This is a genomic window from Nonomuraea sp. NPDC003707, assembly GCF_053587055.1.
Genome location: NZ_JBSFNK010000020.1, coordinates 167471 through 219962 on the forward strand (window position 1 = coordinate 167471; position 52492 = coordinate 219962).

Below are 52492 nucleotides of genomic sequence, written 5' to 3' on the forward strand. Positions count from 1 at the left end.
CAGGTACGTGACCTGCAGCCCGAAGGCCGAGCCGTCCCCCACGGCGGACTCGATCTCCGCGTGGGTGTCGCCGACCACCAGGCCGAGCTCCCTGATGCCCGCCGCCGCGATCGCCTCCAGCCCGTAGAAGAGGACCGGCTTGTTCGCGACCGGCACCAGCTGCTTGGCCGAGGTGTGCGTGATGGGCCGGAGCCGTGTGCCCGACCCCCCGGCGAGCACGAGTGCTTTCACCGCTAGTAAGCCCCTTCTCCACGGGTGACGACGGACCAGGTCTTCCAGAGGATCTGCAGGTCGAGGATGAGCGACCAGTTCTCCACGTACCGCAGGTCGAGGCGTACGGACTCCTCCCAGCTCAGGTTGGAGCGGCCGCTGACCTGCCAGAGCCCGGTCATGCCCGGCTTGACCACCAGCCGGCGGCGGACGTCGGCGCCGTACTGGCCCACCTCCTCCGGCAGCGGCGGGCGGGGGCCGACCAGGGACATCTCTCCTCGGAGCACGTTCAGCAGCTGGGGCAGCTCGTCGAGCGAGTATTTCCGCAGGAAAGCGCCTACCCGCGTGATTCTTGGATCGTTCCTAATCTTGAAGAGCACGCCGTCGAACTCGTTCGCTTCCAGAAGTGCGCTCTTGAGCCGCTCCGCATCAACCACCATCGTACGAAATTTCACTACATGGAACTCTTTGCCGCCTTTGCCAACCCTGATCTGGTGGAACAGCGCCGGCCCCTGGCTGGTGAGGCGGATCACCAGCGCGATGGCCAGCAGCGGCAGCGCCAGGAGCAGCAGGGCGGCGGCGGCGACCAGGCGGTCGAAGACGGTCTTCGCGACCTGCTTGGTGCCGTCGAACTCGGGGTGCTCCAGGTGCAGGAGCGGCATCCCCGCGACCGGCCTGATGCTGATGCGCGGCCCGGCCACGTCCATGAGCGCGGGGGCCACGAAGAGGTCGGTGCGCGAGGTCTCCAGGCTCCAGGCCAGCCGGCGCAGCGCGGCCCCGTCCAGCTCCGGGCAGGCCAGCACGGCCACGGCGTCGGCCTGCACGCGCTCGACCACCGTGGCCACGTCGCCGAAGGAGCCGAGCACGGGGATGCCGTCGAGGTCGATGTCCATCGCGCTGTCCGGAAGGCAGGCTCCCACCACCTGCATTCCGTGGTGCGGCTGCCGCCTGAACTGCATCACCAGGTCGAGAATCGACTCCCGGTGCCCGACCGCGATCACCTGACGCATGTAGTCGCCCACCGCTCTCCTTCGGTGGAGACGCTTACGCATCCGGTAGCGGAAGTACAGCGTGGACAGCAGCGCCAGCGGCAGCATCGCCATCACGAAACTGCGGGCGACCGCGGTCTGCGTCGCGTAGGCCAGGATGGCGACGGTCGCCATCAGGCCGACACCGCCGTTGAAGACGGCCTTGAACTCGTCCGTTCCCTCGCCGTTGGCACGCTGCCGGTACGCGCCGCCCATCATGAGCGCGACGGGCCAGGCGACGATCAGGCCGAGTCCGAGCATGAACTCGACCCACGGTATGAACACCCCGGCGATGAGCCTGATGCTCAGCACGCATACGCATGCCAGCAGTGCGCATGTCGTATCACCGCCTAACAGGAGCCGTAGGTACGCGCGCGTCCAGATGCTCGACGCGCGGCGTGGCACGGCCCCGAGGAGCACGACAACGGACTCCCCAGTCCCCACCCTCATAGCACCACCCTGAGAACTCTTGTGCACCGCGATAACAGGACGTTCCTTGAACCACATGGGTTGACATGTCCCACGCACAATCAAGGGCGGCGGCCCCCACTAAAGAGTAAAGATCGATTCCGGTACGGGGAATAACGTCCAATGTCCACAATCGGACGAGGGCTCAGCAGCTGAAGGGCTTGACGGAACGATCCATAAGTGCAGCGGTCTAGCTGGCAAAATGTACGGTTTACGGTGGAATTTCGGCAGGTTGCCGCCGAATCAAGCCGCTAGTCGTACTCCAGATCCGGCAATGCGGACGGCGGGTCAGGACTGCGCCAGACGACCACAACCCCGTCATGCGTGGAGTCGGCGGCCAGGGCCAGCCGATCGAGGTCGAAGTCCGGCAGATAACGCAGCCGCGCCAGGAAGGTGGCGTCCGTGGCCGAACGCGGCACGACACAACCGTCGCCGTCGCGGTCGAGCAGGATGTAGAGGACGTCCTCCCCGACTTCGGTGACGACACGGACCTCCACCACGTCCTCCCAGGCGAGAGCCTCGACGCTACCGTCCGCGTAGTGACGGGTGACGCCCTCTTCCGTGACATATACGTAGGAGTCCGGCATCGGATTGCCGTGCATGGGCGCGATTCTTGCGAGTTCAGGGGCTGTCCCGCAAGGGTTCGCACACAATGGTGCGGTTGACCCCGTCAGTGACCGCCCCACGAGTGGCTGAGATGCGCGGCCACCGCCGCCCTGGCCGCGTCCTCCGGGCCGTCGGCGATGGCGTCGAGCAGCTCGCGATGCTCGCGCACCAGGACGTCCCGGTCCGTGTAGACCTCCCGGAGCCGCACGGTCCCGAGCCGCGTCTCCGCGGCCAGGACTGCGTAGAGCCGTTCGAGCCGGGGGCTCCCCACGGCCTCGATCAGCGCCTGGTGCATCGCCATGTGCTCGGCCACGCACTCCGACCAGGGCGCGTCGGCGGGCAGGGCCGCCATCCGGTGCAGTGCGGCCTCCGCCCCGGGGACCCGCTGACCGGCCACGGCCTGCGCCATGAGGTCTTCGAGCGGCCTGCGCACGTACATGAGATCGTCGAGGTCCGAAAGCGTCACCTCGGGGACATAAGCGCTGCGGTTGCGCTCGCGTCTCAGCAGCCCCTCGTGGACGAGGCTCGCCAGCGCTTCCCGCACGGTCGGCCTGGCGACGCCGTACGAGGCGGCGATCTCCTGCTCGGGCAGCGGGGTGCCGGGCGGGATCTCGCCGGACAGCACCCTGCTGCGCAGGGCGTCGGCGAGCGCGCCGACGGTGGAGACGGGTCTGAGCGGCAACGTCACGGCTGCGACTCTAGCTCCCTTTCCGGCACAAGCTCTTGCTCGCGTACTTTCTCCGGGATCGCCACGGCCACCAGGCTCAGCGCGAGGAGCACCAGGCCCGCGATCGAGATCGGGGCCAGCCGCTCGCCGAGCACCACCAGGCCGAGCAGCGCCGCGACGGCCGGCTCCGCCAGGGCCAGCGTGGCGGCCGTGGCCACCGGCGTGGTCCGCAGGCCCCTGCCGTACAGGAAATAGGACAGGGCCGTGGTGCCGAGGCCCAGGTAGACGACGGCGAGCAGCCCGCGCGGCTCGACCGTCCAGGCGACGCCGTTCGCCAGCAGGACGGGCAGCATGATCAGTGCCGCGCCGCCGAACATGACCCCCATGACCGCGTTGGACTCGGCCCCGCGGCTGATCGCCCGCGCGGCCATGACCGCGTAGAAGGCGTAGACCAGGCCGCCGAGCAGCGCGAACAGCACTCCCGAGACCGTCTGCCCGCCGGCCTGGGCCCCGCCTCCCACGATGACAGCGGCGCACCCGCAGATGGCCGCCGCGGTCGCCGCGGCCCACCGCCCGCTCGGCCGGTGACCGTGGAGGAGCCAGGACAGCAACCCCGTGAAGACGGGCCCGCTGCCGATCGCCACCACGGTGCCGATGGCGACCCCCGTGCGGCCGACGGCGGCGAAGAAGCAGAGCTGGTACGCGGCCACCGCGACGGCGGCCAGCAGCAGGCCCGGCCTGATCGCCTTCCTGACGCCGGCGCCGGCCACGAGCGCGAGCGCCGTCCCCCCGATGACCAGCCGCGCGGCGGCCAGCGCGACGGAGTCGGCGGAGACGAGCAGTCCTGCCGTCCCGGCCGTGCCCCAGAGCACGGAGGCAGCGACAACGGCGAGTGGTCCGTTTCTCATGACCGCCATTGTCTGACAATTAGACAATTTCGTCCAGTTGCTGGTCGATCAGCCGCCCCGCCGGGGCCACCACCTCCCCCGCGTAGTCGTCCAGCACGGCCAGGGCGTCGTGGATGTCCGGCACGCTCTTGCGCGGGAGCTCGAACAGCGTCTCGTCCTCCGCGGTGATCGACCCCTCGATGTGGAAGGCGCCGGCGGAGACGGCGATGGAGACCTCGAAACGGACCTCGCGGCCATCGGGCAGCGTGAGGCCGGTGCCGACGCGGGCGCCCGCGGGCGGGAGGAAATAGGAGAAGGGCTCGCTTCTGGCGAACGGGTGACGTAATTCCGCGAGCATCCCTGACGCCCGGCTCAGGGCTTCCAGGAGACCGGCTGCGGCCAGGCTCTCGCTGTCCACCAAGAAAGGGTAGATCAGCGGGGCGGTACGTGGCCAACGGGTCAGCTGTGCGTGACGGTCACAGAGCAGCAAGGAAGACGGCGATCGGCGAGTCGATCACGGAGCCGGGGAGGCGGTGACCGGCGGGTCGATCACGGGGCCGGGGAGGTGGCGATCGGGGGGTCGGTCGCCAGGCGGGCGTGACGTTCGACGTCGTGGCGGACGCCGTCGTGACGGAGCTTGCCGCGTTCGATGCCCTCCGGCCGGAACCCGGCCTTCGTGGCGACCCGGCACGACGCCGGGTTGTTGACGCGATGCCCCAGCTCCAGCCGGTAGAGCCCCAGCTCGCCGAACGCCCACCGGGCCAGCTCCCCGGTGGCCGCCGCGGCGATGCCGCGCCCCCTGGCCTCGGGCAGGACCCAGTAGGACACCCAGCCGTTGTCGTGCTCGTCGAGGCGGGACACCGCGACGTTTCCGACCACCCGCTCGCCCTCAGAGCCCTCAACCGTGACGGCGAACGCGTGGCCCACCCCCTGCCAGGCGGTGATCCACCCGGCGGCGTCCTTGAGCGTGACGACGGGCCAGGACGCCTGCGTCCGCAGGTCCGGAGCCCGGAAGGCCCTCAGCACGACCGGCGCGTCGTCCGCGTGCCACTCCCGCAACCGAACGTGCACAGCGCCCACAATGCCCGACATTACCCGTAATGCACCTATAACGCGCCCTGCCCGATTTGATGCGCGGCCTCGAACTCGGCGACCATCGCCTTCGGCGCGGTCAGGCACCAGGCCTCGGCCACCAGCTCGAACAGCTCGTCAGAGTCGATCTTGTCGAGGTGCACCACCACCCAGCCGAACCGCCCGGCCGTGAACTGCACCTCGAACACCTCGGGCCGCTCGGCCACCAGCGCGATCTGCTCCTCGATCGTGGCCTTGAGCCCGACGGTCTCGGTCGCCTCCCACAGGTAGCCGAAGCCCTTGTCGCGGACCTTGAGGCCGATCCACTCGCCGCCGTGGCTCATGCGGACCCCAGGCAGCTCGTCCAGCAACTGGAGGAACTCATCGACGCTCACACCCATGCCCGCCTGTCTACCAAACCCGACCGACAGTTCCGACCGCGGCGCCGGAGCCCACTAACGTGAGAGCGATGGCCGACACACGTACCAAACTGCTCGATGCCGCGCTGGAGACGCTCAAGGAGCACGGCATCGCCGGCGTCTCCGCCCGTACGATCGCCGCGGCGGCGGGCGTCAACCAGGCCCTCGTCTTCTACCACTTCGGCAGTGTCGACCAGCTCCTCGCGGCCGCCGTCGAGCACGGCTCCCAGCAGCGCATCGCCCTCTACCGCACCCGCTTCGCCGCCGTCACCACCCTCCGCGAGCTCCTCGACCTCGGCCGCGCGCTGCACGCGGAGGAGCGGGCGGAAGGCACCGTCGCCGCCCTCGCGCAGGTCCTCGCGGGCGGCCAGACCGATCCCAAACTCGCACCGGCCACCACCACCGGCCTCAACCTGTGGATCGAGGAGGTCGAGCAGGCCCTGGGGAGGGTGCTGGCCAAGTCGCCGCTGGCGGAGTTCGTGGACGTGGCGGGCCTGGCCAAGGCCACGGCGGCGGCGTTCGTGGGCCTGGAGCTCTACGAGGGAGTGGACCCGGACGGCGCGAACCAGGCGTTCGATGCCCTGGAGAGCCTGGCGGGCCTGGTGACGGCCCTGGAGGACATGGGCCCTGTCGTACGCCGCGCCGCCCGGGCCAAGCTGCGCCGTCACTCGTAGTAGCGCACCTCCAGCACGTTGCCGTCGGGGTCGGGGAAGAACATCGTCTCGGGGGCGATGCCCTGGGCGCCGAAGGAGTTGACGCCGGACCCCGTGATCTCGACCCCGTGCCGCTTCAGCCTGACCTGCAGCTCGTCGAAATCCTCCTTTCCGACGGCCAGGCAGAAGTGATTGATCGGATGCCCGGCGCTGCCCTTGACCCCGGTACCCTCGTCCACTCCCATGGAGGCGTCATACGCCATCAGGTCGAGGATGGTCTCGGCCGAGATCCGTACACTCGGAAACGCCGTCTTTCCCTCGCGAAACGCCTCGGCCCGCACCCCCGGCAGGCCGATAACCTGCTCGTAGAAATGCAGGGAATCGAGCTGGTCGGAGACCCAGCAGACGAGATGGTCCAGCCGCACGTCCATGCATACCTCCGCTTCTGCCGCCCCGAATCCCCCTGTCCACCTGCGGTTCCACGGTTGGACGGTGATTCAGCGGCCGACACCCGGCCTGCGCCGTACTCATTTCATAATGAAAGATCCGGATGACAGCGAAGTAAACACGGCAGGTCCGGCGGCGACCGCACCGCGCCAATTGAGAAATGCGAATCCGGTGTGGATGCTCCGCAACACGCGGCGCGGCCGGATAAAGATCCGGTGGAACACCGACCCGGGGGCCCTGGGTCGGGAAGCGGTTCGACAAGTTCGTGGTGCAGGCGCGCCTCGAGCGCGACGACCGGGTGATCGCCAGCCAGTCGTGCGACCTCACCGACGAGATCAACGGTGACGTCCACGGCTCGACCACCTGCACGACGAGCTACGTGATCAGCAGCGCCCAGGACGGCTGGACCGGCGACGGCAAGTCCGACTTCACCTGGAACCTGCACGGCTCGGGGGAGGTCAGGGTCCTGCCGGACGGCACCGAGGTGGGTGACGAGCCCGAGCAGCAGCCGGCGTCCGACCCCGAGGACACCCCGGAGCCCGCCGCCCCGTGACCGGTACGGGGGCGACCGGCGCCCCCGTACCGGCTCAACCCGGCGAGGCGCCGCCGGTTCTCGTCGCCTCGGCGGCCAGGCGGGCCATCGTCAGGACGCCCTCCTGCTGCGCACTCGTCACGGTGGGTTTGTCGCCCTTGGGAAATTTCTTCGAGTAGTGCAGCTTGACCAGCCGGTCGCCGACCCTGAACACGAGGGTGCTGAACGCCTCGTTCAGATCGACCCCTTCGACGGCGAAGGCCTCGTCGCCGAGACCGGCCACGTCCCTCGGCGGCAGGTCCTCCGGGTCGGGGTCCTCCAGAACGCCGCCGCCCGCCGCGGACGTTTCGGCCAGCCGCCTGGCGGCGTAGATCTCCCGCGCCACCTCCGGCCCGGACCTGCCCTGTCGCGGCGCGAACGTCTCGGCCGTCAGGGAGAGAAAGACGTCGTCCGCCGACCACGTGCAGCCGCCTGACACGGCGGTGGGCCCCCTCGGGGCTCGCAGGAGGGGCACCACCTGCGCGAGAGTCAGCAGGTCACAGGGGCCTCGGGTCGCAGAGGGCGAGGGTGACGGCGTTCGGACGGGCTGGCCGCGCAACGCCATGGCGGCCACCACGGCCGTACCGGCCAGCGCCAGCGCACCGGCCACCACGGCGACCCGCCTGCGCCGCGCGCTCGCGAGAACAGGCGGTTCAGCAGCCGGCTCGGGTGGTTCAGGGGCGAGCGGCAGGCCGTCAGCGATCCGGCCGAGGTCCCGACGAAGCCGGTCGGCGTCCGGGCGGGCGGCGGGGTCCTTGGCCAGGAGCGCGAGCAGCAAGGGGCCGAGCGGCCCCGGGAAGGACGGTTCGGCCGGCGGTTGGGTGAGCACCGCGCCGAGCACCGCCATCGGGGTGTCCCGGTGGAAGGGCGGCCGGCCCTCCGCCGCCGCGTACAAGGTGGCGCCCAGCGACCACAGGTCCGCCAGAGGGCCGTCCTCCGCCCCTCTGAGCCGCTCCGGCGCCATGTACCCCGGGGAGCCGACCAGGTCGCCGGGCGCGGTCAGCCCCGGATCGCCGGCGTACGCCGCGATGCCGAAGTCGGTGAGCAGCGCCTGCCCGTCCGGTCCGATCATGACGTTGGCCGGTTTGACGTCGCGGTGCAGGATGCCCCGCCGGTGCGCGTGGGTGAGGGCGTCGAGCACCCGTACCCCGATCGCGGCGACCCGCTCGGGCGGCAGCCTGGCCTCGGCGCGCACCACTGCCTCCAGGGAGCGCCCCGCGACCAGGTCCATGACGATCCACGGCAGGCCGTCCTCCTCCACCACGTCGTGGACGGTGACGATCGCCGGGTGCCGGAGCCGCGCGGCGGCACGTGCCTCGCGCAGGGCCCGTTCGCGCAGCTCCGCCAGCCGGTCCGCGGACACGTCCTCCTTCGGGCGCAGCTGTTTGACCGCCACCTCGCGGTCGAGCAGCTCGTCCCTGGCCCGCCAGACGGCGCCCATGCCGCCTGCCCCGAGCAGCCTGGCCAGCCGATACCGCCCCGCCAGCAGGTGCTCGGTCATGCCCGCCTGCTGAGCTCGTACGTGACCCATCGGGCGGCACGCAGCGCCCCGGCCGCGAGCCGGCCCTCGGGGTCCTCCTTGATCTCGCCGGAGTAGCCGATCTTGACCACCACGTTGCTCACCCGTACCACGACCTCGTGGGACAGCCGGAAGGCGCGCGGCCCCTGGTAGGAGAACGCCTCGTCGCCGAGACCGGACAGCGCGCGATACCCGGAGGGTGCGGCCTCTCTCAACTTCCTGAAGTGCTCACGACTGCGGGCGAGCTCGGTGACCGGAAAGTGCTTGAGCTCGACGTCGACAGTGCGCCTCAGCGCCTTGGGAACACTCCCTCCGAAGCCCGTGCTCCAGTGGCACTCGGCGGGGTTCGGGCCGTCCAGCAGCTCATCGGTGATGAACGGAGCGGGGACGAGCTCGGCGAACTGGGCGTCGGTGAGGAGCCCGCAGGCGACCGGCGGCGTCACGATGAAGCCCCGGGCGACGGCGGCCCTGTTCGCCTCGAGTCCCGCCTTCACCCGGGCGCCGAGTACTCCGGCGCCACCGGCCAGCACGACGGAGCAGGCGGCCACGGCGGCGACGACGCTCCGGGGAACGATCAACGGTCTGCGGTCCGGGCGGCCCGCGGCGATCCGCCGCAACCGTCTGCCCAGCTCGCGCGGGCGGGGCCGGTCCAGGGGGTCCTTCGCGAACAGCGCCTCCAGGAGCGGGGCGAGCGGGCCCGCGTGCGCCGGCGGGGCGGGCCGCTCGGTCAGGACCGTGCTCGTGGTGGCCAGCGCGGTCGTCCCCCGGTACGGAGGCGCGCCTTCGACCGCGGCGTACAGGGTCGCCCCCAGCGACCACAGGTCCGAGGCCGGCCCCGGCTCGCCCGCCAGGCACTCGGGCGCGGTGAAACCCGGGACGCCCGCGGACGACCCGACGCCCGCGCCGAACCCGGCCAGCCTGGCCCGGCCGTCACCGGCGATCACTACGGCGGCCGGGCTGACGGCGCCGTGCAGGACACCCCGGCGATGGGCCGCGACCAGGGCTGTCAGCAGGTCCAGCCCGAGCGCGGCCACCCGCTCGACGGGCAGCCGCCCCTGGTCGGCGAGGACCTGGGCCAGGCTGGTGCCGTCCTCCAGGCCGGTGACGGTCCACAGCCGGTCGTCGGCCGTGACCAGGTCGTGGACCACGGCGACCGGGGCGTTCCCGATGGCGTCCACGGCGCTGAGCCGCTCGATCACGTGCTCGCGCCATTCGGCCGGATCGGTCCCGGCGGGCGCGGGCAGCTCCTGCGCCAGCACGTCACGGGCGAGCAGGTCGTCGTGGGCCAGCCAGGCGGGGCCGCCCATCCCGTCCGCCCCGAGCGGGACGCGCAAGCTGTACCTGCCGTTCATCACTCCAGGCCCTCCACACTGCGGCGTGCCAGCTCGATCAGGCGCTCGTTCAGCGGGCCGAGGACCTCCGCCTGCTGCGTGACGTCCTGCAGCGTGTAGTCGACCGAGACCACGACGGTGTCGAGGCGATAGACGACGTTGGAGTAGAGCAGGTACCGCCCGCCCAGCCCCTTGCCCAGGCCGGCGAACAGGACCGCCTCGTCGCCGAGGCCGGAGACGGGCATGACAAGCCGGTCCGCGGGGTCGACGGGCAGAAACCTCGCACGCATGCCCTCCAGCTTCTGCCGACGGCGGGCGAACTCCAAGACGGCCTGGTCCTCATCGCTCCGGTGCCACTTGGCCCACACGTACACGAGGGGGTTCTGGCCGGCCTTGAGCGCCGCGTCGCCCGTCATGATCCGGCACTGGCTCACCGCCGGGTCGGGCGGGTTGGACGCGAAGGGCGTCGTCCTGGGCTGCGCGACCAGTGTCTGTATGTCCTTGACCGTGAGCAGGCCACAGGCCTGGACCGGCGCCGTGACGTGCCGAGGCCGCGAGTTGACGACGGCGAGCGTCGCGGCGGTCACGGCGACGGCGGTCACGCAGGCGGCGGCCGCGACGATCTTCCGGCGCCGCCTGCGGCGCAGGTCGAGCCGCATCACCAGCCACGGCGTGCCCCCTTCGACCACGAGATCGTGGACGGCCGTGAGGGCCACCGCGCGGCTCTGCACCGCCTGACCCGCCGCGGCGAACTCCGCCGCCACGTCCTCCTCGGAGGTCCCCCGCGTCTGTGTGACGGCGACCTCCCTGCGCAGCAGCTCGTCACGGGCCCGCCAGACGCCCGTGTCACCCAGCCGCTCCGTCAGGCGGTAGCGTCCGGCCAGCACCCGCTCCTCCGTCACCGGGCTCACCCCGCCGGCTCCAGTGCCCGGACCGTCCACGTGGCGGCCTGCCGGACGCCCCGTCCCAGCCGCCCGCCACGGTCGGCGGTGGCGCCGTAGGCCCGGTAGTCGATCTCGGCGATCAGGTTGCCGAGCCGGACGACCGTGCGCCGGGCGAACCCCGGCAGCGCGCTCATGTCGCCGCGCGCCGCGTACGCCTCGTCGCCCAGCTCCGTCACGGGTGACGGGGAGATGGCATCGGCCCGCAGCGCCTCGACGTACTCCCTGGCCCGGGCCTCGCTCGGCAGGAGCCGCAACCTGATCACCAGGCCGTGCCGGGGTTTCTTCGCGGTGTCGACCGAGTCCCACTCGCACCCGCCGCGCCCGTCGCGCCGGCTGAACGGGTCGCGGACCAGCGCGCCGAACTGGGCCTTCGTGAGCAGCCCGCAGGCGTACGGCACCTCGGTGAACCGCCCGGAGACCGGCTCGGCCGTGAGCGGCGCCTCGGGAGGGGGCAGAGCCGGGCGGCCGGGAGCCGCGGCGGCGGGCAGCCGGCTGTAGAGCACGCCGACGGCGGCGGCCAGCCCGATCAGCATCACCACGGCCAGGACCGCCACCGGCCTGGAGACGGCGACGCCACCTTTTCCTGTCATCGGCTCATCCCCCGCGGTTCAGCGCGGTCGCGATCCACTGGGCCGCGGTCCGCGCGCGCCGCTCGATCAGTTCGGCGTCGTCGGCCTCGTTGATGTTGGCGTACGTCACCCTGAGGACCACGTTGGAGACCCTGAAGGTCACCTCGGACGCGATCCGGCCGCCCATCCATCGGTCGTTGGTGTGCACGAGCAGCGCCTCCTCGCCCACTCCGGCGACCGGGACCCCGGCCGACGTCCGCACAGTGGTCCGTTTCAGGCCGATCTCCGCCCACTGCATGGCCGCCCACGTGCTCGTGTCGGAGTACTGGGATCGGTGGCCGACGAAGGTGTGATGGCCCTTCCGCGGGGTCCTGCCCCACGGCTCGTCGCCGACGATCCCCACCGACACCCCTGACCCTTCGGGCAGGACGGTGTCCTCCGTGAAATGCCGGACGGTGTCGGAACCCGCGGGAACCTCGTCACCCTTCTTGAACCGGTGCCCGGGCCCCTTGACCGTCCAACTGCAGGTGGAGCCTTTCCAGCTTCCGCCGGTATCGGCCGCCTTCGGGAGCAATTGCCGAACCTGCTCGGGGGTGAGAAGTTCGCACAGTTTGACGGGGACACCGAACCTGCCCGGCTCGTCGATCGGGTCGGTGACCGGCTTCGCGGCGGCCACGGGCAGGGCCGCCGTAGCGGGGGCGCCGAGCAGGAAACCGGCGGCGGCCGCGAGCGCACCGGCGATCACGGTCCCCGCGAGCAGGGTGCCCGCCTTGACGCGGCGACGGCCCGCCTGTCGCCGCTTGGCCGTCACGACGCCCGCCTCACCGCGTACGGCGTCGCCGGGGCGTTCGTGCGCCTCGACGGCGGCGGCTTCCGCCAGCATCGCACCGGCCGCGGCGGCATCGGGCCGGGCCTCCGGGGACGCGTCCAGCAGGCCCATCAGCACAGGCACCAGCGAACCCGCCAGCACGGGCGGGCGCGGCCGCCCGGTCAGCACCGCGGCGAGCACCGCCATCGGCGAGTCACCCGAGTACGGCGGCACGCCTTCGACCGCCGTGTAGAGCGTGGCGCCCAGCGACCACAGGTCCGACTCCGGCCCGGCGGGCTCGCCGCGCAGGAGTTCCGGCGCGATGTAGCCGGGCGACCCGACGACCACCCCCTCCATGGTGATCGCCACCTGCCCCTCGACCGTGGCGATGCCGAAGTCCGTGAGAACGGCATGGCCGTCCTGGTGCAGGAAGACGTTGGCGGGCTTCACGTCCCGATGCAGCACCCCGGCCTCGTGCACGAACGCCAGCGCGGCCAGCACCTCGCCGCCGATCGCCGCGACCCGCCCGGCGGGCAGCGGGCCCTCCTCCTCGACGGCCTCCTGCAGCGACCTGCCGTCCAGCGCCTCCATGACCAGCCACGGCTTGCCGTCCTGCGAGATCACGTCATGGAGGGCGACGATGCCCGGATGCCGCACCCGCGCGGCCACCCGCGCCTCGCGCAGCACCCGCTCGCGGGTCTCCGCCTGTTCGGCGAGCAAGGTGACCTCCTTGACCGCCACGTCACGGTCGAGGAGCTCGTCCCGGGCCAGCCAGACCGTACCCATGCCGCCGCTGCCGAGCCGCCTGAGCAACCGATATCGACCCGATAAGACGATATTCGGGGCAGAGGTCATGGATCAGCAGAATAGCGACCGACTCTCAAAGTGATCTAGAGACGCTGTTGCCTGCCGGCGCCAGGGACGGTGATCAAGCCTCGACTATCCTCACGTTCGGGGAGCTGGTTCCGCTGGAGGTCGCCGGTGAGTTCTGAAGGTCTGACGCGGGCCAGGTTCCGCCTTCTCGGCCCGGTGGAGCTCCAGACCGATACCGGACACGTCGTCCTGACCGGCAAGCAGGGGGCGTTGCTGACGATCCTGCTGCTGAGCGCCAACCGCGTGGTGTCCGTCCAGCGGCTGGCGGAGTCGCTGTGGGGCGAGCCGCTGCCGAATTCCCCTTCCTCCCGCGTCAGGATGCTGATCTCCGACCTCAGGAAGACGTGCGCCGCCGCGGGGGACGAGCTGATCCGTACGCAGCGGCCCGGGTACGTCGTGCGGCTGGCACCCGACCAGCTCGATCTGGCCAGGTTCCTCGACGGTGTGGCGCGGGCCCGCAAGGCGGCGACCGCAGGTGACCCGGAGACCGCGGTGACCCGCTACGACGAGGCGCTGGGCCTCTGGCACGGGGCGCCGCTGGTGGGGATCGACGGCTCCTTCGTCCCGGCGGAAGTGGCCAGGCTCGAGGAGCTGCGGCTGGAAGCGATGGAGGAGCGGGGCTCGGCCATGCTCGCGACGGGCAGGCACGCCGAAGCCGTCAGCGAGCTCACCGCGGTCGTCGCGGACCATCCCCTGCGCGAGTCGGCGCACGGCCAGCTCATGCTCGCGCTGCACCGCAGCGGCCGGCGCGCCGACGCCCTGGCGGTCTACCGGAGACTGCGCGAACGGATCAGCGAGGAGCTGGGGCTGGAGCCCGAACGCGAGCTGCAACAGCTTCACCAGCGGATCCTCACCTCCGACAGCACGCCGGAACCCCGGCCACGTCCGGTGCTCTCGCCGATCCCCCGGCAGTTGCCCGCTCCGCCACCGCACTTCGTCGGCCGCGAACGCGAACGCGCCGAGCTGGACCGCCTCGCCCGCGACCGGACCAGGAACAGCGTGGCCATCGCCGCCATCAGCGCCACCGGGGGAATGGGGAAGACCTCGCTGGCCCTGCACTGGGCGCACGACAACAGCGACCTCTTCCCCGACGGCCAGCTCTACGTCAACCTCCACGGGTTCGACCCGGGCAGCGACCCCCTGCCGGCCCATGTGGCGCTGCGCCATTTCCTCGGCTCTCTCGGTGTCCCGGCGGCGGCCATCCCGGCCGGTGAGGAGGCCCAGGCCGGGTTCTACCGGTCGCTGGTCGCCGACCGCCGCCTGCTCGTCGTCCTCGACAACGCCCGCGACGTGGCACAGGTCGAGCCCCTGCTGCCCGGCAGCCCCGGCTGCGTCGTCGTGATCACCAGCCGCAACCGCCTCCCGGGCCTGAACGCCACCCGCGGCGCGAGCCTGATCGGGCTGGACGCCCTCACGCCCGCCGAGACGCGCCGCCTGCTCGGCCGTCACCTGGGCGAATCGAGGATCGGCGCGGATCCCGACAGCGCGGCCGCCCTCGTGGAGCACAGCGGCGGCCTCCCCCTCGCGATCAGCGTGCTCTCCGCGCGCGCGGCCATGCACCCCGGCTTCCCCCTGTCGGTCCTCGCCGAGGAGCTGAGCAGCCCCGCCACCCGCCTCGACGCCCTGCAGACCGGTGATCTGAACGCGGACCTGCGGGCCGCGTTCAAGTCCTCGTACGAGGCCCTCCACCCCGGCACCGCCCGGCTGTTCGCGCTGCTGGGACTGGCGCCGTGGCCGGACATCAGCCTGCGGTCGGCCGCCGCGCTCGCCGGCCTGCCCGCCTCCCGCACCAGGGTGTCGCTGCGGCGCCTCGAAGCCGCCAACCTGATTCAGCAGCACCGTCCCGGGCGGTATCGCACGCATGACCTGGTCCGCCTCTACTCCGCCGAACGCGCGCAGTCCGATCTGCCCGATCACGAGCGGGCGGAGGCGCTGACCCGCCTGGTCGACGCCTACGTGGTCACCGCGTGCGCCGGCGACCGGCTGCTGAACCCCAACCGTCCCTTCGCCGCGCGGATCTCCGGCGAGGCCGTGCGGGAGGAGTTCGAGGACGCCGCGTCGGCCTGGGCGTGGTTCGAGGACGAGCAGTCCAGCCTCATCGCCGTTCAGCGGCACGCCGAGAGGCTGGGCCTGGACGCGGCCGTCTGGCGGCTGGCCTGGGCGATGGACACGTACCACAAGCGGTGCCAGCACGAGCTGCGCACCCGGTCCTGGGAGACGGCCCTGGCCGCCGCCGAGCGGCTGGGCCGGCCGGGCCCCCGGGCCTTCTCCCATTGGTATCTCGGGTACGCCTACGCTCAGGACTCCCGGGCCGACGACGGCCTGGAGCACCTGCTGCTCGCGTTCGAGCTGTTCGAGCAGGAGGAGGACCTCGCCGGGCAGGCGCACACCAGCCACACCCTCGGGTTCGCCTGGCTGGAGCGGGGCGCACCCGAGCGCGCGCTCCCGCACGTGGAGAACGCCCTGCGCCTCCAGCGCGAGCTCCGAGACCCCCTCTGGGAGGCCAACGCGCTCAGCGCCGCCGGCTGGTGCCACGCCAAGCTCGGCCACTATCCGCAGGCGCGGTCGTACTGCGAGCAGGCTCTGGAGCTGTTCCAGAAGCACGAGGACCTGAACGGCGAATCCGCTACCCTCGACAGCCTCGGCTACATCGCCCACTGGGCGGGACAACATGACCAGGCGCTCGATTACTACGGCCGATGCCTCGAACTACGCGAGGAACTCGGCAACGCCTACCAACGCGCCGACACCCTCGTCCGCATCGGCGACGTCCACCACGAAACGGACCGGCCCGCCGCCGCCCGCGACGCCTGGCAGCGAGCGCTCGATCTCTACCACAAGCAGCACCGCGCGGTCGAAGCCGGGAACGTCCAGGAGAAGATCAGGCGCCTTGCCGCACCGCCTTCCGCTCCAGCCGGACCCTCAGGTCACGCGGCACCAGCAGACCGCTGAAGTCGGGCACCATCGCCGTCTCCTGCGTCCGCGCCAGGTTCATGCCGCTGACCAGCCAGGCCGTCGCCAACGTCAGCTGCATCATGCCGAGCTGGGTCCCCACGCACACCCTCGGCCCGGCGCCGAAAGGCAGGTAGGTGTGCCTGACGGGCGCGGCACGAGGCTCCAGCCACCGTTCCGGCACCAGCTGGTCGGGGTCGGACCACCAGCGCGGATCGCGATGCAGCCGATACAGGCTGAACAGCACCTGATCCCCCGTCTTGAGACGCCACCCGTCGAGCTCGGTGTCGTGGCGCACGGTCCTGCCGATCAGCCAGGTCGGCGGCCACAGCCTGAGCACCTCCTTGACGAACGCCTCGGTGTACGGCAGGTCCCCCATGACCGGCACCTCGCCGGCCGACGCGGCCTCGGCCTCCAGCCGGGCCAGCACGTCGGGCCGCGTGCTGAGCTCGTACACGATCCAGGTGAGCGCGGCGGCCGGGACGCCCAGGGCGGCCAGCATGATCCCGCGCAGGAACCGCTCGATCTGCAGGTCGGACAGCTGCTGATCGCCCGGGGCGAGCAGCACGCCGAGGAGATCCTGGGCGGCGGAGTCCCCGGCCGGCCGGCGCCGGCGCACGATGTCGGTCATGAGCGCCAGGAGCCGCTTGCGGGAGCGGGCGAAGCGCCGCACCTTGCGCGACGGCCACCACGGCGGGAGCTGCAGCGAGTCGCGCGACAGGGGGTCGATGGCCGCGACGCTCTCGACCAGTGTCTCCGGCACGCCTTCCGCGTCCGCGCTCAGGCAGAAGTCGGCGGTCGCCCGGCCGAAGAAGTCCGCCATCGTGGCGAGCACGTCGATGTCCCCGTCACCGACGGTCTTGAGGAAGATCTCCCGCAAGCGTTCGGCGTGCGCCTGCGCGACCCTCCTGTGCAGCCCCTGCCAGCCGGCGCGGCGGGTCGTCGTCCACAGCTCGGCGTCGGCCGCCATCCGCTCGGTGTCCGTGTTTCCCGCCAGCGGCGAATTCTCGGCCAGGAAGTCTCTGTTGGTCCTGGTGAGCAACGCATGCACCTGATCCGGTGAGGACACCACGATGGTGCGGGCGTCGAACGAGAAGACGTCCCCGTATTCACGGTGACACCGTTCCAGGAAACCGTTCCTGTCCTGGTCGTACTCCTCGGTGTTGCCGAACAACCAGTGCCCTCGGGGCCCGGGGGGCCGCTCCGAACCAGGTGCGTGCGTCACTCGTCGGCCCTCTTAGTTCCAGAAGTTCCAGTAGGTGTACATGCCTCCCATGCGGACCCGGCCCACGAGGCGGACGGTTGCGTGTCGGATGTGCTTCATGCGTAACCTCCGTAGCGCGACTGACGTCACTGACCACGATCGATCACGGGGCGCATGATCTCCGCATGAAACCCGCCTGCCCGTCGCCGTCACTATAGGTAATGGTAGAGTTACGGTCAGCTATGGAAGTCGTCAGCGGATTGCCGCGTCACGTGGCTTGCGTGATGGACGGAAACGGGCGGTGGGCCGCGCAGCGATCGCTGCCGCGCACCGCGGGCCACGAGGCGGCGGAGGCCGCGGTCATGGACATCATCGAGGAGGCGCGTTCGGCCGGCATCAGATGGTTGAGCCTGTACGCCTTCTCCACCGAAAACTGGCGGAGGCCGGCGGGCGAGGTCGACATCCTGATGAGGCTCGTGCGCCGGGCCGTCCGCAAGCACGCACCGGCGTTGCACGCGCGGGGCGTCCGGTGCAGGTTCCTGGGCATGTCCGATCCGCGCATCCCACCGGCCCTGGTCCGGGACATCACCGACCTGATGACGCTCACCAGCGACAACAGGCAGATGACACTGACGGTCGCCTTCGATCACGGGGGGCGCCGCGACATCGTGGAGGCCGCCCGCTCGCTGATCCGCGCCGACGTGCCGGCCGAGCAGGTCACCGAGGCCACCTTCGCCCGGCATCTCCCCTACTCCGACACGCCGGATGTGGACCTGGTCATCCGCACCTCCGGAGAGCAACGCATCTCCAACTTCATGCTCTGGCAAGTGGCCTACGCCGAGTGGGTCTTCCCGCAGGTGCTGTGGCCGGACTTCCGCGCGACCCACCTCTGGGAATGCCTTGACGCCTACCGATCGCGCCAGCGCCGGTTCGGCGATGTCCGTCAGTCGACCGCCGCCACGGGAGAGGAATCTCGATGAGCCAGGGCACCGCTGACGCCTTCGGGCCGGACTCGATGCTGCGCCGCCTCGTCAACGACGCGCGGTGGGGCCTCGCGGTGACCCGCGCCACGGTTCTGGAGGCCGCACATCCGCAGATAGGCGCCGCGTTGATCGAAAACTCGACGTTCGTGGCGCATCCGTGGCGGCGGCTGCGCAACACCTTGGTGAGCATGCAGCGCGTGCTCGACCCCGACCAGCACGTTCGCACCCGGGAGGCGACCCGCCTCAACCGCCTGCACGCCCGCATGTCGGGCACCGACCCGCAAGGCCGCCCCTACGACGGAAAGGACGCCGAAGCCCGCGCCTGGGTGGTGGCGACCCTGTTCGAATCGACGGTGACGATGTACCGGCTGAGCGGCGAGTCGCTCGACGGACCCGCGCTCGAACGGCTCTATGCCGAGTTCCGTGCGTTCCTGGCCCTGATCGAGGGCGACAGCGACCGGCTCCCCGCGACGGTGCGGGAGTTCTGGTCCTACTACGACGACATGATCGACCACCGCCTGGAGAGCACCGAGGCCGTGCGCGTCATCCTCTACCGGCTCTTCGCCAACGTGCCCGCACCGCCCCTGCTGCGCAACCATCCCGCGGTGTGGGCCGCGGGCCGGACCGTGGCGGGCCCCGTGGCCGCCGCGATCACCATCGCGTCACTGCCGGAGCCCTTCTGCCGGCGGGTCGCCCTGCCCGACCTCCCGGGGGCGCGGACGCTCATGCACGGGGCGTACCTCACCGCCGGAATCGCCACCCGCGTGCTCCCGGACGGCTGGGTGGACGTCAACTCGCTCGTGAGCCTGCTGGATCCCGGCCACGACGGTGGTTCCGGGCCATGGCAGACCGTACGCCGCAAGGCCGGCCAGGCCGCGGCCATGGTCAGACTCATCACTCCGGCTCCCGACGACGTCAACCCGACCACTCGCTCGGCCGACCGGTTCTTCACCGAGGTCCTGGACCAGACGGGCGACGGCTACCTCACCTGGCCCGATCTGGCGGCCATGGCAAGAGAGCTCGCCACCCGGCTCGACCTGGACGAACAGGACGAGGAGCGGCTCTACAACGCCTACGCCACCTGGTGGCGGGAGTTGCAGACCAATCTCGACACCGACGGCGACGGGCGCGTCACCCGACAGGAATACGCCGCCTCGGCCGTCTCGCTGCCCGGCTCAGGGCTGATCAAGGTCGCCGACGTGCTGTTCGACGTCACCGACGGCGACGACGACCAGGCGATCGACGCGCAGGAGTTCCAGAGCTTGTTCCGCACGGCCTTCCACCGCGATCTGACCGGCGGAGCCGACGCCTACTCGCGTGGCGCCTTCGTCAGGCAGTTCCTGTCCTTCATGTCGGGGCAGCGGCACTCGGTCGCCTACGATTCCCTCCTGTCCTAGCTTCGATCAACGGCGGAACAGGACGTCGAGTTCGCTGAAGTCCAGCGAGCCGTCCAGCGCCGTGAGACCTCCCGTGCCGAGCAGCTCCGCGGCGGCTCTCCGGGTCGCGGCGTACGCGGCCTGGGCCAACCCGGTGCCCAGGCTGACCCTGCGCACCCCGGCCTGCGCGAGCTCGGTGACACTCGGCCCACCCGCGACGGCCATCGCGTTGACCGGCAGCGGCGATGCCGCGCAGAGGGTGTTCAGCGCGTCCAGGTCGAGCAGGCCCGGAACGAAGATGCCGTCGGCTCCCGCCTCCGCGTAGGCCTCCGTCCGCTCCAGCACCTCGCCCAGCCGCCCGTCCGGTGCACCGATCCCGAACAGGAAGACGTCGGTACGGGCGTTGACGAACAGTTCCGGCAGGGCCGCGGCGGCCGCGGCCTCCCTGGCGGCGCGCAGCCTGGCGCTCTGCTCGGCCACGTCGAACAGGGGACCGCCGACGGCCGTGGAGTCCTCCAGATTGACGCCCACCGCCCCGGCCTCGGCCACCGCCCGCACGGTCGCGGCGACATCCGCCGGATCCGGCCCGTACCCTCCCTCCACGTCGACCGTCACCGGCACGTCGACGGAGTCCACGATGCGCCGCGCGGCCTCCACCATCTCGCCCCGGCCAAGCCGCTGCCCGTCCCCGCGGCCCAGCGACCACGAGACGCCACCGCTGGTCGTGGCGATCGCCGTGGCGCCGGCCGCGGCGATGACGGCCGCGCTGGCGGCGTCCCAGGCGTTGGGCAGCACCAGCACGGGCTCGGCGCTCAGGGCGCGGAACAGCCGCGCCTTCCGCTGAGTCGCGGCATCGACGGAGGAGGAGATGTACATGACTGCCTTTCGGGTTGTCCTGCTTCCGGGATACTGCTGGGCAGAGGGTCGAGGATCCACTGATTAAGCTGAGACCGAATCATGGAGGCGATATGAAGGCGCGGCTCGCCTTCTCGGTGAACGATCTGGCCGAGACCCGATTCGCTGTCTCGCCCATGTGGGAAGTCGTCACCAGCGTCAGAGCGCTGGCCGCCGCGGTGGTGCCGCGCCCGCACCGCAACTGGGCCGACCAGGTACGCCCCCGGCTCGCAGCCGCGGGCCTCGATCGCGGCTGGCTGGCCGACATGATCCCGCCCAGCGGCCACCTCCCCGACTTCCTCAACCCGGCGCCGACGACCTCCTCTCCCGGCCTTGCCGACGAGTTGGCCGCCATCGACGCCACCGACCCCGAGCAGGTACGGCAGGACGTCGATCGCCTGGCCGCCGAGCGCGACGGCGCTCTGCCCTCCCGGCTGCGGAGCCTTCACCGCACCCCGCAGAGCTACCTGCCCCGGATCGTGGCGGAGATCGAGGTCTACTGGGGGCTGGCGATAGCGCCCTACTGGGCCAGGATCCGCTCGGTCCTGGAGGCGGACATCTTCCACCGGGGGCGCCAGGTGGCCGAGCAGGGTACGGCCCAGGCGCTGGACGAGCTGCACCACACGGTGCGTTGGGCCGGCGGCAGCCTCCACCTGGTAGAGCGGCACTGCGCCATCACCAGGATCGAGACCGGAGCCGGGCTGCTCCTGGTGCCGTCGGTCTTCGCCTGGCCGCGGGTGCTGACCCGCTCCGTCGCGCCCGAACCACCGCAGCTGGCCTACCCGGCGCGCGGGATCGGCCTGTTGTGGGAGCGCCGGACACATACGCACATGGAAGCCCTCGCCGCCGTGATCGGCCGGTCCCGGGCGTTGATCCTGGCCGAACTGGACACCCCCGCCTCGACCACCGAACTCGCCCAACGGTCGGGCCTTTCCGCGGCGGGTGTCTCCCAGCACCTCACCGCCCTGCGGGCCGCCGGCCTGACCAGCACCCACCGAGCGGGCCGTTCGGTCCTCTACGCCCGCACCGGCCTCGCCGACGCCCTGCTCACGGCGCAGGCGTGAAACCCCGCGCTCCCGCGTCAGCGCTGTGTGGTGCGGAGGTGGATGCGTTCGCCTTGCTTCCCGAAGAGGCTGAGCACTTCGACGCTGCCACGCCCGGCAGCGCCGAACCAGTGCGGAATCTGACAGTCGAACTCGGCCGCTTCACCCGCTCCCATGATGAAGTCGTGGTCAGCCAGTCTCACGCGAAGCCGTCCGCGCAGCACGTAGAGCCATTCGTAGCCTGCGTGGGTCCGCAGGTGGGGCTGTTCGTCGTGCGCCGGAATGGTCATCTTGTACGCGCGTGGTTCGCTCTGATGCCGCGACAACGGGATGAGCACCCGGCCGTCTTTCCCGGTGGGCTGCTGCGGCACGCGCGGATCGAGAATCCGGGGTGCGGCGACGATCTCGTCGAGGGGGATGCCCAGCGCCGCGGTGATCGGAAGGAGCAGCTCAAGGCTCGGTTTGCGCTGAGCTGATTCGAGCCGGGACAACGTGCTGGTCGAGATGCCGGTGGCGCGCGCGAGGTCGGCCAGGCTGACGCCCTTCTTCTCGCGGGCGCGTCGCAGCCGAGGGGCGATCTGCTCGATCACCCCGCTGACGCTCGGTTGCTGTTCCACGGGACGCAGTCAATCAATGTGTCCCGGAATCGGCAACGAAGTTTGTCGATTCCGGGTCGGCCTTCCGATCCTCTTCGCATGAACGCAACAACGGATTCGACGCCCTGGGACGCGATCGTCACCGCCGCGGGCGCGGGCTCCGCCGCCATCGGCATGACCTCCTGGCTGCTGGAACGAGAGCTGTCCGCTGCCGTGGGTGCGATCTGATGGGCGGCATCACCGCGTCCGCGGAGACGTCCCGGAACGCTCCCTCCGACAGGTTGCCCGCCGGCGTGTACCTGCTCGCTTTCAGCCTGTTCGCGATGGGAAGCGCTGAGTTCCTGTTGGCCGGCGTACTGCCTGCCGTGGCCGCCGATCTGGACGTCACACTCTCTTCGGCCGGATTTCTGATCACTGCGTTCGCGCTGGGTGTCGTGATCGGCGGGCCACCGTTCGCCATGCTGAGTCTGCATTGGCCTCGCCGTACCGCGTTGGTGGCAACCCAGAGCCTCTTCGCCGCCGGCATCGTCGTCGGGCTGCTGGGCGACTACCAGGTCCTGCTGCTGACGAGGGTGGTTTCGGGGATCGCCTACGCGGGCTTCTTCGCCGTCGCGTCTGTGACCGCGATCAGCCTGGTGACACCGGGCCGGAACGCCCGCGCCTCCGGAGTCGTGGTCAGCGGGCTCAGCGCGGCAATGGTTCTCGGCGGTCCCGCAGGCACGCTGCTCAGCCACTTCGTCCAATGGCGCGGCGGCTTCTGGGCCGTCGTCGCCCTGACGGCCGCCGGGATCATCGGCTGCATCCTCGGACTCCCCGCCACCGCCCCGGACACCCGCCGGCCCAGCGTCTCGCGAGAGCTCGCGACGATGCGGAAACCGATGCTCTGGAGCATGTACGCGATCACGATCCTGACCACCGCGGGGTACATGATCACGTTCAACTACCTGAGCGCCATGCTCGCCGAGATCACCGCCGTCCCCGAGGTCTGGATCCCGGCGATCCTCGCGCTCTTCGGGGTCGGCGCCTTCGTCGGCCTGTCCATCGGCGGCCGCGTCTCCGACCGGCGCCCCCACCTCGCGCTCCTCACCGGAGCAGCCGCGATCGTGATCCTTTCGGTCGTGATGGCTGTCGTGATCCAGCAGGTCTGGGCGGTGGTGCCCACGGTCTTCCTGATCGGCGTCGCCGCGTTCGTGCTGAACCCCGCCGTCTACGGACGCGTCTTCGCCATCGCAGCCGGTGCGCCGACCCTCGCCGGCGCCACCACCGTGTCGGCATTCCAGCTCGGCATCAGCATCACCCCCGTGCTCGCGGCCGCCTCACTCACACGAGGGGCCGCTCTCACATCGGTCTGCCTGATCGGGGCCGGCCTCGCCGCGACCGCCGTACCGTTCATCCTCCTGGACCGGACGCGGCAGGCCCGCTCGACGCGACGCGCGGTGGCGGACCCAAGGTCAGCCGCTCGTGAGGCGACTACCGCACAGCACCATGCCCTTGGACCGGGGCCCTTTCCGCGGGCCGGAGGAAGAGGATGCCGAGGGCCAGGATCAGGATGAACGGGATGTCGGTCAGGAACTTGCTCCAGTAGCGCTCGACATCCATGACGGCCTGTCCGGCCATGAGCAGCGCGTGGGCCAGGTTGGCCCACATCGTGAAGGCCAGGAATGACTCGTAGGCGAGCGGCTTCCGGGCCGCCAGCAGCAGGAACACGCCCCACACGATGTAGACCAGGAACAGCATCGGCGGCACGTGGGCGTGTTCCTGACCGGAGCTGACGTCGTTCCAGATCGTCCAGTTGAGCGGGCCGTCCTTCTCCGCCAGCAAGGGCGTGCGGACCATGAACCCGATGAAGAGCGGTACGAAGATCAGGAGCGACAGCACGCCGTAGACCCGCAGGAACACAGCGAGCGTGCGCAACTTTCTGGCCGCGCTGTCCATGCCAACCTCTTTCGTTGTCCGGTGAGTGGTTGGACACTACAGCTCTTTAGTTGGAAAAAACAACTACATGGATGGGATGACGAACCAACGCTGCTAGGCTGGGGGCGTGGTGGGGAAGCGTAGTTACGGCGACGGGTGTGCGATCACGCACGCTCTCGAACTGGTGGGAGAGCGCTGGGCACTGCTGGTCGTGCGGGAGCTGATCCTCGGCCCCAAACGCTTCACGGACCTGCGCGCGGGGTTGCCGGGGATCAGCGCGGACATCTTGACCCAACGCCTGCGCGAGCTCGGTGAGGCGGGCGTCGTCCATCGCCGCAAGCTGCCACCGCCCGCGGGCTCCTGGATCTACGAGCTGACCGACTGGGGCGCCGAGCTGGAGCCCATCGTCACCCGACTCGCCCGCTGGAGCAGCCGCTCACCCGCACTGCGACGCGGCGCGCCGCTCAGCGCCGACTCCGCCGCCCTGTCGCTCAAGGCACTGTTCGCCCCCGCGGTCGAGCCGCTCGACGCCACCGTCTCCCTGCGCCTCAGCGAGCACCATTTCCTCGTACGCGTCCGCGGCGACCACCTCGACCTGGCCAGGGCCGACTCGGAGCCGGAGCCAGTTGACCTGGTCATCGAAACCGTTCCGGAGACCCTGGCCGCACTGCTCGGCCAGGCCCTGACCGTCGCCGACGCCCTCGCCGCCGGTGACCTCGCACTGACCGGACCGCAGTCCCTCGCGGAGCGCTTCCTCGGCCTCTTCCCGCCCCAGGAAATGATCACTGTGGCCGACCTCGACTCGTGATCGACACCGGGCAGGCCACGCCCGTGGCGCCGCTGGAGTAATGCTTCCCTTCAGGCAACCGCATGCTGCCTGCGCAGATACCGCCGGCCCAGGACCGCGTACCAGATCATGACGGGCAGGTGGAGCGCATACCCGAGCTGTTCCAGCGCCCCCGTAGGGCCGTCGGTCCCGGTCGTCCACGGAAGCACGACCGCGGCCAGGCCGCTGAGTGCGGCGATCAGGCCGGTGACACGAAGCCCGGCGGGCATCGGGATGCCCACTGCGCCGGCGACGGTGGCGGCGACCCACAGCAGCCCGGCCAGATTGACCGCCCATTTGGCGGTGAGCAGGACGGCCAAGGCCACTGTGGCGGCCGCCGGGGCGGTCGGGCGGGCGGCCAGCTGGGTCAGTGCCAGGTTTCCGGCGTCATGAAGCAGGCCGGCCAGCCCGGCGCCGGCCAGCAGGCCACCGGCGAGCGTCACCAGATACGGTCTTGACGTCTCGGCCGGGCGAGCGGCCATCACCAGCCCGGCCGCGGTCAGTGCCAGCCAGCCCAGCACGTCGAAGGCCAGCTCGGTCAGGTGCAGCCCGACCTGCTCGCGTACCGCGTCCAGCGCGGCGCCGGGGTCGGACGGATTCAGGGTCAACCCCGATGGCACCACGATGGCCGTACCGGCGATCATGGCTGTCAGCGAGGTCAACAGCAGCACACCGGTGAGCCGGCGCCGAGGGTTCCGATCGGTCATGGACCGTGACGGTAGAACCCTGACGCAGGGACAAAGTCAACATGCCAGGAGAGGGGACGCCATGTGGCGGATCGGGCAACTGGCGCGCATGGCCGGCGTATCCGAACGGACCCTGCGCCACTACGACAAGATCGGGCTGCTGGTTCCCGCCGCGGTCGACCGCACCACCGGCTACCGCTGGTACGGCGTGGCCGAGCTGTCCCGGCTCGAACGCATCCGCGGACTGCAGCGCCTCGGCCTGCCGCTGCGCCAGATCGCCGATCTGCTGGACGCTCCCGAGGCACAGGTGCGGCAGGCGCTGACCGAGATCGTGGCGAACATCAGGCGTGACATCGCCACGCTGGCCGCGACCGCGGCTCACGCCGAGGACCACCTCGCCGTGCCGATGTCGATCCTGCCTCAGCAGACCGCGGTGGACTCGCGCCGACTCCGCGTCCGCCGCATGCGCCTCGACCATCCCGCCGAACTGGCCGCCGCCTGCCCGGCGCCACCGGCGGCCCTGCTGACCTGGCTTCGCGGGGAGCCGACGGGCGCGTTCGCCGCCGCGGTGACCACCGACGGCGCCGGCGAGCAGCTCGTCCTGCCTGCCCGCACCGTCGTACGAGCCGTCGTTCCGCCCTCGGCAGGGGTGGTCCGCGCCGGGCAGGACCTCTTCGGCTGGCTGCACCGCCACCACCTGGAGGTCACCGGTCCCACCGTGGAGGAGCACCTCATCGACGACGACGGTGCTCACGCCATCGTCCTTGAGGTAACCGTGAACCCACGGCGGTGCACCCGCGCCGCTTGACCGTTCCTCGCTGTCGCCGGACGACCGGTCAGGCGGTGACGTGCTCACCCCCGGTGCGCAGCCGCACCACGCCGTACATCCAGTCCACCGGGCACAGGGCCCAGCTGCCGCCCCGTACGGTGACGGTGGACAGCAACAGTGGTCGGCACCGCGCCGCTCTCCCCGGGCGGTGGCTGCGGCTGTACCTGTCAGAGGACGTCAGGTACGGCTGACAGCATGGCCGCACATCTCACGAAAAGGAGTTGGCTGGATGAGCGGCATCGAGAAGACCTTGGTAGAACTCGAGCAGCGGATGCTGGACGCTGACGCTGCCTATGACGAGACATTTTTCGAGGAGCACTGCGCCGATGACTTCGTAGCCATGGGACATTACGGAATCGTGTCCAGGCAGCAGGTTCTCGACATGTACGTCAAGGGGAGCGGCAATCCGGAACGGTACAACCGAGCACACGATGTCGTGGTCAAGCCGCTCGGCGACGCAGGAGCCGTGGTGGCCTACAAACTGACGAGCACCATCGGCGATGAGACGTCCTCATGGCATGCGTCGACGGTCTACCGCCGTACCTCCGAGGGCTGGCGCGTCGTCCTCCTCCACCAGACACCCATGTAGGGTGCGGCACGCAGTCTTGCACTGCGCGCGAGGACCGGCCCCTACGTATGTCTACGCGTCGCCGGACGTCAGCCCAACGGGGCGAGCGACGCCTGTGCCCCGCCGGTACCGAGCAGATCTCCCGCTCGGCAGCCGGCGGTGGCATCCAGCGGCTGGTGGACCGCGCTCCCTCCTCTCAGCCAGGCCACGCGTCGGACCGTCCGGCGAGCTGCCGCTTGCGACGTCCTGCCGACGGAGCTCGCCGCGCCGCAGGCAAGGCAAATATTTTAAGTACCTTTACTAATAAATTCACGCATGTGATACTCGCCTCTCAGCAACCCTCACAGAAGAGGATCACATGCGCCGACGAATGATCACCGTCATCATCGTTGCCTTGTGCGCGGTCCCCGCCGTGGCTCCGGCAGGCTCGGCGACCGCCGCCGAAGTGTTCTTCCAGGACATCGGAACGCTGACCGGCTGGAGCAACTACCCACAGGAGCCCCAGAAGCAAGGCGTGATCCGTACGGTCAGCAGCCCTGTGTACAAGGGGACCACCGCCATCGAGGCGCAGCAGACGTACCTCGACGAGGGCGGCGGGTACCACTCTGAGACCGTCCAGAGCCGGACCCAGGCCGTGGGCCAGGACCGCTACTACGGACAGGCCATCTACCTGCCGCCGAACTGGCAGTTCCACAACCAGAACGTCACCTTCCAGCAGTGGTCGCCAGAGGACCCGGAAGGGCCCTGGGAGCTGATGTTCGTCCAGAACGACGAACTCCGGATCGGCGGCTCGGGCGGCTTCGCGGCCACACTCGACAAGATCACAAACCTTCGTGGCACGTGGATCAGGATCGTCACCCGCCTGAAGTTCCACAGCACCGCGGGAGCCTTCGAGGTCTGGGTCAACGGGCGGAAGGTGTGGAGCAGGACCGGCGTCGCAGTGCTCCCCAAGACATCGCAGACGATCCGCTGGTCGTCAGGCATCTACTGCACCGCTTGGCGGAACGGGACGCCCGCCGGCCCGCGCGTACTGTCGATCTACCACGACCACGCCAGGATCGCCTCCTCCTACTCCTTGGCAGAGCCCGCCAACTGGTGACACATCGACGCCTCGCCATGCCCCGGCCCGGGGGCCAGGAGCTGAGCACGACCGGCCCCCGGGCGTCGGCGATGCCGCGGCCCATCGGCGCTGAATCAGACCTCCGATCAATAAGCGTCACCATGTGTCGCATATTTCAGGACACATCCTGAGCTCGTATGCAAAACATGCGCTGCTAGCAGGGCATACGTGGTGAATATTGATGGATTTTGTAGGTTTCTTATCTATTAATCGCCTCTTGACGATAAGAAACACCCAATGTTAACTGCGCGTGACATGCCACTTCCTAACCCCCCAAAAGGTGAGCATGGTGAAGAGGTTGTTACGCTCCCTCCCCCTGGCGGCGCTCCTCGGCGCGTTGCTGTCCGGGACGCCCGCGCTGGCCTCGCCGACCGACGCCGCGTTCGACCAGACCACGGGAATGCTGGACGTCGACTACGCGGGCTACCTGTCCAAGCACGACATCGTCTACAACAGGCCCAACACCAACCCGCTGTACGGCATGACCGTGGGCAACGGCCGTACCGGAGCGATGGTCTGGAGTCAGAACGGACTGACCATGCAGACCTCGGGCGTGGACCTGTCCCAGCAGTCCGCGTTCGCGGCCGGGCTGGTCAACCTGGCCACCAGCCCGGGCATGGACACCGGATACACCACCTTCCAGCAACGGCTGTCCCTGTACGACGGCACCCTCACCACCAAGTACGACTCGAACCGCACCGTCACCGTCATGGGGTCGCCGAACTCCGAGGTGATGGGCATCCACGTGGACGACAGCCGCACCGGTGTCTCCAACGTGGCCCTGAACCTGAGCATGTGGGACACGGCGAACCTCCAGAACAGCGGCGACGTACCCGACCTGAACACCTGGAAGACCGTCTCCACCTTCGCCGACGCGAACGCGGCCGGCCTGAGCCGGGGACAGACCGACGCCAACGGGTTCGGCTACACGCTGGCCGCCACGGTCGAGGGCGCGAGCTACTCCACCCAGGTCGTCGACTCCCGCACGGTACGGCTCACCATCACGCCCACCTCCAGCTACACCATCTGGTTCACCGCGGCCGGCCGGCTCAACGCGCCCAACCGCGACTCGGTGACGCAGGCCCGCAACCAGCTCGCCGCCGTGAAGTCCACCGGGTACGCGACCACGATCACCAACTACCGCAACTGGTGGCACTCCTTCTGGGCCAAGTCGTTCGTCCAGTATTCCGGCCTGTCCGGCGACGCGGACTACATGGAGAACGTCTATTACCTGTCCACGTACATGATCGCCGCGGGCGGCTACGGCAACTACCCGTCCCACTTCATCAACGGCGTCTTCAGGGCGACCCAGGACAACACGAAGTGGAGCAACGCGTACTGGTACTGGAACCAACGCGACGTCTATCTGTCCTTCCTCGCCTCCAACCATCCCGACCTCATCGACAGGCACAACAACCTGTACGCCAGGAACTACAACGCCCTGAAGTCGTACACCCAGACGCGGTACAACGTGGACGGCCTGTGGGTGCCGGAGACCATGGGCTGGGACGGCAACGCGCGCGGCACGATCAACAGCGACTACACCAAGAACATCCTGTCGACCGGCTACGAGGCCGCCTACAGCATGTACCTGCGGTACCGGTACACCAACGACGCGAACTACCTGCGCGACGTGGCCTACCCGTTCATGCGCGAGACGGCGAAGTTCTACTCGGCCATGCTCTCCCACGACACGGCCACGAACACGTACTACATGGCCAACTCCAACTCGCACGAGACGTACTGGAACGTCCGCAACGCGATCACCGACCTGGCCGCCGTGCGCAGCATCTTCCCCCTGACGATCCAGGTCAGCGAGCAGCTCGGGGTGGACGCGGGGCTGCGGTCCACGTGGCAGAACGTGCTGGACCGCCTGGTGCCCTACGTGGTCTCGAACGGCGCCTACCAACCGCACCAGCCGCCGATCTCGCAGACCAGGAACAACGAGAACGTCTCCGCCGAGCTGATCTGGCCGTACGACATGACGGGGATCGGCTTCCCCGACCACCAGACCGCGGTCAACACCTGGAACCAGCGGCCCTTCCCCTACGGCAACGTGTGGTCCAACGACGCCGTGCAGGCCGCCCGGCTGGGCCTCGGCGACCAGGCGTACAACGGCATGAAGACCATGCTGCAGAAGTACCAGAACTACCCGAACGGCATGACGAACAACACCAACGGCGTCTTCGAGTACCTCGGCGTGCACCTCACGGCCCTCAACGAGTCGCTCATGCAGAGCTACAACGGCAAGATCCGGGTGTTCCCCGCCGTTCCGGCCGACTCCTCGTTCGCCGGCAAGTTCACCCTGCTGGCCAAGGACGGCTTCCTGGTCAGCTCCGAGCGGGAGGCCGGCGAGATCAAGTACGTCGGCATGAAGAGCGTGCACGGCAAGCAGGCGACCGTGGTCAACCCGTGGGGCACCCAGCAGGTCCGCGTCCGCCGTACCTCCGACAACGCGACCATCACGACGAGCTCGAGCGCGGAGATCGGCTTCGCCACCGCCGCCGGGTCCGTCTACGTGGTGGAGCGCACTGCCAAGCCGCTCAGCTCGTACGCCACCACCCGGCTCACCGGCGCCGCCAACCAGGGCGTGAAGTCCCTGAGCGGCACCGCCTCCACCCTGGGCCTCCCGACCGGGTCAGCGCCGTCCGGCACGATCAGCCTGCGCTCGCGCGCCAACAACATGTACGTGACCGCGGAGAACGCCGGCGCCCAGCCCTTGATCGCCAACCGCACGACCGTCGGCGGCTGGGAACAGTTCGACCGCACCGACCTCGGCAACGGCAACATCGCCCTCAAGGCCAGGGCCAACGGCAAATACGTCACCGCCGAAAGCGCCGGGGCGCAACCGCTCATCGCCAACCGGGACGCCATCGGTCCCTGGGAGACCTTCCAGCAGATCAACAACCCCGACGGCACGATCAGCCTCAAAGCCCAGGCTAACGGCAAATACGTGTGCGCCGACAACGCCGGAGCCTCAGCGCTCATCGCCAACCGCGACGCCATCGGCCCCTGGGAATCCTTCGACCTGATCACCAACTGATGATCACCCCACTCGTTCGCTGAACAACAGGTCGAGCCAGGCGTGCGCCGGCCGTCATGTGAGACATGGCAGTCGCTCGGCGCGCGGGCGGGGCCAGGCGATCGAGGGTCAGGATCCAGCCATCTCCGCAGGCCTACGCCTCACCGGACGTCAGCCCGCTCCCGGCACGGGTGGCGGCTCACAATCTGGAGCGATCCATGGTGAAGAGCCGGGGAATCGGGGGTTACACGATCTTGACGGCCAGATCACAGGCATGCATAACATGTATGTAGGCGGCGAGAACGGCGGCGTTTCCTTCGGCCGTCGTGGTCCGCCCGTAGCGCCGGAAGGACACGTACATGCAGGAACCACTCAGCTCCGAACCCTGGAGGCAGTGGCACAGCGGACTTGAGCTGGACCGGTCATGGCCGTCGCCTGCGAGCGGGATAGAGGTCAACAGAGCGGAGCTCAAGAAGCGCTCGGCGCGAATCGTCACGGACGACCTCAGCTCGACGCCACCCATCAGCGACGAAATGTATTCGCCGTTGTCCGGGGAGTCCACGCCGAGCGCGGCCTTCGGGCACTACGTCTCGGAGGTCGTCTGGGGCGCCTACAGCGGCCATTCCGTCGAGAAAATCGATCTGGATGGCGCATGGGCATCCGCAGACAGAATGCAGGAGGCGCTCGATCGGAAGTTCGAAAGCCTCCGAGATCAGTTGGAGACATTCTTCCGGTCCTACGCCGGCTTCGGCCAGCTCGTGTACGCCGCCGCCCTGAACTACGACGCGGCTGAGGGAATGTTCAACCGCCAAATGGGCAAGCTGCGGAACATCGTCAACGGGCAGCAGGATCCGGGCCGTTCCCGGTCTCCCTCCGATATCGAGCGGTGGCGCGAGGAGGACGTCTCGACCAACAACGCGGCCGGCGTCAGGAAATTCTTCGAGCGGAGTCGTCCGCGGATTCTCCTGGACCTCGGCGTGGTGTGTCAGAACTCCGCCGATTGGATGGCCGATTTGGCGGCCGCCATCGAGGGGCACTCGGAGGCGCTGGCCAAGGTATGGGGCAGCCAGGCGGCGGAGCTGTGCCAGCAGGCACTCAGGAAGCTGCACGGCACCGCGAAGACGCTCGCCTACGACGCGGGCCGGACGGGCGACGTGCTCCTCTCGTTCGGCGAACTCTACTGGCGGTACAAGGAGAACTGCGCCAGTACCGTCGGCGACTTCGAGGTTGACGACCTGTGGGAGTGGGCCGGCGGCGAGGACAACGAGGACGACGAGCGCGCCCGCCAGTACCTGCGCGAGTTCAACCAGCAGATGGGCTTCTGGTACAACCTGATCCCCGCGGACGCCGAGATGCTGCTGCCCCAGATCGAGTACGTCGAAGCCCTTGACCCCAAGGAGTCGGGGATCGAGATCCTCAAGAGGCAGTTGCGGGAACCCTATCCGTACGTCGGGTAGTGAGGATTCCCAGTCACTCCATGCAGAGCTGACCGTCGGTGTCCGGCAGCGCGCTCTACCCGACGAGCGAGGCGAGGATTTCACAGAAGACCCTCGCGTTCTCTTCCTCGATCCATCCAGCGTGGATCAGGTCAGGCTGATCACGCCTCACCGGACGTCAGCCCGACCGGGCAGGAGACCCCGGTCCCACCGATGCCGCAGTACCCGTTCGGGTTCTTGAACAGGGCACCGATGACTTCCGGGCGACAGTGTCGTCTAAAGCATTGGCGACAGGCCACAGACGTCGCGGCCACGCGAGCGCTGCGGCCCGGGACACGCACGTTCCCCTAGCAAGCACGGTCCCCAGACGACCCGAGACCACGGAGTTCTGATCATGCGGAAGCTGATAGCGACAGTGTTCAACTACTCCCTCGACGGCCTCCTCGCCGACGAGGACACCGAGTTTTGGAAGTTCTGCTTCGGCCTGCCCGAAAACCGTGAGCCCGACGCCCCGGCGCACCTCGACTTTCTCCAGAGCGCGTACGCGCACCTCATGGGCCGCACCGCCTACGAGGGCATCGCCGAGGGCATGACAACCTCCACCGACCACCCGTTCGCCGACATCCTGAACGCCGGGCGCAAGGTCGTCTTCTCCCGGACCCTGAAGACGGCCGACTGGGCCAACACCACCATCGCCGCTGGTGACACGACAGAAGAGATCGACAAGCTCAGGCTGGGCGGCGACGGCCACATCATCGTCTGGGGCGGCGTCAGCCTCTGGCGGTCGCTCATGCGGCTCGACCTGATCGACGAACTCCGGCTGAGCATGTTCCCCTACGTCGCAGGCGAGGGCACCCGGCTGTTCGACGGCGTCCCCAAGTCCTACCAGCTCGACCTGGTCTCCAGCACCGCCTCCAGCAACGGGATCGTATATCTGCAGTACCGGCGACACCGCTGACCCAGCGACCGGACATGCACAACGAGCGGCTGTCACGCGAGCGCCGCTACCTGCCCGCGGAGCCCACGACCCAACTCAGACCAACCAGCGACACCGGCCGCATCGCCGCGACCTCAAGGCCCATTACTCCTCGGGACCTTGCCCGCGTTCCCCGTGGCCCAGGGTGAGAAACGAACCCTGGATCGTCTGTGACAGTTCTGAGAAGGGCCCAAAATGTACACGATTTGTCCTGATTTTTGTTCGCGAATCGGTCTAGAACTGATTTAATCCCCAAGTTGATCTCTAGGAGGGCTGTGGCGTGACGGAGCCGAAAAGTCCGAGCATGGGGCGTAGAGCGTTGTGGGGCACCGCCGCAGGGCTGGCGGGTGCCGCCATGATCGCGAAGACCCCGTCTGCGGCGGCGGAGACGGCCCCGCTGGACTGGTTCAATGTCAAGAACTACGGGGCGCTCGGCAACGGGGCCGATGACGACACCCCGAAGATCCAGGCCGCGATCGATGCGGCGGTGGCCGCTGGAGGCGGAACCGTGTACTTCCCCGCGGGGGCGTACGCGGTCAGCCCGACGGCCGGCGGCCCGGCCTTGTCCGTCGGCGGCAACGGAATCCGACTGGTCGGCGCGAGCAGTAAGGCCTCCACGCTGGTCAAGAAGGCGAACGGCATCCTGTTACGTATGTCCGGAGCCCCAACCGACACGAGCGGGTCGAAACATCGGCGCTACTGTTCGATCGAAAATCTCGGGTTCAACGGCAATGGCAAGACCGGATTGCTGCTCGAGCTTTACTACAATGACAACTCCTACTTTCGTGATGTTTTCATGTCGAGCAACAACGACCTGTGCATCGACGCCGTCGAGTTCTGGGACTCCAGGTTCTACAATCTGGTGATCGAGGAGAGCACCGGCACAGCTAACAGCACTACTCAGCCCAACGTGTGGCTTCGGAACTCCTCGGCCATGACCGGCTGGGGATACAGTGCCGACAACGTCAACCAGATCCATTTCATCGGATGCCGCATGGAGGCATTCGGCACCGGCGCCTTGTGGATCACCCAGGGCACCGCGAAGAACAATAATCCCAATGGGATCTATCTGACGGACTGCAAATTCGAAACCTCCAGGATGCAGGGCGGCCCTCATCTGAAGGTCGACGCGTCCTGTAGGCATGTCTATGCGTCCAATATCTATGCTTACGCGGGTGGTTTTGCCTCCGGGTATTCCACTGCGCAGAACATCATCGCCTGGGCGGGAAGCGCCGGCGCCCTGGAGAACGTGCTGATCGCCAACGGCTCGTCGGCGGCCACGGTCAACTCCGGGATCGATCTCTACTCCGGCTCCGGCTCGACCGCCGTCCTGCGTAATGTCGTGGGGCGCTACTCCACAAAGCCGACCGGCACTCACATTTACTACGAAGCCTCAAGCACCGGCGATTTCCGGGTGGAGAACTGCTACGCGAACATCGGAGGGCAGTCCGGCGGTACCATCCCGACCAAGAACCAGCCCAACCCGCCGCTGCGGATGGTCGCGGGCGCGGTCAGCGACGCCTCGTTCACGCACACCCCGATCGACGGGACACTTGCGGTCGACTCGACCAACAGACGCCTCTACGTACGGGTAGGCGGCAAGTGGCTGTCGACGGCGCTGAGTTAGCGGCGGCCGGTCGGGATCCTGCGGCCGGAGACGCGTGCGTCCAAGTTGGCGGCCTGACGCAGGACACCGGACTACTCAGCGGCCGGCCTGGCGTTCTGGAGCCGAAGTGGAGGTAAATCGGGTCACCTGACGGCGGACGGGACGATGTCGATGGCCTCGATCGACACGGCGGGGCGGAAGGTGAGGAAGGGACGCTCGTCGGTGTCGTTCAAGTCGGTCGTGACGACCCGCTCGGGCGAAGATCCCGGACGCACGACCCGGCCACCGGTGATGGCGAGGTAGCCGCTGAAGTTTCGCCTGGTGAAGCGGCGCTCGCTTCCGGTCGGGACGTCGATCGCGATGAGGGGGCTCTCGTCGTCGGGCTCCGGGTAGACGATGAGTTCCCGGTCGGACGTCCAGACGGAGTGCGCCCCGGGTAGGGCGACCCGATCCTCGTGGACGCCGATCACCTTGCCGGAAAGGTCGAGGACGACGGTGGTGATGACGTCGTCCAGCGTCAGATAGGTGGCGGCGAGGAGTCGCCCGTCCGGGGACCAGCTGATGGCGTCTTCCTGCCAGTAGCCCTCGGCCGACCAGAGCGGCTGCCGGGCGTCGGTGGCGGTCTCGATCAGCACGATGCCGGCGATCTCGTCGCCCACGCCGGGGATTCCGGGTCCGTTCGACAGGTCGGCCAGGACGGCGATCCGGCTGCCGTCCGGTGAGAGCGCCGCCCGCACGAAACCATCCGAGACGAACTCCTGCCGCGCTCCGGTGGCGAGCTCGTGCAGCACCACCCGCGTGGGTCCGGCGCCGTCGTCCTGCCGCGACAGGAACACCAGCCGGGTCCCGTCGGACGACAGCGACACCGTATTGCGGGAGAGGTGGGCCGGGAGCCCCGGGACGGTCACGAACTCGTCGCTGTCGGCGTCCAGCACGAGCACGGCGTCCCGATCGAGGCCATGAGCCGCGACGACCATCCGAGCCGCCCGCACCGGCCGTGAAGCCGGCGCGTCGAATGCGATTTCCCACGACCGGTGGACGACCACGGTACCTCCCAAGAGCGGATCCGAACCGCAGCATAGTCAACGATCACGGAACGTGGTGATTCGAGATCTGCCGCAAGCCGATCTTCATGGTGTACCGTCCCGCTGCGATATTTATGTCCTATTTATCCGAGGTGAATGCATGCGGCGTCTCTGCGTGATTATGGCGTGTGTGCTCGTGGCGTCACTGTTAGGACCCGTCCAAGAGACATTAACGGCCAGAATGGCGGCAGCGGCGACCGCGGCCGCTGCCCAGTGCCCCCCGAACAGCAACGACTGGTCGAACGCCGGCAGAGGTGACAAACGCTGCGTGTTCAACCGCATGTACGCCACCCGCCGCCGCATCAACAACAACTTCTGCCTGACCGCCCGTCCCGCGCTCGGCACCTACATCTACCAGCAGCCCAACGAGTGCAGCGCCGGCGGCGGCATCGAGTCCATCGGGCAGGCGCGCGCCATCAAGTACCTGAACGACCACCTCGGCGTCCCGCCGCCCGCACAGCCCGGCGCGGTCATCAACCCGGACGTCCAGTGGGAGACGTACCTCAACAACGGCCGCGATCGGCCCGACATCGTCTACTACGACCGGATCGGCACCAGCTTCGCCGAGGTGGTCGAGGCCAAGGTCAAGGGCAACCCGGACTATGAGGGCTGGGCACGCCAGGTCGGCCGGTACGTCTCGGCGATCGCCGCCAACGGCGTCAACGGCGTCCGCGCCGGGTCGGTCCTCGACCGCTGGGGCGGGTACGAGGACTGGTTCCAGGTCTACGGCAAGGAAAAGACGTGCCCGCTCGGTGGCGGCGCCAAGGGGTTCCAGCTGTCCACCTACAGGGCCACCTCCCCGGCCTCCGGCCTCCTGGACATCAGGGAGGTGAAGAAGGAGCGCAAGTGCGAGAGGCAGAAGGACCCGGCGGATCCCAACAGCCCGCCCGCCAAGATCCCGGTCGTGGACGAGGACGACGACGACTTCAAGTGGGAGCCCCCGGACTACCTTCTGCCGCTGATCAGGGGCATCCGGACCGTCGGTCCGACCACGCTCGCCGAGGACATCGGCGCCTATGGCAGCGTCGAACTCGCCGCGGCCGAGCTGACCGCTGAGATCGAGCTGTTCCTCGCCAGCCAGGCGGGCAGGGCGTTCCTGATCGACGCCGGCTTCGCCACGATCGAGATGGCTCTGGCGCTCGGCGTAGTGGCGCTGGTCGGCCTCATCCTGTGGTGGTATTTCACCCACCACGGCAGTCTGGTGAAGGGCGAACCACACTTCACCACCCCGGACGGCCTGGGCTACGACCTGCAGTCCGTCGGCGAGTTCATCCTCGCCCAGTCCGACAAGTGGAACCTGGAGATCCAGGGCCGGCTCAGCCCCGCCAGCGGCGGCAGGGACGTCTCGGTGATGTTCGACGCCGCGATGGAGGCCGGCGACCACCTGGTCGAGTTCCACGAGGACGACCTGTACATCGACAACGAGAAGCGCACGCTCGACACCGGCAAGCTCCTCTACCTGGGCAAGAACGCGTTCATCCTGCGCAAGGACGACAAGTGGGCCGTCATGTTCGACGGCGTGGCCGGCCCTGCCCTGTCCTGGAGGAGGGGCGCCGCCAGCCTCTACGTGCCGCCGACCCCCGACAGTGACCTCGTGGGCCTGCTCGGCGACGCCGACGGCAACCCGAAGAACGACCTGCGGCTGCGGGACGGCACCCAGTTGCCCGCCAACGCCTCGCCGACCGTGCTGCACAGCAGCTTCGCCGACTCCTGGCGGATCGACGACAACGAGTCGCTGTTCACCTACGGTCCGGGCCAGAGCACCGCGACCTTCACCAACAAATCGTTCCCGGCCAAGATCGTCTCGGTCGCCGACCTGACGCCCGAGCAGGTCCAGCTGGCGACCACGCAGTGCGAGGCGAACGGCGTCCCGGCGGGCCTCCAGTTCAACGACTGCATCCTGGACATCGCGCTCACGGCGGACACTTCGTTCGCGAAGGCCGCCGCCGAGCAGACGAAACCCATCCTCGACCCGACGGCGCAGACCGTCAACGAGGACGGGGACCTGGCGATCGACTTCCAGGGGGCGCTCAGCTCGAACGTGCGGCCGTCGCGGGTGTCGACCGATCCGGCGGTGAGCACGTTCGCCGGGCCGTTCAGCGGGACGGATTCGTACCGGTTCTACGCGCAGGCGCTACCGTCTCACAAGAGCGGGACGCTGAGCTTCGACCTGCTGGCCGTCGGCGACTGGGCGTCCGACTCCGACACCGAGACGGTCCAGGTCGAGACCGATCGCGGCACCCCGTACACGATCACGCCGAGTACGCTGACGCCCGTCGCGACCGGGAAACTGGCGACCGGCCTGCCGTGGGCCAAATACCGGATCACGATGCCGGTCACCCACAACAAGAGCCAGATCGAGTTCAAGACCACGGCCACCGGGGTGGCGGGCATCTCGAACCAGGCGTTCGGGATCGACAACGTCAACCTCGACCTGGACGTCACGCCGCCACAGACGTTCACGGTGTCGCTGCCGTTCACGGCCTCGGACGGCGTCCCGGCCGCGGGAGCGGGCAACCTGGAGACCGAGGTCGCGCGCGACGAGTACCAGTTCACACTGGGCCAGCCGGGTTCGATCTTCGTCGACGCGCAGGAGTGCCCAGGGCTCTGGTTCAACTGGGAGCTGTTCAACGCCGCGGGCGCGAGCGTCGCCACCAACTCTCTGTGCGGTGGCAAGCGCCTCGACGGCCTCGCGGCGGGCGCGTACCGGCTACGCGTCTCACCGCACGAGGACGAGTTCGGCGCCTACAAGCTCAGCGTGAGCACGATCGCGCCCGACGTCGTCAAGACCGCGGCGATCGGCGGGCCGAAGGTGTCGCTGGCGACCACCCAGCCGGGCCAGTACGGCACCTGGACGTTCGCCGGAACAGCCGGCCAGAAGGTCTCCTTCGAGTTCACCGACGGCACCCTGAGTTCGAGCAGCGACGCCACCCTGCGGGTGAAGCGACCCGACGGGACCGTCCTGGCGTCGCAGAGCTGCGGCAAGACCTGCTTCATCGACACCGAGACCCTGCCTGTCACCGGCACCTACTCGGTGGTGTGGGATCCGAAGGACGCCAAGACCGGCTCGCTCGCGCTGCAACTGTTCGAGGTGACCGACCTCACCGGGACGGTCGCGCTCGGAGCGCCCTCCACACTGACGAGCACGGTTCCCGGACAGGACGCGTACTGGTCGTTCGCCGGTAAGGCCGGGCAGCGGATCGCGTTCGGGGTCAGCGGGCTCACCAGCTCCGCCTACGCCTCGGTCCGCAAACCGGACGGAACGCCGCTGTACGGGTCCACCTACTGCTCGACGGCCTGCGCCTTCAACACCATCACGCTTCCCGCGGACGGCACCTACACGATCGTCGTCGATCCGACCGTCGCGCGGCCGGGGCCGATGACGGCAGGGGTGATCGCGGGCGATGTCACCGGCTCCCTGACCGTCGGCGGGGCACCGGTCAAGCTGACCACCACCGGGCCGGGGCAGAACGCCACCTGGTCGTTCGCCGGGACGGCCGGTCAGCGCATCGCGTTCGTCCTGACGGGCGGGACGTGGGACAACAACGGGTACGCACGTGCGTCGGTGCGCAACCCGGATGGATCGGACCTGTTCAAGCCGACCTACTGCAAGGCGTCGTGCACGTTCGACACGGTCACGCTGCCGGCGACCGGGACCTACACGGTGGTCGCCGACCCGTACGGGGCGGCCGTGGGCTCGATCTCCGCGCAGGTCACCGCGGGCGACGTCACCGGCTCCCTGACCGCCGGCGGGGCACCGGTCAAGCTGACCACCACCGGGCCGGGGCAGAACGCCACCTGGTCGTTCGCCGGGACGGCCGGTCAGCGCATCGCGTTCGTCCTGACGGGCGGGACGTGGGACAACAACGGGTACGCACGCGCCTCGGTGCGCAACCCCGACGGATCGGACCTCTTCAAGCCGACCTACTGCCAGCCGTCGTGCGCGTTCGACACCTCCACGCTGCCGGAGACCGGAACGTACACGGTGGTCGCCGACCCGTATGGAACGGCCGTGGGCTCGATCTCCGCGCAGGTCGTCGCGGGCGACGTCACCGGGACGCTCACGCCGGGCGGCGCCGCGGTCAAGCTGACCACCACCGATCCGGGGCAGAACCCGACCTGGTCGCTGGCAGGAAAGTCCGGGCAACGGATCTCGATCACGATCTCGGGCGGAACGTTCACCAGCGCGCAGGCGTCGGTGCTCGGACCGGACGGTTCGGTCCTCCTGCCGAAGAAGTCCTGCTCCACCTCTTGTTTCTTCGATGCGACCGTACTGCCGGCGGACGGCACCTACCAGGTGGTGGTCGACCCGGCCGGCATCTACACCGGCTCGGCCTCCGCCCAAGTGAACCTCGTGGCGCAGGACGTGGCGGCGCAGGTCACCGTCGGGGGGCCGGCGTCCACGCTGACGACCACGATCGCCGGACAGCACGGCGTGTGGACGTTCGCCGGGACCGAGGGCCAACAGGTGTCGTTCAACTTCACCGGTTCGACGTTCACCTCCAGCTCGGACATCAAGGTCAAGGTCAAGAAGCCGGATGGAACCGACCTGGTCGCCGACACCCGCTGCGGCACCAACTGCCTGCTCGAGCCGACCGTGCTGCCGGTGACCGGTACCTACACGGTCGAGCTCAACCCGCAGAACGCCAAGACGGGTTCGCTGGCCCTGCAGCTCTACACGGTGACTCACCTGAGCGGCAACATCATCGTCGGAGGCGCCGCGTCCAGCCTCACGACGACGACGCCGGGCCAGAACGGAACCTGGTCCTTGTCCGGCACCTCGGGCCAGCTCGTCTCGTTCAACTTCACCGACGCCACCTTCGCCAGTACGACCGGCGCTCGGGTGTCGGTGAAGAAGCCTGACGGCTCCGTGCTGGTGGCGGCCACCTACTGCGGCCGCAACTGCTTCCTGGAACCGATTGCTCTTCCGGTCGCGGGTACCTACACGGTGGAATTCGACCCGCAGGATGGGAATGTCGGAAAGCTGACCGCTCAGCTCTACCCGATCACCCACCTGACCGGCAACGTCACGGTCGGAGGCACCGCCTCCAGCCTCACGACGACGATGCCAGGCCAGAACGGAACCTGGTCCTTGTCCGGCACCTCGGGCCAGCTCGTCTCGTTCAACTTCACCGACGCCGACTTCGCCAACACCACCGGCGCCCAGGTGACGGTGAAGAAGCCTGACGGCACCGTGCTGGTGGCGGCCACCTACTGCGGCCGCAACTGCTTCCTCGACCCGGTGGCCCTGCCGGCCACAGGCACCTACACCGTCGAATTCAACCCGCGAGACGAACAGGTCGGCAAGCTGACGCTGAGGACCTACTCGGTCGCCGACCTCTCTCCGGTGAGCATCACCATCGGTGGTGCCACCTCGACCCTGACCACCATGACCCCAGGCCAGAACGGAACCTGGACCTTCAACGGCACCGCCAACCAGAAGGTGACCTTCACCTTCACCAACTCCAGTTTCGGCAGCTCCATCGACGCCCAGGTATCGGTGAAGAAGCCCGACGGCACCGCATTGGTCTCCCCCACCTATTGCGGCCGCAACTGCACCATCTCCGCGACGACTCTGCCCGCCACGGGCACCTACACCATCCTCTTCGACCCCAAGGCCGAAAAGACCGGCGCCCTGACCGTCAAACTCGCGCTGGCGAGCTAGATCGGCACGACGAACCGGCAGCGGCGTGGGCTCGGTGGTGAAAGCCACCGAGCCCACGCCGCTGCCCCTTTCGACGGTGGGCTCGGGTCAGCTCGGCCGGCTGGAGACTCGCCGTTCGTGCTACGGGCGCGGCTGGGTGAAGTATCCCGGCCCGGTCTCGACGAGGATGCCGCGGCTGACCGTCCCAGACGGCGAACAACACGTCGGCGCCGTCCAGCATGCGTGGCGGGTAGTGGTTCGCCTCCCGCAACAGTTCCGGAGACTCCCGCTCGGCCCTCAAGCAGTCTCAGACAGGGACCACCTGCACTGCCTTCCCGCACAGTTTGCTCATGTCGTCCGCGTCAGACGTCAGAACGATGGCAGGGCGCACCGAGCGCAGTGCGGTGGCCGCGACCACAGCGTCGATGGCGTACTTGTGACCATGCAGGCGGGCATCCCGGAGAAGCTCGATCGCTCGCGACGAGATGTCCTCGGTCACCGGCTCGATCTTCAGGCGGGACAGATACCACCTGAGCCGATCGCTTTTGACACGGACGTCTTGTGCCTCGATCGGAGTCATGGCGCTGACCACGACCCGAAAGTCGTTGTCCTGCGCCTCCCGTACGAACGCTGTCACCCGCTGGTCAGCCTCGCACCATTTCACGAGCCCCTCGCAATCGAGAACGACGGTGCCCGCGCTCAACCGGCTTCGTGCGCGCGCCATCCGTCCTACTCCTGGAGTTCAGGCGCCGACTTGACGCGGCGGAACAACTCCGCCGCCTCATCACGCAATGCCTGTGGGATCGGCCCAGAAGCGGCCTCGTTCGCCTGCAGGGCCTCCTCCAGGAGATCCCGCTCGATCTGGCGCTCCACAGCGGCATCGACGTAGGCGGAAAACCCGCGGGCCCCGACTCGCTCTCGGACAGCGCGAATGTTGCCCGCTCTCAAAGACACACTGACCTTGGCGGCCGGACCGTCTCCCGGGGCGAAGTCTCGCTCTGGCATGCTCACAAGCTCAGTTTACTACTCAAAGTAGCAAAATGCTGGTCCTCGCTCTGCGCAAGGACCAGCCGCTACGCATGCCTACGCGTCGCCGGACGTCAGCCCGACCGGGCAGGCCACGCCCGTCCCGCCGATGCCGCAGTAGCCGTTCGGGTTCTTGAACAAATACTGCTGGTGGTAACCCTCCGCGTAGTGGAACGGGCCCGCGGGGGCGAGTTCGGTGGTGATCTCGCCGTAGCCCGCCTGCTTCAGGACCCCCTGGTACGCGTCCCGCGACGCCTCCGCGGCCTTCTGCTGCTCCGGTGAGTGGTAGTAGATCGCCGACCGGTACTGCGTGCCCGCGTCGTTGCCCTGGCGCATGCCCTGGGTCGGGTCGTGGGCCTCCCAGAAGACCTTCAGGAGCTCCTCGTACGACACCTTCGCCGGGTCGAAGGCCACCCTGACGGCCTCCGTGTGACCCGTGAGGCCGCTGCAGACCTCCTCGTACGTCGGGTTGGGCGTGTAGCCGCCCTGGTATCCGACCGCCGTCGTGACCACCCCGGGCGTCTGCCAGAACTTGCGCTCCGCGCCCCAGAAGCAGCCGAGGCCGAAGTCGGCGATCTCGAGGCCCTCGGGCGGGGTGAGGGGGGCGTCGAGGACCGCGTGGCGGGACGGGATCGGCATGGGGTCCGGGCGGCCGGGGAGGGCGTCCTCGGGTCGGACCATCGATGTCTTGTTGCCGCCGAACAGCCAGCCCATGGCACTACCTCCAGCAGGTCTCGTCCCAGAGTACATAGGCTCTAACGCTTTAGGAGCTCTACACATTTCCGTATAGTGAGAGGCATTTGTGTTTAAAGGTGGTAATGCCCGAAGATGGGGTTCATGCCTGACCTTCGGCGCGGTGTCTTGTTCGGGATCGCCGCCTACACGATGTGGGGGCTGTTCCCCCTCTACTGGCCGCTCCTCAAGCCTTCCGGAGCCGTTGAGATCCTCGCCCACCGGATGGTGTGGTCGCTGGTCGCCGTCGCGGCCGTACTGGCGGTGCGCAGGCACTGGTCCTGGTTCCGCCCGCTGCTCAAGCAGCCCATGAAGCTCGGCCTGCTGGTGCTGGCGGCCATGGTCGTGACCCTCAACTGGGGCACCTACATCTACGCCGTCAACAGCGGGCACGTCGTCGAGAGCGCCCTGGGCTACTTCATCAACCCGCTCGTCAACGTGGTGTTCGGGGTGGTGCTGCTGCGGGAGCGGCTGCGGCCGATGCAGTGGGTGGCCGTCGGGTTCGGGGCCCTGGCGGTGCTGGTGCTGACGTTCGACTACGGGCGGCTGCCGTGGATCGCGCTGACGCTGGCCCTGAGCTTCGGCGTGTACGGGCTGCTGAAGAAGCGGGCCAACGTGCCGGCCACCGAGGGCCTCGCGATCGAGACCCTGGTGCTGATCCTCCCGGCGCTCGGCTACATCTTCTTCCTGCACGCCGGCGGGCAGGGGACGTTCGCCGACCAGGGCCTCGGGCACGCCCTGCTGCTGATCGGCGGCGGGATCGGCACCGCCATCCCGCTGATCTGCTTCGGGGCTGCGGCCATCCGGGTGCCGCTCAGCACCATGGGGCTGCTGCAGTACATCGCGCCGGTCCTGCAGTTCGCCTGCGGTGTGCTGATCGCCAAGGAGACCATGCCGTCCAGCCGGTGGATCGGCTTCTCGATCGTCTGGCTGGCCCTGGCGATCTTCACGTACGACGGCTTCAGGACGGCTCGCGCCGCGAAGCGGGTCAGGAAATCAGCCGGAACGCTGGACCACGTAGTCACATAGCGCCAAAAATGCGGACCTGGCGGGGATGTCGGGAAGGCCGGAGATGTCGGCACGGGCGCGGTCCACCCAGGATTCCAGCTCCGCCCGCGCCTGGGCCATCGCCGGGTCGGCGCGGAGCAGGGTCAGCGCCTCCTCCACATCCTCCTCGGCCACCGGACCCGCCAGCAGCTCACGCAGCCGCGACGGCTCCGACGCCAGAGCGTACAGAACCGGGAGGGTCCTGATCCCCTCCCGCAGGTCGGTCCCCGGTGTCTTGCCCGACTGGGCGCCGGACGAGGCCACGTCCAGCAGGTCGTCACCGAGCTGCCAGGCCACCCCGATGGCCTCACAGGCGCGGCTGAGCCGCTCCTCGACGTCCGCGGGCGCGCCGGACAGCAGCGCGCCGAAGCGGCCGGAGGCGGCGATCAGGGAGCCGGTCTTGTCGGCGAGCACGCTCAGGTAGTGGCCGATCGGATCCTCGCCGTCGCGCGGGCCGACGGTCTCGCGGATCTGCCCCTGGACGAGGCGGGAGAACGTCTGAGCCTGGATGCGGATCAGCTCGGGACCGAGGTCCGCGAGGAGGTCGGACGCCTGGGCGAACAGATAGTCGCCGGTGAGGATGGCCACGGTGTTGTCCCACCGGGCGTTGGCGGACGGGGAGCCCCGGCGGACCGGGGCCTCGTCCATGACGTCGTCGTGGTAGAGCGAACCCAGGTGGGTCAGCTCGATCACCACCGCGCCGGGCACGACCCCCGGCGCGGACGGGTCGCCGAACTGCGCGGCCAGCAGCAGCATCAGCGTGCGGAACCGCTTGCCGCCGGCCTCGATGAGGTGCTTGGACGCCTCCGTGACGAAGGCGTCCTCGCTCTCCACCGACGAACGCAGGAGCTTCTCGACCGCGGCCAGTCCGGTGGCCACGTCCTGCGCCAGCCGTTCGTCCTCGATGGGAAGGTCAACCACGGGAGGCGCAGACATACGAGATCCCCTTATCTGATGAACAGGCTGTGTGCGGCGTCGTTGGCGACACCGAGCACGGACTCCGGGTAGAGCCCCACTCCTACGGTAACCAGCAACGAAACGGCGATGACGGCCACGGTCCCCATACTGGGCACCGCGATCGCCGGGCCGTCGGCCGCCGGCTCGCTGAAGAACATCAGCACGATCACGCGGACGTAGAAGAACGCGGCGATGGCCGAGGCCACCACACCCACTACGACCAGGCCGGCCATCCAGCCGCCCATCGAGTCGCCGGGCTGCGTGCCACTGTTCAGAGCGGCGGCGAAGACGGCGTACTTGCCGAAGAAGCCGCTCGTGAGCGGGATGCCGGCGAAGGCCAGCAGGAAGAAGGCGAACACCCCGGCCAGCACCGGCGCGCGCTTGCCGAGCCCGGCCCAGCGCGACAGGTGACCGGCCTCGCCGCCAGGGTCGCGTACGAGCGTGACCACCGCGAACGCGCCGACCGTCGTGATGCCGTAGACCGCCAGGTAGAACAGGATCGCCTTGAGGGAGACCGCGTTCTGCTCGGCGGAGCCGAACGTGGCCATCACGCCGACGAGCAGGAAGCCCGCGTGCGCGATGGACGAGTACGCCAGCATCCTCTTGATCTCGGTCTGCGTGATCGCCAGGATCGAGCCGACGATCATGGTCAGGGCGGCGACGCCCCAGATGATCGGCCGCCAGTTCCAGTCGAGGTTGCCCAGACCCACCCAGAACACCCGCAGCACGGCGCCCATGGCCGCGACCAGCGTGCCGGAGGCCATGAGAGCGGTGATGGGCGTCGGAGCGCCCTGGTAGACGTCCGGCTTCCAGGCGTGGAACGGCGCCGCACCGATCTTGAACAGCAGGCCCACGCCGAGCAGCGCGAGACCGAGCATCAGGATCGGGTCGAGCGAGGCGCTCCTGGCCATGGCCTCGTTGATGCCCGGCAGCGAGACGGTGCCGGCGAAGCCGTACACCATCGCGGTGCCGTACAGGAAGAAGGCCGAGGAGAACGCGCCCAGCAGGAAGTACTTCATGGACGCCTCCTGCGAGAGCAGGCGACGCCGGCGGGCCAGGCCGCACAGCAGGTAGAGCGGCAGCGACATGACCTCGAGGCCCACGAACATCATCAGCAGGTCGTGGGCGGCCGGGAAGAGCAGCATGCCGCCGACCGCGAACAGCACCAGCGGGTACACCTCGGTGTGCCCGCCGCCCGTGGCCTCGGCCTCCTCCTCGTCGGCGCTGCCGGGCACGGCCGCGGCCGAGGCGACGAAGTGGCCCTCGTCGTTGATCAGCAGCACGCACACGAACGACAGGACGAGGATGACGCCCCAGATGAACAGCGCGGGCCCGTCCACCGCGACCGCGCCCATGGCTACCGGCGCGGTGGGCACGTTGCCGCGCAGCACCTGGACGAGCACCAGGGCGAACGCGCCGAACAGGCTCAGCAGGGTGAGCGGGACATGGATCGACTTACGCAGGTATCGCGGCGCGAACGCCTCGACGAGCACTCCGATGACGGCCGCGCCGAACACCACCAGCAGCGGCGCCAGCGTGCCGTACTCGATCGTCGGCGCTGGGATGGAGTTCACTGACCTGTCCCCTTCTCAGCGATGGTGGAGGTGGGCACCTTCACGTTGGTCAGCGTCTGGTGCACCGACGGGTTGATCACGTCCAGCAGCGGCTTGGGGAAGAAGCCGAAGCCGATGATCAGGGCGACCAGCGGGGCCAGCACCCAGATCTCGCGGGCGTTCAGGTCCTTGAACGCCTTGACCGGCTCGGCCGTCGGCCCGTTCATGGCCCGCTGGACCATCCACAGGATGTAGACGGCGGCGAGGATGACCGCCACCGCGGCGACCACCGCGGCCACCGTCAGGGCGCCCGACCCGTGGGCCTGGCTGGAGTACGTGCCGACCATGACCATGAACTCGCTCACGAACGAGGAGAGCCCCGGCAGCGAGAGACCGGCCAGACCGGCGACCAGGAAGAAGCCCGCGAGCACCGGCGCGACGCTCTGCACGCCTCCGTAGTCCCCGATGAACGGCGAGCCGCGCCTGGCGATGAGGAAGCCCGCGGCCAGGAACAGCGCGCCGGTGGCGAAGCCGTGGTTGACCATGTAGAGGGCCGCGCCGGACTGGGCGACCGACGACATGGCGAACACGCCGAGCACGATGAACCCGAAGTGCGAGATCGACGTGTACGCGATGAGGCGCTTCATGTCGGTCTGCCCGATGGCCACGATGGCGCCGTAGATGATGCTGATGACCGCCAGTACGACGATCGGCATCGTGAACGCCTTTGCCGCGTCGGGGAACAGCTCCAGGCAGAAGCGGAGCATCCCGAACGTGCCGACCTTGTCCAGCACGCCCACCAGCAGCACGGCGGCACCGGCCGGAGCCTGCGCGGCCGCGTCGGGCAGCCAGGTGTGCACCGGCCAGAGCGGCGCCTTGATCGCGAAGGCGATGAAGAAGCCCGCGAACAGCCACTTCTGCATGGCCGGGTCCTGCACGACCCCGATCAGCTCGGGGAACATGAAGGTCTTGCTGCCGCCGACCACGTAGAGCCCGATGACCGCGACCAGCATGAGCAGGCCGCCGAACAGCGAGTACAGCAGGAACTTGACGGCCGCGTAGGACCGCTGGGCGCCGCCGTACGACCCGATCATGAAGTACATCGGGATCAGCATGGCTTCGAAGAACACGTAGAAGAGGAAGATGTCGGTCGCCGCGAAGACGCCGATCATCATCGTCTCGAGCACCAGCAGCAGCGAGAAGTACGTCTTCACCGACCGCTTGGGCGTGATGAGCGTGCCGTCGGCGGTCTTGACGCCGTCGGCGTCGTGCCAGGAGGCCAGCACCACGATCGGCACCAGCACCACCGAGAGCGCGATCAGCACGAGCGCGACGCCGTCCACGCCGACCCCGAACTTCACGCCGAAGCTCGGGATCCAGTTGTACTCGGCGGTGAACTGGAAGCGCGGACCGGCCGGCTTGAACCCGGCGGCCATGACACCCGTGAGGACCAGCGTCAGCAGCGAGACCAGCAGGGTGACCTGCTTGGCCAGCTTGTCACTGCCCTTGGGAAGCAGGGCCACCACGATGGCGCCCACCACGGGCACCGCCATGAGTATCGGAAGCCAGGGTGACATCAGAGGTTCCCAACGAGGAGCAGGGCGCCGGTCAGCAGGGCGGCACCGATGAAGATGGACAGCGCGTACGTTCTGGCGAAGCCCGTCTGGAGCCTCCGCAGGCGCCCCGAAGTGCCCCCGATGCCCGCGGCCAGGCCGTTGACCAGCCCGTCGATGCCGCGGTTGTCGAAGAACACCGCGATGCGGGTCAGCCACTGGCCGGGGCGCATGAAGAGCGACTCGTTGAGCGCGTCGCCGTAGAGGTCACGGCGGGCGAACGTGGTGAGGAACGACCCGCGCGGCTGCACGACGGGCACCTCGGCCCGGCCGTACCTCATCCAGGCGAAGGCCGCGCCGACCGCGACGAGCGCGAGCGTGGCGAGACCTGCCGGGCTGGTGGCGTGGAACGAGGGCACCTCCTCCGGCCGGCCGACGGCCGGGGCGAGGAACATCATGAGGCGGTTGCTCAGGATGAGGTAGCCGCCCAGCCCGATCGAGCCGATCGACAGGATGATCAGCGGCCAGGTCATGACGGCCGGCGACTCGTGCGGGTGCGCGTCCTCGGCCCAGCGCTTCTCGCCGAAGAAGGTCATGAAGACCATCCGCGACATGTAGAAGCCAGTGATGCCCGCGCCCAGGACGGCCAGCCAGCCGAGGACCGGGCTGTGCTCGACCGCGGTCTCGATGATGCCGTCCTTGGTGAAGTAACCGGACAGCAGCGGGAACCCGATGATCGCCAGGTAGCCGATGAAGAACGTCACGAAGGTGATCGGCATGACCTTGCGCAACCCGCCGTACTTCCGCATGTCCACTTCGTCGTTCATGCCGTGCATGACCGAACCGGCGCCGAGGAACATGTCGGCCTTGAAGAAGCCGTGCGTGATCAGGTGACCGATCGCGAACGCGTATCCCGCGGGGCCGAGGCCCGCGCCGAGCATCATGTAGCCGATCTGCGACATCGTCGAACCGGCCAGGCCCTTCTTGATGTCGTCCTTCGCGCAACCGATGATCGCACCGGCGAGCAGCGTGGCCGCGCCGACGATGGTGACGGCGAGTGCCGCGCCCGAGCCCTCGGGGAAGAAGAACGCCCCCGAGCGGACCACCAGGTAGACGCCGGCGGTGACCATGGTCGCGGCGTGGATCAGGGCCGACACGGGGGTCGGGCCCTCCATGGCGTCCAGGAGCCAGGACTGCAGCGGGAGCTGGGCGGACTTGCCGCACGCGCCGAGCAGCAGCAGCAGGCCGATGGCCAGCATGGTGCCGTTCTCCTGGCCCGGCGTGATCTGCTCGCCGAGGCTCTTGAAGGTCAGCGTGCCGAACGTGGTCCAGATGACGAACATGCCGACCAGCAGGCCGAAGTCACCGACGCGGTTGACGACGAACGCCTTCTTCGCCGCGACCGCCGCCGACGGCTTGAACTGCCAGAACCCGATCAGCAGGTACGACGCCAGACCGACGCCCTCCCAGCCGATGAACAGGCCCACGTAGTTGTCGGACAGCACCAGCAGGAGCATCGCGGAGACGAACAGGTTCAGGTATCCGAAGAACCTGCGCCGGTGCTCGTCGTGCGACATGTAGCCGATCGAGTAGATGTGGATCAGCGACCCCACACCGGTGATCAACAGCGCGAAGCTGATCGACAGCGGGTCGATCAGCAGCCCCATCTTCACCAGGCCGGGGATGAAGTCGTAGAGCTCGACCGCCCTCCGGCGCTGCTCTTCCCCGAACCCGATGAGCTCGAAGAACGCCAGCACCGCCACGACGAACGAGGCGAGGGACATGGCCACGCCCAGCAGATGGCCCCAGCGGTTGGTGAACCGGCCCAGCACCAGCAGGATGGCCGCCCCCACGAGAGGGAGGGCGATCATCAGCCAGGAGACCCCGATCACGCCGCCGGTGTGCTGGATGATCTCAACAGGAGATTCCACCAGTCACCTCTTAGTACTTCAGCAGGTTGGCGTCGTCGACCGACGCGGACCTGCGGGTTCGGAAGATCGTCACGATGATGGCCAGGCCGACCACGACCTCGGCCGCGGCCACCACCATCACGAAGAACGCGATGATCTGGCCCTCCAGGTTGCCGACCTGCCTGGAGAAGGTGACGAAGGCGAGGTTGCAGGCGTTGAGCATGAGCTCCACGCACATGAACACCACGATCGCGTTGCGCCGGATCAGCACACCCAGAGCGCCGATGGCGAACAACAGGCCGGACAGGACGAGGTAGTGCGTCGTCACTTGGTCACCTCATTGTTCTGCTCGCTGTCATCCCGCTCGATGGCGTGCTCCTCGGCGTCTTCCTCGGCAGTGTGCTTGATGGCATCGGCGAGCTTCGGGTCGGCCGGCAGGTGGTCGTGCTCCACGTCGTAGCGGGCGATGTACCGGTTGACCGAGGACGGAGCGACCGACCCGTCGGGCAGCAGTGCCGGCATGTCGATGGCGTTGTTCCTGGCGTAGGTGCCGGGGCCGGGCAGCGCCGAGGGCTGGTCGCCGAGGAACCTGGCGCGGGCCAGGTCCTTCTGCGTCGGCTTCTCGGTGAGCCGCTCGCGGTGCGCCAGCACCATCGCGCCCAGCGCCGCCGTGATCAGCAGCGCCGAGGTGATCTCGAACGCGAACACGTACTTGGTGAACAGCAGCAGCGCGATCGAGCGGATGTAGCCGCCCTGCGCCGTGGCCTGCGCCAGCCCCGCCTGGTCGGCGAAGATCGCGTTGCCGAAGGCCAGGACGACCAGCACCAGGAAGCCGAGGGCCGCGAGGGAGGCCCAGACGCGCTGGCCCTTCAGCGTCTCGACGAAGGAGTCGGAGGAGTCGACGCCCACCAGCATGAGCACGAACAGGAACAGCATCATGATCGCGCCGGTGTAGACGATGATCTGCACCGCGGCCAGGAAGGGCGCGTCCTGCACGGCGTACAGGACCGCGAGGGAGAGCATCACCGTGCCGAGCATCAGCGCGGAGTACACGGCCTTCCTGTTGAAGACCATGCCGAGCGCGGCGCCGACGGACACGACGGCGAGCACCCAGAACGTGACGGTCTCACCCATTGGTCCGCCCCAGCCGGTAGTAGTCCTCTTCGGTCTCACCGAGCCGCATGGGGTGCGGGGGCTGCTCCATGCCCTGGGTGAGGGGCGCGAGCAGCATCTCCTTGGTGAAGATGAGGCTCTCGCGGGAGGTGTCGGCGAGCTCGTACTCGTTGGTCATGGTGAGCGCCCGGGTCGGGCAGGCCTCGATGCACAGACCGCAGAGGATGCACCGCAGATAGTTGATCTGGTACGTGCGCCCGTAACGCTCACCCGGCGAGAAACGCTCCTCGTCGGTGTTGTCCGCGCCCTCGACCAAGATCGCGTCGGCCGGACACGCCCAGGCGCACAGCTCGCAGCCGACGCACTTCTCCAGCCCGTCAGGCCAGCGGTTGAGCTGGTGACGCCCGTGGAAGCGAGGAGCCGTCGGCTTCTTCTCCTCCGGGTAGTTCGTCGTGACGGGCTTCTTGAACATCGTGTGGAAGGTGACCCCGAAGCCCTTGACGGGGTTCAGCCAATCAGTTAGTCCCACTGGGAATCTCCTTGTGCTGCACCCCGTGGTAGTGCGGCAGATCGAGCGGCGGCACCGGGAAGCCACCTGCCGTCGGCTCTTCGGACAGTTCCTCGAACTCGGCCTCGACCTGGGCCTTCTGGGCCTCCTTGCGCCGCTGGTTGACGGTGTCGAACCGCATCCAGATGGCCAGCCCGCCGATCACGATGATCCCGGTGACCACGAGGGCGATCATCCGGGACTCCTCGTTGAGCATCACGCT

At 68.8% G+C, this 52492-nt stretch carries 48 protein-coding genes and 1 pseudogene (1 of these 49 only partly in view); 18 read left to right on the forward strand and 31 right to left on the reverse strand.

Annotation, left to right across the window (positions count from 1 at the left end; translation table 11 throughout):
• The 8 genes from ACWDRB_RS40465 to ACWDRB_RS40500 all read right to left on the reverse strand — a co-directional run.
• Positions 1-231, reverse strand: partial view of a glucose-1-phosphate thymidylyltransferase gene (locus ACWDRB_RS40465; protein WP_350733503.1) — the beginning only. The gene continues 837 nt to the left of window position 1, outside the view; only the first 231 of its 1068 coding nucleotides appear in the window; it begins with the start codon at positions 229-231; the stop codon falls past the left edge of the window.
• A gap of 2 nt (positions 232-233) precedes the next feature.
• A complete protein-coding gene (locus ACWDRB_RS40470) occupies positions 234-1688 on the reverse strand; it encodes a sugar transferase (RefSeq protein ID WP_449902951.1) in 1455 nt (484 codons plus the stop codon).
• A gap of 269 nt (positions 1689-1957) precedes the next feature.
• A complete protein-coding gene (locus tag ACWDRB_RS40475) occupies positions 1958-2308 on the reverse strand; it encodes a hypothetical protein (RefSeq protein ID WP_449902953.1) in 351 nt (116 codons plus the stop codon).
• A gap of 68 nt (positions 2309-2376) precedes the next feature.
• Entirely contained in the window at positions 2377-3000 is a 624-nt protein-coding gene (locus ACWDRB_RS40480; protein WP_350733497.1) for a GntR family transcriptional regulator, read from the reverse strand.
• Positions 2997-3887: a DMT family transporter gene (locus tag ACWDRB_RS40485; protein ID WP_449902956.1), complete on the reverse strand. Its 891-nt coding sequence runs from the start codon at positions 3885-3887 to the stop codon at positions 2997-2999. Before ACWDRB_RS40485 ends, ACWDRB_RS40480 begins: the two co-directional genes overlap by 4 nt.
• 19 nt (positions 3888-3906) lie before the next feature.
• Entirely contained in the window at positions 3907-4284 is a 378-nt protein-coding gene (locus ACWDRB_RS40490; protein ID WP_350733494.1) for a hypothetical protein, read from the reverse strand.
• A gap of 131 nt (positions 4285-4415) precedes the next feature.
• Positions 4416-4937 carry a GNAT family N-acetyltransferase gene (locus tag ACWDRB_RS40495; protein ID WP_449902958.1) on the reverse strand — a complete coding sequence of 174 codons (522 nt, stop codon included), beginning with the start codon at positions 4935-4937 and terminating at the stop codon, positions 4416-4418.
• Positions 4938-4972: 35 nt separating this feature from the next.
• Positions 4973-5338, reverse strand: a complete 366-nt coding sequence (locus tag ACWDRB_RS40500; RefSeq protein ID WP_350733490.1) for an MmcQ/YjbR family DNA-binding protein — start codon at positions 5336-5338, stop codon at positions 4973-4975.
• Between the two features lie 68 nt (positions 5339-5406).
• On the opposite strand from ACWDRB_RS40500, the gene ACWDRB_RS40505 reads away from it, so the two are divergent.
• Positions 5407-6030: a TetR/AcrR family transcriptional regulator gene (locus ACWDRB_RS40505; RefSeq protein ID WP_449902963.1), complete on the forward strand. Its 624-nt coding sequence runs from the start codon at positions 5407-5409 to the stop codon at positions 6028-6030.
• On the opposite strand, the gene ACWDRB_RS40510 is transcribed toward ACWDRB_RS40505, so the two are convergent.
• Entirely contained in the window at positions 6021-6440 is a 420-nt protein-coding gene (locus ACWDRB_RS40510) for a VOC family protein (RefSeq protein ID WP_350733487.1), read from the reverse strand. The two genes, ACWDRB_RS40505 and ACWDRB_RS40510, sit on opposite strands and share 10 nt — an antisense overlap.
• Positions 6441-6724: 284 nt before the next feature.
• Here ACWDRB_RS40510 and ACWDRB_RS40515 point away from each other — a divergent pair, with 284 nt between their 5' ends.
• Complete coding sequence (locus ACWDRB_RS40515; RefSeq protein WP_449902965.1) at positions 6725-7009, forward strand: hypothetical protein; 285 nt, start codon at positions 6725-6727, stop codon at positions 7007-7009.
• A 34-nt stretch (positions 7010-7043) separates the two neighbouring features.
• On the opposite strand, the gene ACWDRB_RS40520 is transcribed toward ACWDRB_RS40515, so the two are convergent.
• Genes ACWDRB_RS40520 through ACWDRB_RS40540 form a run of 5 tightly spaced genes read right to left on the reverse strand, consistent with a single transcriptional unit; the run spans position 7044 to position 13053 of the window.
• Positions 7044-8528 (reverse strand): serine/threonine-protein kinase, encoded by a 1485-nt coding sequence (locus ACWDRB_RS40520; protein WP_449902967.1) that lies wholly within the window; start codon positions 8526-8528, stop codon positions 7044-7046.
• Entirely contained in the window at positions 8525-9898 is a 1374-nt protein-coding gene (locus tag ACWDRB_RS40525; protein ID WP_449902970.1) for a serine/threonine-protein kinase, read from the reverse strand. The genes ACWDRB_RS40520 and ACWDRB_RS40525 overlap by 4 nt, the downstream gene beginning before the upstream one ends.
• Complete coding sequence (locus tag ACWDRB_RS40530; protein WP_449902972.1) at positions 9898-10788, reverse strand: hypothetical protein; 891 nt, start codon at positions 10786-10788, stop codon at positions 9898-9900. Before ACWDRB_RS40530 ends, ACWDRB_RS40525 begins: the two co-directional genes overlap by 1 nt.
• On the reverse strand, positions 10785-11411 hold the full coding sequence (locus tag ACWDRB_RS40535; protein ID WP_449902974.1) for a hypothetical protein: 627 nt from the start codon (positions 11409-11411) through the stop codon (positions 10785-10787). Before ACWDRB_RS40535 ends, ACWDRB_RS40530 begins: the two co-directional genes overlap by 4 nt.
• A gap of 4 nt (positions 11412-11415) precedes the next feature.
• Entirely contained in the window at positions 11416-13053 is a 1638-nt protein-coding gene (locus tag ACWDRB_RS40540; RefSeq protein WP_449902976.1) for a serine/threonine-protein kinase, read from the reverse strand.
• 126 nt (positions 13054-13179) lie between these two features.
• Here ACWDRB_RS40540 and ACWDRB_RS40545 point away from each other — a divergent pair, with 126 nt between their 5' ends.
• Positions 13180-16023 carry a BTAD domain-containing putative transcriptional regulator gene (locus tag ACWDRB_RS40545; RefSeq protein WP_449902978.1) on the forward strand — a complete coding sequence of 948 codons (2844 nt, stop codon included), beginning with the start codon at positions 13180-13182 and terminating at the stop codon, positions 16021-16023.
• Here ACWDRB_RS40545 and ACWDRB_RS40550 read toward each other — a convergent pair.
• Positions 15953-17248: a cytochrome P450 gene (locus ACWDRB_RS40550; protein WP_449902980.1), complete on the reverse strand. Its 1296-nt coding sequence runs from the start codon at positions 17246-17248 to the stop codon at positions 15953-15955. The two genes, ACWDRB_RS40545 and ACWDRB_RS40550, sit on opposite strands and share 71 nt — an antisense overlap.
• 221 nt (positions 17249-17469) lie before the next feature.
• On the opposite strand from ACWDRB_RS40550, the gene uppS reads away from it, so the two are divergent.
• Positions 17470-18207, forward strand: coding sequence for a polyprenyl diphosphate synthase (uppS, locus tag ACWDRB_RS40555; protein ID WP_449902983.1), 738 nt, complete (start codon positions 17470-17472; stop codon positions 18205-18207).
• Positions 18204-19607: an oxygenase MpaB family protein gene (locus tag ACWDRB_RS40560; protein ID WP_449902985.1), complete on the forward strand. Its 1404-nt coding sequence runs from the start codon at positions 18204-18206 to the stop codon at positions 19605-19607. Before uppS ends, ACWDRB_RS40560 begins: the two co-directional genes overlap by 4 nt.
• 6 nt (positions 19608-19613) lie before the next feature.
• Here ACWDRB_RS40560 and ACWDRB_RS40565 read toward each other — a convergent pair whose 3' ends face one another.
• Positions 19614-20462 (reverse strand): isocitrate lyase/PEP mutase family protein, encoded by an 849-nt coding sequence (locus ACWDRB_RS40565; protein WP_449902987.1) that lies wholly within the window; start codon positions 20460-20462, stop codon positions 19614-19616.
• A gap of 92 nt (positions 20463-20554) precedes the next feature.
• Here ACWDRB_RS40565 and ACWDRB_RS40570 point away from each other — a divergent pair, with 92 nt between their 5' ends.
• The gene (locus ACWDRB_RS40570; protein WP_449902989.1) at positions 20555-21544 is read left to right on the forward strand and encodes a DUF5937 family protein; all 990 of its coding nucleotides are present in this window, start codon (positions 20555-20557) and stop codon (positions 21542-21544) included.
• A 17-nt stretch (positions 21545-21561) separates the two neighbouring features.
• Here ACWDRB_RS40570 and ACWDRB_RS40575 read toward each other — a convergent pair whose 3' ends face one another.
• On the reverse strand, positions 21562-22113 hold the full coding sequence (locus tag ACWDRB_RS40575) for a helix-turn-helix domain-containing protein (protein WP_449902991.1): 552 nt from the start codon (positions 22111-22113) through the stop codon (positions 21562-21564).
• 105 nt (positions 22114-22218) lie between these two features.
• Between ACWDRB_RS40575 and ACWDRB_RS40580 the strand changes: the two genes are divergently transcribed.
• Positions 22219-22347, forward strand: a complete 129-nt coding sequence (locus tag ACWDRB_RS40580; protein ID WP_449902993.1) for a hypothetical protein — start codon at positions 22219-22221, stop codon at positions 22345-22347.
• Positions 22347-23672 (forward strand): MFS transporter, encoded by a 1326-nt coding sequence (locus tag ACWDRB_RS40585; protein ID WP_449902996.1) that lies wholly within the window; start codon positions 22347-22349, stop codon positions 23670-23672. The genes ACWDRB_RS40580 and ACWDRB_RS40585 overlap by 1 nt, the downstream gene beginning before the upstream one ends.
• Here ACWDRB_RS40585 and ACWDRB_RS40590 read toward each other — a convergent pair.
• Complete coding sequence (locus ACWDRB_RS40590; RefSeq protein ID WP_449902999.1) at positions 23590-24054, reverse strand: DUF6632 domain-containing protein; 465 nt, start codon at positions 24052-24054, stop codon at positions 23590-23592. The two genes, ACWDRB_RS40585 and ACWDRB_RS40590, sit on opposite strands and share 83 nt — an antisense overlap.
• A 106-nt stretch (positions 24055-24160) precedes the next feature.
• Here ACWDRB_RS40590 and ACWDRB_RS40595 point away from each other — a divergent pair, with 106 nt between their 5' ends.
• A complete protein-coding gene (locus tag ACWDRB_RS40595; RefSeq protein ID WP_449903001.1) occupies positions 24161-24841 on the forward strand; it encodes a winged helix-turn-helix transcriptional regulator in 681 nt (226 codons plus the stop codon).
• Between the two features lie 50 nt (positions 24842-24891).
• On the opposite strand, the gene ACWDRB_RS40600 is transcribed toward ACWDRB_RS40595, so the two are convergent.
• On the reverse strand, positions 24892-25566 hold the full coding sequence (locus tag ACWDRB_RS40600; protein ID WP_449903003.1) for a hypothetical protein: 675 nt from the start codon (positions 25564-25566) through the stop codon (positions 24892-24894).
• Positions 25567-25627: 61 nt separating this feature from the next.
• Between ACWDRB_RS40600 and ACWDRB_RS40605 the strand changes: the two genes are divergently transcribed.
• From ACWDRB_RS40605 to ACWDRB_RS40635, 7 genes are all read left to right on the forward strand, one after another.
• Positions 25628-26353, forward strand: a complete 726-nt coding sequence (locus tag ACWDRB_RS40605) for a MerR family transcriptional regulator (protein WP_449903005.1) — start codon at positions 25628-25630, stop codon at positions 26351-26353.
• Between the two features lie 250 nt (positions 26354-26603).
• On the forward strand, positions 26604-26963 hold the full coding sequence (locus ACWDRB_RS40610; protein ID WP_449903007.1) for a DUF4440 domain-containing protein: 360 nt from the start codon (positions 26604-26606) through the stop codon (positions 26961-26963).
• Between the two features lie 337 nt (positions 26964-27300).
• Complete coding sequence (locus ACWDRB_RS40615; protein WP_449903009.1) at positions 27301-28041, forward strand: polysaccharide lyase; 741 nt, start codon at positions 27301-27303, stop codon at positions 28039-28041.
• A 307-nt stretch (positions 28042-28348) separates the two neighbouring features.
• Positions 28349-31105, forward strand: coding sequence for a glycosyl hydrolase family 95 catalytic domain-containing protein (locus tag ACWDRB_RS40620; RefSeq protein WP_449903011.1), 2757 nt, complete (start codon positions 28349-28351; stop codon positions 31103-31105).
• 338 nt (positions 31106-31443) lie between these two features.
• Positions 31444-32541 (forward strand): hypothetical protein, encoded by a 1098-nt coding sequence (locus tag ACWDRB_RS40625; protein ID WP_449903014.1) that lies wholly within the window; start codon positions 31444-31446, stop codon positions 32539-32541.
• 373 nt (positions 32542-32914) lie between these two features.
• On the forward strand, positions 32915-33478 hold the full coding sequence (locus ACWDRB_RS40630) for a dihydrofolate reductase family protein (RefSeq protein ID WP_449903016.1): 564 nt from the start codon (positions 32915-32917) through the stop codon (positions 33476-33478).
• Between the two features lie 373 nt (positions 33479-33851).
• On the forward strand, positions 33852-35123 hold the full coding sequence (locus ACWDRB_RS40635; protein ID WP_449903018.1) for a glycosyl hydrolase family 28-related protein: 1272 nt from the start codon (positions 33852-33854) through the stop codon (positions 35121-35123).
• A gap of 122 nt (positions 35124-35245) precedes the next feature.
• Here the strand turns inward: ACWDRB_RS40635 and ACWDRB_RS40640 are convergent, their stop codons facing one another.
• Positions 35246-36079 (reverse strand): TolB-like translocation protein, encoded by an 834-nt coding sequence (locus ACWDRB_RS40640; protein ID WP_350733458.1) that lies wholly within the window; start codon positions 36077-36079, stop codon positions 35246-35248.
• 376 nt (positions 36080-36455) lie between these two features.
• On the opposite strand from ACWDRB_RS40640, the gene ACWDRB_RS40645 reads away from it, so the two are divergent.
• The gene (locus tag ACWDRB_RS40645) at positions 36456-41852 is read left to right on the forward strand and encodes a VWD domain-containing protein (RefSeq protein WP_449903021.1); all 5397 of its coding nucleotides are present in this window, start codon (positions 36456-36458) and stop codon (positions 41850-41852) included.
• Positions 41853-42138: 286 nt separating this feature from the next.
• On the opposite strand, the gene ACWDRB_RS40650 is transcribed toward ACWDRB_RS40645, so the two are convergent.
• The 3 genes from ACWDRB_RS40650 to msrA all read right to left on the reverse strand — a co-directional run bounded on the left by ACWDRB_RS40650 (position 42139) and on the right by msrA (position 43571).
• On the reverse strand, positions 42139-42555 hold the full coding sequence (locus ACWDRB_RS40650; RefSeq protein ID WP_449903024.1) for a type II toxin-antitoxin system VapC family toxin: 417 nt from the start codon (positions 42553-42555) through the stop codon (positions 42139-42141).
• 5 nt (positions 42556-42560) lie between these two features.
• Positions 42561-42836 carry a hypothetical protein gene (locus ACWDRB_RS40655; protein WP_449903047.1) on the reverse strand — a complete coding sequence of 92 codons (276 nt, stop codon included), beginning with the start codon at positions 42834-42836 and terminating at the stop codon, positions 42561-42563.
• Positions 42837-42914: 78 nt separating this feature from the next.
• Positions 42915-43571, reverse strand: a complete 657-nt coding sequence (msrA, locus tag ACWDRB_RS40660; protein ID WP_449903027.1) for a peptide-methionine (S)-S-oxide reductase MsrA — start codon at positions 43569-43571, stop codon at positions 42915-42917.
• Positions 43572-43694: 123 nt separating this feature from the next.
• Here msrA and rarD point away from each other — a divergent pair, with 123 nt between their 5' ends.
• Complete coding sequence (rarD, locus tag ACWDRB_RS40665) at positions 43695-44618, forward strand: EamA family transporter RarD (RefSeq protein ID WP_449903029.1); 924 nt, start codon at positions 43695-43697, stop codon at positions 44616-44618.
• On the opposite strand, the gene ACWDRB_RS40670 is transcribed toward rarD, so the two are convergent.
• The 8 genes and pseudogenes from ACWDRB_RS40670 to ACWDRB_RS40705 form a co-directional block, all read right to left on the reverse strand.
• Positions 44586-45572, reverse strand: a complete 987-nt coding sequence (locus tag ACWDRB_RS40670) for a polyprenyl synthetase family protein (protein ID WP_449903031.1) — start codon at positions 45570-45572, stop codon at positions 44586-44588. The genes rarD and ACWDRB_RS40670 overlap by 33 nt on opposite strands.
• A gap of 11 nt (positions 45573-45583) precedes the next feature.
• Positions 45584-47167, reverse strand: a complete 1584-nt coding sequence (gene nuoN, locus ACWDRB_RS40675; protein ID WP_449903034.1) for an NADH-quinone oxidoreductase subunit NuoN — start codon at positions 47165-47167, stop codon at positions 45584-45586.
• Complete coding sequence (locus ACWDRB_RS40680; RefSeq protein WP_350733443.1) at positions 47164-48723, reverse strand: NADH-quinone oxidoreductase subunit M; 1560 nt, start codon at positions 48721-48723, stop codon at positions 47164-47166. Before ACWDRB_RS40680 ends, nuoN begins: the two co-directional genes overlap by 4 nt.
• On the reverse strand, positions 48723-50570 hold the full coding sequence (gene nuoL / locus ACWDRB_RS40685) for an NADH-quinone oxidoreductase subunit L (RefSeq protein ID WP_449903049.1): 1848 nt from the start codon (positions 50568-50570) through the stop codon (positions 48723-48725). Before nuoL ends, ACWDRB_RS40680 begins: the two co-directional genes overlap by 1 nt.
• Positions 50571-50640: 70 nt before the next feature.
• On the reverse strand, positions 50641-50937 hold the full coding sequence (gene nuoK, locus ACWDRB_RS40690; protein WP_185069996.1) for an NADH-quinone oxidoreductase subunit NuoK: 297 nt from the start codon (positions 50935-50937) through the stop codon (positions 50641-50643).
• On the reverse strand, positions 50934-51743 hold the full coding sequence (locus ACWDRB_RS40695) for an NADH-quinone oxidoreductase subunit J (protein ID WP_397375652.1): 810 nt from the start codon (positions 51741-51743) through the stop codon (positions 50934-50936). The genes nuoK and ACWDRB_RS40695 overlap by 4 nt, the downstream gene beginning before the upstream one ends.
• Positions 51736-52251 carry an NADH-quinone oxidoreductase subunit NuoI gene (gene nuoI / locus ACWDRB_RS40700; protein WP_363985821.1) on the reverse strand — a complete coding sequence of 172 codons (516 nt, stop codon included), beginning with the start codon at positions 52249-52251 and terminating at the stop codon, positions 51736-51738. The genes ACWDRB_RS40695 and nuoI overlap by 8 nt, the downstream gene beginning before the upstream one ends.
• Positions 52238-52492: pseudogene (locus tag ACWDRB_RS40705) on the reverse strand (NADH-quinone oxidoreductase subunit NuoH); the annotation flags it as partial. The gene nuoI and the pseudogene ACWDRB_RS40705, both read right to left, overlap by 14 nt.

Coding starts and splice junctions, on each gene's coding strand:
- msrA (WP_449903027.1), bottom strand. CDS start 43,571: ATGGGCTGGCTGTTCGGCGGCAACAAGACATCGATGGTCCGACCCGAG.
- rarD (WP_449903029.1), top strand. CDS start 43,695: ATGCCTGACCTTCGGCGCGGTGTCTTGTTCGGGATCGCCGCCTACACG.
- ACWDRB_RS40615 (WP_449903009.1), top strand. CDS start 27,301: ATGCGCCGACGAATGATCACCGTCATCATCGTTGCCTTGTGCGCGGTC.
- ACWDRB_RS40500 (WP_350733490.1), bottom strand. CDS start 5,338: ATGGGTGTGAGCGTCGATGAGTTCCTCCAGTTGCTGGACGAGCTGCCT.
- ACWDRB_RS40620 (WP_449903011.1), top strand. CDS start 28,349: ATGGTGAAGAGGTTGTTACGCTCCCTCCCCCTGGCGGCGCTCCTCGGC.
- ACWDRB_RS40570 (WP_449902989.1), top strand. CDS start 20,555: ATGAAGGCGCGGCTCGCCTTCTCGGTGAACGATCTGGCCGAGACCCGA.
- ACWDRB_RS40610 (WP_449903007.1), top strand. CDS start 26,604: ATGAGCGGCATCGAGAAGACCTTGGTAGAACTCGAGCAGCGGATGCTG.
- ACWDRB_RS40475 (WP_449902953.1), bottom strand. CDS start 2,308: ATGCACGGCAATCCGATGCCGGACTCCTACGTATATGTCACGGAAGAG.
- ACWDRB_RS40590 (WP_449902999.1), bottom strand. CDS start 24,054: ATGGACAGCGCGGCCAGAAAGTTGCGCACGCTCGCTGTGTTCCTGCGG.
- ACWDRB_RS40585 (WP_449902996.1), top strand. CDS start 22,347: ATGGGCGGCATCACCGCGTCCGCGGAGACGTCCCGGAACGCTCCCTCC.
- uppS (WP_449902983.1), top strand. CDS start 17,470: ATGGAAGTCGTCAGCGGATTGCCGCGTCACGTGGCTTGCGTGATGGAC.
- ACWDRB_RS40655 (WP_449903047.1), bottom strand. CDS start 42,836: ATGCCAGAGCGAGACTTCGCCCCGGGAGACGGTCCGGCCGCCAAGGTC.
- ACWDRB_RS40540 (WP_449902976.1), bottom strand. CDS start 13,053: ATGACCTCTGCCCCGAATATCGTCTTATCGGGTCGATATCGGTTGCTC.
- ACWDRB_RS40485 (WP_449902956.1), bottom strand. CDS start 3,887: ATGAGAAACGGACCACTCGCCGTTGTCGCTGCCTCCGTGCTCTGGGGC.
- ACWDRB_RS40565 (WP_449902987.1), bottom strand. CDS start 20,462: ATGTACATCTCCTCCTCCGTCGATGCCGCGACTCAGCGGAAGGCGCGG.
- ACWDRB_RS40605 (WP_449903005.1), top strand. CDS start 25,628: ATGTGGCGGATCGGGCAACTGGCGCGCATGGCCGGCGTATCCGAACGG.
- ACWDRB_RS40635 (WP_449903018.1), top strand. CDS start 33,852: ATGATCGCGAAGACCCCGTCTGCGGCGGCGGAGACGGCCCCGCTGGAC.
- ACWDRB_RS40580 (WP_449902993.1), top strand. CDS start 22,219: ATGAACGCAACAACGGATTCGACGCCCTGGGACGCGATCGTCACCGCC.
- ACWDRB_RS40625 (WP_449903014.1), top strand. CDS start 31,444: ATGCAGGAACCACTCAGCTCCGAACCCTGGAGGCAGTGGCACAGCGGA.
- nuoL (WP_449903049.1), bottom strand. CDS start 50,570: ATGATCGCCCTCCCTCTCGTGGGGGCGGCCATCCTGCTGGTGCTGGGC.
- ACWDRB_RS40535 (WP_449902974.1), bottom strand. CDS start 11,411: ATGACAGGAAAAGGTGGCGTCGCCGTCTCCAGGCCGGTGGCGGTCCTG.
- ACWDRB_RS40650 (WP_449903024.1), bottom strand. CDS start 42,555: ATGGCGCGCGCACGAAGCCGGTTGAGCGCGGGCACCGTCGTTCTCGAT.
- ACWDRB_RS40695 (WP_397375652.1), bottom strand. CDS start 51,743: ATGGGTGAGACCGTCACGTTCTGGGTGCTCGCCGTCGTGTCCGTCGGC.
- ACWDRB_RS40505 (WP_449902963.1), top strand. CDS start 5,407: ATGGCCGACACACGTACCAAACTGCTCGATGCCGCGCTGGAGACGCTC.
- ACWDRB_RS40470 (WP_449902951.1), bottom strand. CDS start 1,688: ATGAGGGTGGGGACTGGGGAGTCCGTTGTCGTGCTCCTCGGGGCCGTG.
- ACWDRB_RS40680 (WP_350733443.1), bottom strand. CDS start 48,723: ATGTCACCCTGGCTTCCGATACTCATGGCGGTGCCCGTGGTGGGCGCC.
- ACWDRB_RS40630 (WP_449903016.1), top strand. CDS start 32,915: ATGCGGAAGCTGATAGCGACAGTGTTCAACTACTCCCTCGACGGCCTC.
- ACWDRB_RS40600 (WP_449903003.1), bottom strand. CDS start 25,566: ATGACCGATCGGAACCCTCGGCGCCGGCTCACCGGTGTGCTGCTGTTG.
- ACWDRB_RS40640 (WP_350733458.1), bottom strand. CDS start 36,079: ATGGTCGTCGCGGCTCATGGCCTCGATCGGGACGCCGTGCTCGTGCTG.
- ACWDRB_RS40510 (WP_350733487.1), bottom strand. CDS start 6,440: ATGGACGTGCGGCTGGACCATCTCGTCTGCTGGGTCTCCGACCAGCTC.
- ACWDRB_RS40670 (WP_449903031.1), bottom strand. CDS start 45,572: ATGTCTGCGCCTCCCGTGGTTGACCTTCCCATCGAGGACGAACGGCTG.
- ACWDRB_RS40525 (WP_449902970.1), bottom strand. CDS start 9,898: ATGAACGGCAGGTACAGCTTGCGCGTCCCGCTCGGGGCGGACGGGATG.
- ACWDRB_RS40560 (WP_449902985.1), top strand. CDS start 18,204: ATGAGCCAGGGCACCGCTGACGCCTTCGGGCCGGACTCGATGCTGCGC.
- ACWDRB_RS40520 (WP_449902967.1), bottom strand. CDS start 8,528: ATGACCGAGCACCTGCTGGCGGGGCGGTATCGGCTGGCCAGGCTGCTC.